We start from the raw sequence: 56,279 nt of genomic DNA on the forward strand, positions 1-56,279 counted from the left end.
CTGTCGCTGATCCAGCGTTGCCCCGGTAGATACTGCTGCGCCATGCTGCCTCCCGCTGTGAAAAAAGCGCGCTATGGTAACGGAACACTGTCGCGAGAGCGACGACAGATGCCCACTGGAGTGTAGCTCTGCTGCTAAAGTCGGCAGCGGTTCAGCCGATGAACCGGTACAGGCCCATCTCACGGGTAACCGATTGATCCCGGGGCTGCTTATGGAGAGCGCAGATGCTACCAATCATTCCGCCAGGCACCGTTCAGGTCACCGCGCAACAGGATGTGGTCAAGCCGCGCCCCGACATCGCCCCGGTTACCCCGGTAGAGCCGAGCGCCGATGAAAGCTCGGTCGAGCTCGATCGCCGACATCCGCAGGAAGCTGAGCAGATGTTGCGCGACGAACAGCGCCGCCGTCGGCGCCGTGGTTATACCGCGCAGGAGCTTGCCGAGGGCGAAACCGCCGAGGAGGATCAGGACGCCCTCGATGAGTTGCCGCGCCAAGGGCTTTGGGTGGATGTCGAGGTTTGACACGTTCTTTAGCCGGTTCCGCGATGATTGACCTGCCGCATGCCGAATTGGTCTACCTGCCGCAATGGGTCGGCGTGGATATAGCCGACCACTGGCTGCACGAGCTGATGCTGCAGACGCCCTGGTCGCAACCCCGGATAAAGCTCTACGGCCGCAGTTTCGCTGTGCCGCGATTGGTCGCCTGGTATGGTGATGCCGGGGTGGGCTACCGTTATTCGGGACTGGTTCATGAGCCGCTGTTGTGGACGCCGCTGTTGGCCGAGATCCGCGAGCGGGTGCAACGGCAGATCGGCCAACGGCTGGACGGCGTACTGCTCAATCTGTATCGCGACGGGCAGGACGCCATGGGCTGGCACAGCGATGACGAACCGGAGCTTGGCGCGGAGCCGCTGGTGGTCTCGCTCAACCTGGGCGCGACGCGGCGCTTCGACTTTCGTCGCAAGGGCACCAGCCGCATCGAGTATTCGCTCGATCTGGGACATGGTTCGCTGCTGGTCATGGGCGGCCCGACGCAGCATTATTGGCAGCACCAGATCGCCAGAACGCGCAAGGTATCCGAACCGCGCATCAACCTGACATTCCGCCAGATCATTCGCGAGCCAGCCTTATGAGCAACGAAGTAAAACTGATCGACTTCAGCGCCGAACGTGAAAAGCGCATTCATGACATCAAGGAAAAGCGCCTGGCTGAAATGCGCGATGCATTTGAACAGGCGCTGCCGTTGGCCAAGCCGAAAAAGAAAGTCAAAAACAAGCCGAAGAAGCGCTAATAGGGCTAGCCACAACGAGCTGCCAGCAGAGCTATTTACGTCCGTTCGATACGGCGCCTTCCGCATCCCCCTCCGATACGCCCCTTTTTCTTGATCCAGATCAGCTCGTACGGCGCCTGCTGTGCCCGGCGTCGCGCCTATTGATTCCCGTCAATTTTTTATTCGGGCGAGAAGGCGACTATGCAGCCATCAGACAGCGCAACACCTTGGAGGCAAGAAATCATGTTCGTCGATAATGTGGTGCTCGCAGGGGTGGTCACGGTCGGCCTGATGGTCGCCTTCCTTGGCGGTTTTGGATTTTTCATCTGGCGGGACGCGCAAAAGAAGCGGTGATCCGGCCGGTATTACAGAGCACGCAAGGCATTTGGGCGACTTAGGTCGCCCTTTTTTATTGCCTGCGGTTCAGCGACGGCTCTGGGATTGCACGAACACCGCGCTGGTGAAGGGCGGTACCTCGAACTCGTCGGACGTCACTTTGGCCTGACGCGCAATCGGATCGCTTGATTCCCGCAGCACCGGATGCAGCTGGTAACCGCTACCGCCGGGCAAGCGAACACGCTCGGGCGAGGCGTTGAGCACCACCATCAAAGACTGATAGCGCCGGTCGAGATCGTGGCCGTCGCGCGGGCCGTCGGCCAGGCTGAAGGCGATCACGCCCGGTTGCTGCTCCGGACCCGTGTTGTGGAACTGCAAGCGGCGTTGCACCTCGCGGGCGCTGTCGAGCTGAAACAGCGGGCTGTCGCTGCGGATCGTCAGCAACTCGAGAAAACGACGCTTGGCGGCGACGATGTCCGCCGCGCTCGGTCTGGCATGAGGGTCGGCGATGACCTGGCGGATCAGCGGCCAGTTGTCGCCATCCTTGTCAGCACGCGGCAGGCCTTTGTTCCAGTTGTTGTCCTGGTAACTGAAATCCACCGCGTTGAACCAGTCTCCCGAGTCGTAACTGTCACGCTGCATGGATTTGGAGCGCAGGATGTCCGAGCCGAGATGGATGAAGGGCAACCCCTGGCTGAACAGCGGCACGGACAACGCGACCAGTTGCAGGCGGACGCGGTCAGCAACCGGGAGGTTCGCCGGGAGCTTGTACTGGTTGTTGTCCCATAGCGTCTGGTTGTCATGCTTGGAGACGTAGTTGATGGTTTCCTGCGGATCGAGCGTGTATCCGGCGGGTTGTCCGTTGTAGTCGATTTCTCCGCCGCTGCGCAGGCTGCCGTCGGCGCTGATGAACTGGAAGTCGCGCAGACCGCCGGCAATGCCGACGCGGATCAGATCCGCCGCGTGCAGCAGTTGCGCCTTCTCCTGCGCGCCAGCGCTGGACAGCTCATTCGGTCGGACATAGAGGCCATTGGCGAAACCCTGATTGCGACGGATGCTCTCGCCGCCGTCGAATGGGCTGCCACCGCGCACTGCATCGCGCTGCCGATCGTTGAAAGTGCCGATGCCGGTGCCGGCCATGTTCAGCTGCGTGGCGTTGACGCCACGGGCGTTGCCTGCCACTTCACCGAAATCCCAGCCTTCGCCGTAGAAGTAGGTGTTCCGGTCGATTCGGCGGACCGCCCGATACGCATCGACCAGGTTTTTGCGCAGGTGGTGCCCCATCAGATCGAAGCGAAACCCGGCGATCTTGTAATCGCGCGCCCAGACTTCCAGTGAGTCGGTCATCAGCTTGGCCATCATGCGATGTTCGCTGGCGGTGTTCTCACAGCAGGTCGAGGTTTCCACTGCGCCGGTAGATGGATTACGGCGGTGGTAATAGCCGGGCACGATCTTGTCGAGCACCGATTTCTCGGCCAGGCCGGACGCGTTGGTGTGGTTGTAGACCACGTCCATTACAGTGGCAAGGCCTTGACCGGCTAGCGCCTGGACCATCTGGCGGAACTCGATGATGCGCTGCACGCCTTCGGCGTCGCTGGCGTAGCTGCCCTCCGGTGCCGTGAAATGGAAGGGGTCGTAGCCCCAGTTGAAGCCGTCGAGGGCGCGCAGGTCGTTGTACAGCGATTGCGCCTGCCCACTGGCCGGATCGAAGCCCTGCAACACTTGGCGAATGTTCGTCGCGCCGCAGTATTGCGCCCAGCGCTGGCGAGCACCGGAAGACAGCTCGCAGAGCTTGGCGAAGGGATCGTCCAGGTCGACGCGGCGAGCGGGGTCTTCGTCAACGGTGGCGATGTCGAACGCAGGCAACAGCTGCACATGAGTTAGCCCGGCCTTGCGTAGATCGCGCAGGTGGCGCATGCCGTAGCTGTCCGGCCGGGTGAAGGCGCCGTAAGTGCCGCGCAGATCGGCCGGCAGGCTGGCATCGCTGGCGCTGAAATCACGGATATGCGTTTCGTAGATGACGCTCGCTTCGGGACGTTCCGGATGCGGCGTACGCAATGCGTCCCAACCGGCGGGCTTGAGGTCGCTGGCATCCAGATCGACGACCTGGGCGTACTGGCTGTTGAGCGACAGGCTCAGCGCATAGGGATCGCTGACCAGCGTCGTCTCGATCTTGCCGGTGCTTGGCCGATAGGCCGTGACTTCGTACTGGTAATACTGCCGGTCCAGCGAAGGCGGGCCGTCGAAGCTCCACACGCCAAGGCGTTCATGCATGGTCTTCGGGTAGCCAGGCAGCAGGCGCTTGGCCGCGTCGAACGCATGCAGGCGGACCCGCTGCGCCGTCGGCGCCCAGAGTTTGAACGACACGCCGTTCCCATCGACTCGCGCGCCGAGGTCGCCGTTGTAGGCGAATAGCTGATCGAGAACGCCCGCCGTCTGCACCTCGGTGGCGTCGATTACCTGTTGCTGCGCGTCATAGGCGACCACCACCAGCTGACTCATGACGGCGCGACGTAACGCCTGTGCGCCGGCCACGAAGCGGAAGGCCTGCGCTTCGGCCAGATGCGGATGCTGGCGTTTGAGCCCTTCGCGAAGCGTTGCGGGTCGCAGCGCGAGTACGGTGCCGCCGCTGACCGTGCGTGTCTCCCCGTCGATGCGGATGCTGGCGTCGGTGGAATAGCGCAGTTCGAGCCGGCTGGCCGCTGGCGCGCCGTCAACCAGCGCCAGCGTGAACGGATCGAGCCAGTGGGCGCGTGCGCCCTTGATCGCGGCTTTGGGCCCGCTCAAGGGTGTGCTGGAAAGTTGCGCGGTGCCGCTAAGCGTAAAGACACGACGGCCCAGGTCGTCGAAGCGCCAGGTCAGGTCGCCGCCCCCAAGGTCCTTTTCGTCGCCCTTGTGCATGATCAGGTTCAGGCAACTGGCGTCAGCGGTCAGCGCTATACGATAGTAGGCGCCGTGCTCCGGATCGGTCCCGGCCGCTTGCAAAGGTTGATCCCAGCCGGTTTCCGTTTGGCTGCCATTGCATGCGGCGGTGTTCCACAGATGCAGGCCCCAGCCGGCGTAGTCGCCGTCGGCTCGTTGGTAATACAGCAGGGCCTCATCGGGGCCAGGGTCGAGCGGTGCGGCCGATGCTGGCTGGAAGGCCAGCGAGAAGCCGCCGAGAACGAGCGCCGCCAGGCGCCGATAAGCGATCGAGCGTATGAGCATGGTTGAGGTCCCGGTGTTGTTATTGTTGTACCGCCTGCTCGATGGTCGACGCCTAGCGGTCGCTACGCATCCTCCGTGGGGGTTGCTCGCGGGGCGTAGTCAGGGGCCGTAATAGCCTTCTGCTTGCCCCACCATGCCGAGAACGTCTGGCTGAGAAATACGGTGATATTGCACGGTCCTCGCTGCGGTGGGCTGAAGCGGAACGCCGCCCGGCCCACCCTATAACTGGTTGAGCTTGGGGTAACCGGGTGGGGAACTGATCGAGGCCGGCAGGTGGCTCGTCTTTCGGATAAAGATGGATACGGCTAATGGGGCCTAGAAAGCCCGACTGTTAAACCAACGTCGTTCACTTAGGCGTTCGCCCCGGGCTCGGCCTCCCACGAAAGCGACAAACGCCACCCGTTCTGTAGGAGGCGCGACCTCGCGGCGAAAGTGTGCTGAGCAGCAAAAAAGCAAAAGCTTCGCCCCGGGGCGAGCCTCTCACGAAAGCTCAGCGCCCTACTTTTAGGTGGTGCGCCCTCGCGGCGAATACCGGCCGCGGGCCTGTCCAAACGCACCTGTTTCGAACTCGCTCAATGGCTCAGCCGAAGCTGATCGGCGGCAGGTCCTTCAGCTCCACGGTTTCCTCCCGACGCGGCGCGAGGACTTCGGCTTCGCCATCCACGACCTGTTCATCGTTCTGGTTGAACACGCGCGTGGCTATGCGTACGCGGTTCTTCGGCAGTTTTTCGAGAATTTCCAGGCGCACGGTCAGGGTGTCGCCAAGCTTGACCGGCCTGGTGAATTTCATTGTTTGGCCGAGATAGATGGTGCCCGGGCCGGGCAGGGTGCAGGCAACCGCCGCGCTGATCAGTGCACCGCTGAACATGCCGTGGGCGATACGCTCCTTGAACGGCGTGCCGGCGGCGAATTCCGCGTCGAGGTGGACGGGGTTGCGGTCGCCCGACATGGCGGCGAAGAGCTGGATGTCACGCTCCCCGACGGATTTCTCGAAGCTTGCGGTCTGGCCGACTTCCAGAGCGGAATAGGGCGTGTTGCTGATGGTGGTCATCAAGTTTCCTCGGGCGCAGTCGGGGCTGGAGCCGTCCGACGATAGGGAAATGCGCCGCGCCGATGAGCGCTGCGCCTGCGATGCGGCTGCATTCTAGTGAGATGTCGCGGTCTTGTCCCGGCGAGAGTCACAGCATGACTCATGGGTTCCCGCGAGGCGCGGTACGTCTTCTTTCACTATTACGTATAGCTGACGTGTGCGCCTCGGAATCGTGGCTTGCCGTGACGAAAGATTCACAACAGTGATTTGCGCTACGCAACGCTGTTGCGCTGTGCGGTCGAACTGCTAACTTCGCCGCAGCCCACTCTCAGGTAACGAGGCCAATAACAATGCAACCTGATTTCTGGAACGACAAACGACCCGCCGGTGTGCCCAATGACGTCGACATGGGAGGGTTCCGCTCGGTGGTGGAGGTGTTCGAGCGCTCCTGCAAAACCCATGCGAACCGCCCCGCATTCAGCAATATGGGCGTAACGCTCACTTTCGCTGACCTCGATCGTTACTCGGCGGCCTTTGCGGGCTGGTTGCAGAATCATACGGATCTGCAGCCGGGGGATCGCATCGCGGTGCAGATGCCCAACCTCCTGCAGTATCCGATCGCCGTTTTCGGTGCCCTGCGTGCTGGGCTGATTGTGGTCAACACCAACCCGCTGTACACCGCGCGGGAGATGCGCCACCAGTTTCAGGATTCCGGCGCGCGGGCGCTGGTTTATCTCAATACCTTCGGCAAGCTGGTGCAGGAGGTGCTGCCTGATACCAGCATCGAGGTGCTTATCGAGGCGCGGATCGGCGACATGCTGCCTTCCTTGAAGGGCCTGCTGGTCAATGCCGCCGTCAAGCATGTGAAGAAAATGGTGCCGGACTACAGCCTGCCGCAGGCGGTGTCGTTCAAGCATGTGCTGCGCGACGGTGCCCGCCACAGCCTGAAGCCGGTTCCGCTCACGCTCGACGACGTCGCGGTACTGCAATACACCGGCGGCACCACCGGCGTCGCCAAGGGCGCGATGCTTACTCACGGCAATCTGGTCGCCAACATGCGGCAGGTGCATGCCAACATGCAGCAGCTCGGCGACGACGGTCATCCGATCATCAAGGAAGGGCAGGAGGTGATGATCGCGCCGCTGCCGCTGTACCACATCTATGCATTCACGGTGAATTGCATGTGCATGATGGTGACCGGCAACCACAACGTGCTGATCACCAATCCGCGGGACATCGACGGCTTCGTCAAGGAGCTGCAGAAGTGGCAGTTCACGGCCTTCCTCGGATTGAACACCTTGTTCGTCGCGCTCATGTCGCATCCGGAATTCAAGAATATCGACTTCTCCTCGCTCAAAGGCACCAACTCCGGCGGTACCGCACTGGTATCGTCCGTGGCCGAGCGCTGGAAGAGCCTGACCGGCGTCACCGTGACCGAGGGCTACGGCCTGACCGAAACGTCTCCTGTGGTTTGCGCTAACCCCCACGGAGACAAATCGCGTCTGGGCACTGTCGGCCTGCCAGTACCGGGCACGGCGCTGAAGGTCATCGACGACGAGGGCATCGAACTCCCCACCGGGGAACGCGGCGAGTTGTGCGTTCAGGGCCCGCAGGTAATGAAGGGCTATTGGCAGCGACCGGAAGCCACCGCCGAAGTGCTCGATGACCAGGGCTGGCTGAAGACCGGCGACATCGCGGTGATCGACCCCGATGGTTTCGTGCGTATCGTCGATCGCAAGAAAGATCTGATCATCGTTTCCGGTTTCAATGTCTATCCGAACGAGATCGAAGACGTGGTCATGGCGCATCCAAAGGTGGCCGCCTGTGCCGCGATCGGTGTCCCCGACGAGAAGTCAGGGGAGGCGGTGAAGCTGTTCGTGGTGCGCAGCGATACCAGCCTGACGGTCGAAGAGCTGCAGGCCTACTGCCGGGAAAACTTCACCGGTTACAAGGTGCCCCGGCATCTGGTCTTCCGCGACGCGCTGCCGATGACGCCGGTTGGCAAGATCCTGCGCCGGGAGTTGCGTGAGCAGGCCTGAGATCACGACTTCGTGCTACGCAGCGAGTGACTGATCGTTCATGATCAGTCACTTTGTGTCGTTTTATCCAGTCGCGGCCACTGTTCGGCCTGTGCCAAAGCTGCTAACCTCGGGCCGCTTTTTGACCGGAAAACCGGGTACAAAAATTAACAAAACACAACAAAACAGCTGCTATATGCAGTGAAGCTGTCGCTGAGGAGTGGGGTCATGACCGATAACTTCTGGAAGGATAAATATCCTGTCGGGGTCGAGAGCGAAATCAATCCCGATGAGTTCCAGAACATCCAGGCAGTGCTGAAACAGTCCTGTGAGCGTTTCGCGGACAAACCGGCCTTCAGCAATCTCGGCAAGACCCTGACCTACGGTGAGCTGTACGCCCTGTCCGGCGAATTTGCCGCCTACCTTCAGCACAACACCGATCTGCAGCCGGGCGACCGGATAGCGGTGCAGCTGCCCAACCTGCTGCAATATCCCGTCGTGGTATTCGGCGCCATGCGCGCCGGGCTGATCGTCGTCAACACCAACCCGCTGTATACCGCACGGGAAATGGAACATCAGTTCAACGACTCCGGCGCCAAAGCGCTGGTCTGCCTGGCCAACATGGCTCATCTGGCCGAAGAAGTGCTGCCCAAGACTGGCATCAGACACGTCGTCGTCACCGAAGTCGGTGACATGCTGCCGACGGTCAAACGCCTGCTGGTCAATGCCGTGATCAAGCACGTGAAAAAGATGGTGCCCTCCTACAACCTGCCGAAGGCGGTCAAATTCAACGACGCCATGGCCCTCGGCCGTGGTAAGGCTGTTCGCGAGTCCAATCCTGCCGGTGACGACATTGCCGTGCTGCAGTACACCGGCGGTACCACCGGCGTTGCCAAGGGTGCGATGCTGACCCACCGCAACATTGTCGCCAACATGCTGCAGTGCCGCGGTTTGATGGGCACGGAGTTGGGGGTCGGCTGTGAAACAATGGTTGCGCCGCTGCCGCTGTATCACATCTACGCGTTCACCTTTCACTGCATGACGATGATGCTGATCGGCGCGCATAACGTGCTGATCACCAATCCGCGTGACTTGCCGGCTTTCGTTAAGGATTTGGGCAAGTACCGCTTCAGCGGCTTCGTCGGGCTGAACACTCTGTTCGTGGCGCTGTGCAACAACGAAGATTTCCGCAAGCTGGACTTCTCTTCGCTGAAGGCAACCTTCTCCGGCGGTATGGCGCTGCAACAGGCAGCCGCCGAGCGCTGGCAACAGGTGACTGGCTGCTCCATCTGTGAAGGCTTCGGCATGACCGAAACCAGCCCGGTGGTATCGGTCAACCCGTTTGGCGGTATCCAGATCGGCACCATCGGCATCCCGATGCCTTCCACCCTGTGCAAGGTCATCGACGACGAAGGTAATGACCTGCCGATCGGCGCGACGGGCGAGCTGTGCGTGAAAGGGCCGCAGGTGATGAAAGGCTACTGGCAGCGCCAGGAAGCCACCGACGAAGTTCTTAGCGCCGACGGTTGGCTGAAGACTGGCGATATCGGCATCATCCAGGAAGACGGCTATCTGCGGATCGTCGATCGCAAAAAGGACATGATTCTGGTGTCTGGCTTCAACGTCTATCCCAACGAACTTGAGGACGTACTCGCGACTCTGCCGGGCGTGATGCAGTGCGCTGCGATCGGGGTTCCGGACGACAAGTCCGGTGAGGCGATCAAGCTGTTCGTGGTGGTCAAGCCAGGCGAGAGCCTGACCAAAGAGCAGGTCATGCAGCACATGCATGACAACGTAACGGGCTACAAGCGGCCCAAGGCCGTCGAGTTCCGCGACAGCCTGCCAACCACCAACGTCGGCAAGATTCTGCGTCGTGAATTGCGTGACGAGGAGTTGCGCAAGCTCGGCAAGAAGTAACGCATTCCGCCGGATATTAAGCCCCGCCGTTGCGGGGCTTTTCTTTATCCGCAGCGCTCGTTCGAACTCATCTATTCCGAGCCCGCCGGGTTCGAGATCACGCAACCCGACAAGCGGTGCTGCCGTCTGGCGCAAAGTTCGAACCGGCTCGATGTCGCTCCGGTCTAGGAGGCTATGGCCGCGTCCCGCTTTCCGGTCGTTGAACCCCAACCTGCCTCGCTATGTAACGCTGAAGCTGCAAGATCGTTTTTGTAGACACGGTCTTGCAGGCGGCTTCGCTTTGCTATTCGCTGCTCGCCGGGTTTCAACGTCGGTCGTGCCGTAAGGGGACGATGGCGCACGCCATTTCGCGGCCTGCCCATCAATCTCGTTGCAAGGATGAGTTACCCATGCAGAAAAAAAACAATGCACGTCGGGTAGTTGCTTCTCTCGCTCTAATCGCTTCCGCTTCAGCCCTGGCTGCGCCTTCCGCGGAAACAGCACATTTCGATGAGTTATGGTCGCCCGGCAAGCCTGATTCCAGGGCGTGTCGGTCCCCTCTGCTGGTTGGCACGCCGCTGGGTCTGCCGCGCTGCATGCAGGCCAGCAACATCATGAAGCACCTGGAGAACCTGCAGGACATCGCCGCGCTGAATCAGGGCAACCGGGCCTCTGGTCAGCCCGGCTACCAGGCCTCGGTGGATTACGTGCGCACGCACCTCGAGCGCGCCGGTTATGAAGTCAGGGTGCAGAGCTTCCCGTTCCTCGCTTTCTATCCGGCAGGCCCCGGCTCGTTGAATGCCGTGACGCCGCAACCGGTGCAATACACCTGGGAAGAAGACTTCACCTACGCCGACCAGACCGACCCGGGCAACGTCACCGCGCCAGTGGTTGCGGTGGACCTGTCGCTCGGCGCCGGCAATACCTCGACCAGCGGCTGCGAGGCGGCGGATTTCGCTGGCTTCCCGGCTGGCGCCATCGCATTGATGCAGCGTGGCACTTGCCCGTTCGGCGACAAGGCGACCAACGCGGCAGCGGCGGGCGCGTCCGGCGCGATTATCTTCAACCAGGGCGATACAGAAGATCGCAAGGGGCTGATGGCTGCCACGCTCGGTGAGGACTATCAAGGCGGTATCCCGGTCCTGTTTTCGACCTACGACCTCGGTGTCGCCTGGGCGGGTACCGAAGGCCTGCAGATGAGCATGAACGTTGACGTGGTGCGCGAGCAGACCGAGACCTTTAACGTGCTGGCCGAGACTCGCCGTGGCAATCCCAACAACGTCATCGTGGTTGGCGCGCATCTGGACTCCGTATTCGAGGGGGCCGGCGTCAATGATAACGGCTCGGGCAGTGCCGCCTTGCTGGAAATGGCAGTATTGATGGGCAAGGCGCATCCGTTGAACAAGGTGCGCTTCGCCTGGTGGGGCGCGGAAGAATCGGGCCTGGTCGGTTCGACCTATTACGTTAATCAGTTGCCGGACGAGGAGAAACAGCGAATCAAGGCGTACCTGAACGTGGACATGATCGGCTCGCCGAACTACGCCAACTTCATCTACGACGGTGACGGCTCGGATTTCGGCCTGCAAGGCCCGCCCGGCTCGGCGGCGATCGAGCGTCTGTTCCGCTCCTACTTCCAGCTGCGCAACGAGCCGTCCGAAGGCACCGAGATCGACTTCCGTTCCGACTATGCGCAGTTCTTCGATGACGGCATCGCCTTCGGTGGTTTGTTCACCGGCGCCGAAGACATCAAGAGCCAGGAGCAGGCGCAGCGTTACGGCGGTACGGCGGGGCAGTCGTTCGATCCGTGCTACCACACCGAATGCGACAACCTCGGCAATATCTCCACCGAGGCGCTGGAGCTGCACGGCGATGCGCTGGCCTTCGCCACCAGCTGGCTGTCGCTGTCGACCAAGATGGTCGACGACGAGATTGCTGCCGCAGCCGAGCAGAGCATAGGCACCATGCGCATTCAGCAGGTTCAGGAAAGGTCTCGCTGGGGCCTTTGGATCAAGTAAGTGCGTAACCCCGCGCCGATTCGTCGGCGCGGTTTCTCCCGTTCGGTCATCCAGCGCCCGATCCGCCTACGGCCAGCCGGCCAAATCTGCGACAATCGCCGTCCTCACGAAATCGCTTACGGCTGTCCATGACCGACGCAACGCCCGCTTTCGACACCCTGCACAAAAATCTCGACCAGGCCTTCAGCGCCGACCGCCATCGCCTGCGCCGGCAGTTGCATGAACTGAGAAAAAAGCCAGACGAGGGCAAGCTCGCGCAGTGGCTCGAACGCTTTCAGGCCTCGGCTGCCAAGGTCGAGGCGCGGCGGCAGAGCGTGCCGGCCATCCGCTACGACGATGCCTTGCCTATCGCTGCCAAGCGCGACGAGATCAAGGCTGCGCTGGAAAAGCATCAGGTGCTGGTGATCGCCGGCGAAACCGGTTCGGGCAAGACCACCCAGCTGCCGAAGATCTGCCTGGAAATCGGCCGTGGCGTGCACGGGCTGATCGGCCATACTCAGCCGCGCCGCCTTGCAGCACGCAGCGTTGCCACGCGCGTGGCCGAGGAAATCGGTACGCCGCTGGGCGAGCTGGTGGGCTATCAGGTGCGCTTCGAGGACCAGAGCACCGACAGCACCCTGATCAAGCTGATGACCGACGGCATCCTGCTGGCTGAAACTCAGCACGACCGCTTTCTGGAAAAGTACGACACCATCATCGTCGACGAGGCCCACGAGCGGTCGCTGAACATCGACTTCCTGCTGGGCTTCCTAAAGACGCTGCTGCCGCGCCGGCCGGACCTGAAGGTCATCATCACCTCGGCGACCATCGATCTGGAGCGCTTCAGCAAGCACTTCAATGACGCCCCGATCATCGAGGTTTCCGGTCGCACCTACCCGGTGGACACCTGGTACCGCCCGCTGGCGGCCGAGACGGATGAGGACGGCAACCGCGTCGAGGACGACCTGACCGTCGACCAGGGCATTCTCGCCGCGCTGGATGAAATCGAAGCCCACGAGAAGTCCATCGGCAAGCGCCCCGGCGACGTGCTGGTGTTCCTCCCCGGCGAGCGCGAGATTCGTGATGCCGCCGAGATGCTGCGTAAGGCCAACCTGCGCTTCACCGAGGTGCTGCCGCTGTATGCGCGCCTGACGCCGGGCGAGCAGCAGAAAATCTTCAAGCCCGCCGCTGGCCGCAAGATCGTGTTGGCCACCAACGTCGCCGAAACCTCGCTGACCGTGCCGGGCATCCGCTACGTGATCGATTCCGGCACCGCGCGTATCAGCCGCTACAGCTACCGCGCCAAGGTCCAGCGTCTGCCCATCGAGGCGGTATCCCAGGCCAGCGCCAACCAGCGCAAGGGCCGCTGCGGGCGGGTCGAGCCGGGTATCTGCATTCGCCTGTACAGCGAGGAGGATTTCCTCAGCCGCCCGGAATTCACCGACCCGGAGATCCTACGCACCAACCTCGCCGCGGTGATCCTGCAGATGTTGCACCTGCGTCTGGGCGACATTCAGGATTTCCCCTTTATCGAGCCGCCGGACGGCAAGGCCATCAGCGACGGCTTCAACCTGTTGCAGGAGCTCTCGGCGGTCAATCGCGAGAACCAGCTGACGCCGCTGGGCCGGCAACTGGCGCGCCTGCCCATCGACCCGCGGCTGGGCCGCATGCTGCTGGAAGCCGCCCAGCAAGGCAGCTTGGCTGAGGTGCTGATCGTCGCCAGTGCGCTCTCGGTACAGGACGTGCGCGAGCGTCCGGCCGATCGCCAGCAGCAGGCCGATCAGGCGCACGCGCAGTGGAAGGACCCGGATTCGGACTTCGCCGCGCTGATCAACCTCTGGCGCGGCTTCGAGGAGAAGCGTCAGGAACTGGGCTCCAACCCGTTGCGTACCTGGTGCCGGAAAAACTTCCTCAACTACCTGCGGCTGCGCGAGTGGCGCGATGCCCACCGCCAGCTCACCCTGATCGCCCGTGAGCTCAAGCTGGGCGCGAGCAAGGCCCCGGAAGCTGCTGTGCCATCACCCGCCAAGGGCCGAAAAGCAGCCGAGCAGATCACGCCGACTACCGATACCAAGGTCAACGTGGTCCTCCGCCAGCAGGCCGAGGCTAGCGAAGCCGCACAGAAGGCCAAGGGCTACGCCGCGGTGCACAAGGCGATCCTCTCCGGCCTGCTCAGCCAGATCGGCCACAAGACCGAGGAGGGCGATTTCCTTGGCGCGCGCCAGCGGCGCTTCTGGGTGCATCCATCCAGCGTGATTGGGCGCAAAAAGCCCAACTGGATCATGGCCGCCGAGCTGGTGGAAACCACCAAGCTGTTCGCCCGGATGGTGGCAAAGATCGAGCCCGAGTGGATCGAGCCGCTGGCCGGCCACCTGATCAAGAAGAACCACTTCGAGCCGCACTGGGAAAAGAAGCGTGGCCAGGTGGTGGCCTACGAGCAGATCACGCTCTACGGTCTGATCGTGGTTGGCAAGCGCCCGGTGCACTACGGCCCGATCGACCCGCAGGCGGCGCGCGAGCTGTTCATCCGCGAAGGCCTAGTGCGCGGAGAAATTACCAGTCGCGCCCGCGCGCTTTCCGCCAACCGTGAACTGCTCGAGCGCATGGACGAACTGGAAGCCAAGGCTCGCCGCCGCGACATTCTGGCCGACGAGGAAACCCTGTTCGGCTACTACGATGCGCGGCTGCCCGCCGATATCTACCAGACCGCCAGCTTCGACAACTGGTACAAGCGCGAAAGCCAGAAGAACCGGCAATTGCTGGTCATGCGCGAGGAAGACGTGCTGGCCCGCGAGGCCCGCGAAGTCACCGCTGCGCAGTACCCCGACACCCTGCGCATCGGCGAGCTGCAATTGTCGTTGGATTACCACTTCGAGCCCAACCACCCGCGCGACGGCGTCACCCTGCGCGTGCCGGCGCCGCTGCTACCGCAACTGCGCCGTGAGCGGCTGGACTGGCTGGTGCCGGGCCTGATCGAGGCCAAGGCCGTGGCGCTGGTGCGCAACCTGCCCAAGGCGATACGCAAGAACTTCGTGCCGGTGCCGGATTTCGTCGGCGCGGCGCTGGCGAAGATCACCTTTGGCGAGGGTTCGCTACCCGAGGCGCTGGGCCGTGAACTGCTGCGCATGACCGGCGCGCGCGTGCCGGAAGAAGCCTGGCACGACGCGGCTACCGGGCTCGACAGCCATTTGAAGATGAACATCGAAGTGGTCGATGCCCGTGGCAAATTCCTCGGTGAAGGCCGCGACTTGGCAGAGCTTACCGCTCGATTCAGTGAGGCCAGCCAGGCCGCACTGGCGCCGCCCCAGCAGAAGGCTGAGCAGAAGCCGGTCGAGGCCAAGGGCTTTGCTCAGGTGGCGGAGAAGACCCAGGCGAAGATGGCCGGGTTGTCCATGACCGTTTACCCGGCGCTGGTGGAAGAGCGTGGCGTGGTCAAGGAGGGGCGCTTCCCGACCCAGGCCGAGGCCGACTACCAACACCGCCGTGCCCTGCAGCGCCTGCTGCTGCAGCAACTGTCCGAGCCGGCCAAATACCTGCGCAACAAGCTGCCAGGTCTTACCGAGCTGGGCCTGCTCTATCGCGACATGGGCAAGGTCGATGCGTTGGTTGAGGACATTCTGCTGGCGAGCCTGGACAGCTGCGTCCTCGACGGCGAAACCCAGCTACCGCGCGAAGGCGCTGCCCTAGCCGCGCTGGCCGAGAAAAAACGCGGCGAATGGACCGGCCACGCCGAGCGCCTGGCGCGCCTGGTGCTGGATATCCTCAAGCTCTGGCACGGCCTGCAGAAGCGCTTCAAGGGCAAGATCGACCTGGCCCAGGCCGTGGCGCTCAACGATATCAAGGCGCAACTCGCTAACCTGATTTATGCAGGTTTCGTCCGCGAAACGCCCGCCGAATGGCTGAAGGAATACCCGAGGTATCTGAAGGCCATCGAGCAGCGTTTCGAGAAGATTGGCGCGCAGCTACAGCGTGATCGCGTCTGGTCTGGCGAACTTGCAGGGTACTGGGAGCAGTACCAGGCGCGGCTGAAGAAGCACCAGCAGGAAGGCAAGCGCGACCCGGAGCTGAGCCAGTATCGCTGGATGCTGGAGGAATACCGCGTTTCGCTCTGGGCGCAGCAGCTCGGGACGAAGATGCCGGCTTCGGACAAGCGGCTGAGCAAACAGTGGAGCCAGGTCGAGCCGTAGCCGTAAGCCAGCGCGGCTTCCGGCGCGGTCCCAACGTAGGGTGGGCTCCGCGCACCGCATGCAAGAGGCCCGGCGGTGCGCGGAGCGCACCCTACGAGAGGCCAGCCGGCCTCAGTGGAGCGGCTGCTCCCTGGCTATTCCCGTATCGTCGTGACCCGCGCAGTTTCGGCTTGTGGCGGAGCTCAATAAACCTATGGCTGCGGCGCCGATACTTCGAGATTTTGGGGACGTTTATGCAAAACCGGAACAGTCTGTTGGGCGTGGCTTGCTCGGTTGGGGCGTCGGTGCTCTTCGCCACGCTGTACTACTACACCTCGCTGCTTGAACCGCTGGACGGCCAGCAGATATACGGCTGGCGCATCCTGCTTACCGCGCCCTGCCTGGCGGTGCTGCTGATCGGCTTCGGGCGCTGGGGCGAGGTTCGCCAGATCCTTGCGCGCCTGCCGGCAGAACCGCGGCTGTGGCTCGCGCTGCCGCTGTCTTCGGCGCTGGTTGGGTTACAGCTCTGGCTGTTCATGTGGGCGCCAATCAACGGCCACGGGCTGGACGTTTCCCTCGGCTACTTCCTACTGCCGCTGACCCTCGTGCTGACCGGCCGGCTGGTGTTCGGCGAGGCGATCAGCCGCCTGCAGCGCCTGGCCTGCATACTGGCGGCCGTTGGCGTCGGTAACGAACTGCTGCTTGCCTCGTCTCTTTCCTGGCCGGTGCTGGCGGTCGCGCTCGGCTATCCCTGCTACTTCATCCTGCGCCGCCGGATCGGCACTGCCAACCTCGGCGGCCTGTGGCTTGATCTGGTCATCAGCCTGCCGGTCGCCGCCACCTTCGCTCTGGGCGATAGCACCACCCTGCAACAGGTCATTGAAAGCCCACGGCTCCAGCTGCTGATCTTCGGCCTCGGTGCACTCAGCGCCCTGGCACTGGCCCTGATGATCATCGCCACGCGCCTGAACCTCGCGCTGTTCGGCCTGCTCAGCTACGTCGAGCCGGTGCTGCTGGTTGTCGTGGCGCTACTGCTCGGCGAAAGCATCGCACCGGACCAATGGCTGACCTATGGCGCGATCTGGGGTGCGATTGCAGTGCTGGTAGTCGAGGGAGTGAGGGCGTTGCGGAGGGGGAGGGGATAGTTGGGGGCAGATGCGACCGAGCGGCCGGCCGCGATAAGCAAATATCTTCGTCTCAGACAAAGCCGATCCAGCGGCCAGCTATGAGGATCGAAAGCCAAAGAACAGCGGATGCGGCGGCCAGGACGCGAACTCGGACAGTTGGCTGGCCGCCGCACAGGGCCGTATCAAAGCGCTCGCCGCGATGCTGAAGTGCGATGTTGCAGATCGCCAGCACTAGCAGCGCGGCCTTGCAGAGAAAGGCTGGGTTCTCTGCGTACTCCGCTGGCTTCACTGAGAACAACCAAAGCCCCGTCATAACCGCCAACGCAGCCCCCGTTGCTGCAGCGCGTACCAAAAAGCGTCCAAGGACAGCCAGATCCCGTCTGTGCCTTGAACGCAAAAGGAGCAGATCGAGCGGCAGGATCGCGCCCAGCAGCAGCCCTATGCCAAGGATGTGAGCCGCATTTACGACCAGATAGGCGATCCAGTATTCCTGCAGGAAGACGGCACCGGGCCAGCCGGCAATTGATTGCAGAAAGCCTGTCATCGCCGTGTCGTCATTCCTCGATGCGTTCCGGATACATGTCGTATTGCTTGCCGCCGACCGTAATGCGCACGGCTTTCATGTGCGCCTTGTTCGGCTCTTTGGTGCGGTTGCCGAGTACGGTGATCTCATCCCCCACCTTGGCGGAATCGCTGGTGAAGCCGGAACGTTGCGTCTGGTTCGGATTCCCCAGGTCGACTTGCCATACACGGCCGTCTTGAGCCTCGACGCGCAAGGCGGGGTGAGGTGGCGCCATCGAAATCTTGGTAATCGTACCTGTCAACTCTGACTGCTCTTCTTCCGCCCAGCCCCACCCATGGTGAGCGAAGGCCTGTGTTGTAAACAGCACCATTGCCGTGACACAAAGCATCAAGACCATACGCTGCGCGACATCGCGCGCCGTGACAGTGGTTAATCGGGTGATGGTGCGGCTTTCGCTTGATACCAACATAACCATGCTCCTTTGCGCGAATAGATAACTGAGAGTCGGCACATTGGGCCCAGTTCCCGTTTTTACCGTAGAGGAACTGCCAGCCCTGCGTTCCTGAAGTGATGTGTAGCAGCCTTCTTCGAACGGCAGCTTCTAGCCGATAGCAGTTGTCATCACTCGCAGCAACGGATGCCTGGTGCAAGGCCGGTAAGAGGAACCGCTTACATCCGATGGTTCTCTGGTAAGAGTTCCACGAACACCCGTGCCCGCTCCGGCATTGCCACACCGCCGACGACTCCGCATGGATCGGCTTCCGGTCGCCGGGGTTCCAGGCCTCTGGCAGCGGCACTAGATCGCCACGCCGCAAGTCCCCGGCCACGGTGAACTTACTAATGCGCGCGATACTGGCACCTGCCGGGGCCAGTTATGCCAGTGCATCGCCACCGCTGCAGTCGATGTTGCCGCTAGACTTCAGGGAAAATCCGCTTCCATCACGGGTAAAAGAGCTGTATTGCACAGCTGGTGATGGCAACAGGTTACGGGCAAGTGTGCAAAAGCCATGCGGTTAACAAAACAGTGCATCGATACGTGAATTGGCCCGTTTAAAGGCTTCATCGAACTGACCGCCGCCGATAGCCGTGTATTCCAGGCTGACCATCGTCACGTCGTGGATGCCCAGCATGCCCAATGCTGCGGTCAGGTAGGGCTCCTGGAAGTTCATGTGTGCGTACGCTCCGCCTTCTTCATAACCATGGCCGCCTCGCACAAGCAGCAAATACGCTTTCTTGTCGTTCAGCAGGCCAGCATAAGGGCTTCCGGGTGTGCCGGGTACCAGGCGGGTCGTGATTCCCATGCGGATAACCTGGTCGATATAGGCCTTCAATGGACTGGGCACCGACAGGTTGTGCATGGGGCAGCCGATCACTATCTGGGTGGCTTGCTTGAGCTCGCTCACCAGTTCGTCGCTGAACGCCAGGGTGTTTTTTTGTTGTTGGTCGCGGTCCTCGGGCCGCGTGAATGCGGCCTGAACCCAGCGCTCATCGACGTGTGGAATTGGCTGGTTGCCCAGCTCCCGGTAGATGATCTCGCCGCTCGGGTACCGAAGACGCCAGAGTTGCACGAAGCGTTCAGTCATTTGCCGGCTGTACGACGCGCTGAGCTGCGGGCTGGTGTTGATGACGAGCAGTTGTTCCATGAACGACTCCTTGGTACTTCGATAGTCAGAATTACTGTTGCACCAGTTCGAGCAGCGAGCCCGGTCCGAGGATCTGGGGCAACAGCCGTGGTTCGGCTTCGCCCGCTCCGTACCACAGGTACAGTGGAACGCCTGAACGACCGTGGCGTTCGAGAAATGAGGTGATGGCAGGATCGCCATTGGTCCAGTCACCCCGCATCATTTCAACCCCGGCAGCGGCAAAAGCCTGTGCGGTCGCTTCACGGTTGATGGCGAGTTGCTCGTTCACCTTGCAGGTGATGCACCAGTCGGCGGTGAAGTAGAGAAACACCGGTACCTTATCAGCGCGCAGTTGAGCTAGTTGCTGCTCGTCGAATGCGCGTCGCTGCACATCCAAGGTGGGCGCGGTTTGCCCAGGGACCTGGCTCCAGCCCAGGCCGAGCGCCAAAATCAATGCAAGAGCAGCGGGTAACCATGCGTTGCGTCTCTGTCTTTGCTGCCGCAGGCCGGTCAGCCAGAGCCCGAGTGAAAGCAGCATGGCGCAGCCCAGGGACGCGACCAGCGCATTGACCGGGACCTGATGGCTGAGTACCCACAGGAGGGCGAGCGCGGTGAGGAACATCGGCACCGCGAGGAGGCGGCGCAGGGTACCCATCCAGGGTCCGGGTTTGGGCAAGCGTCGTTGCAGCGCGGGGATGAGCCCCAGCATCAAGAAGGGTAACGCTATCCCCAAGCCAAGCCCGGCGAATACCAGCATGGCTGCGGCAGTCGGTAATACCAGCGCTGCGCCTAGGGCCGCAGCCATGAAAGGCCCGGAGCAAGGCGTGGCGATGAAGGCAGCGAGCGCGCCGGTCCAGAATGCGCCGCCAGCGCCGCTTTGGTTGGTTAGCTTGGTACCGGCATCAAGTGCTGCCAGCTCGAACAGCCCGGCCAAATTGAAAGCGATGGCAGTGGTGAGCAACATCAGGGTCAGAATTACCGCCGCGTTCTGCAACTGGAAGGCCCAGCCCACTTGAGTGCCAGCGGCTCGCAGAACGAGCAGGACGGCGCCCAGCAAGACGCACACCAGCACCACACCGCTGGTGTAGGCCAAGGCGTCGCGACGAGCTATCGCCGGGCTGATGCCAGAGCGCGCCAGGCTCATGGCTTTGAGGCTGAGGATGGGAAAGACGCACGGCATCAGATTCAGCAATAGCCCGCCGACAATCGCCCCGGCCAGGGCAAGCAGGATGATGCTCAAGCTGTTGTCGGATGTGCTATCGAGCGCGCTTGCCGGGCCGACGCGTTTCGCATCTATATCCAGACCTAAGCTGTCGCTCAGTTTCAGCGTGGCCTGGAAAGCATCGGGTACCTGATCCCCCACGCTCGTTTCAATGATCAGTTCATCGCCGCGTCGCTCGACGCGTTGGGGAGCGGCATTGTCGATCGCCCCCTTGGTTGCGGAAAACAGATGGGGGTTTTGGATCGATACGCTGGCCGGAAGGGGCACGCGAAGGCGTAGGAGATTGCCTTCTACGTCAAAGCTGGTCGGCGCGGCCAGCGGCCGGGGCAGAGCCTGACGCCAACTGGCAAAACGGGCCGCAACATCCGGCAACTGGTGACCATCGCCTACGTGCAATGTCGTGTCCAGTGAGGCGCGCTCAGGAACGCAGGCGTCATACCGACAGGCCAGATATTGCATATCCACTCGGATCGGCAACGGGGTTCCGTCTGGCAAGTTGTCGTCGAGGGTCAGGTCTACCAGCAGCGCATAAGGGTGCTCGTAGACATGGTTCATCAAACCTTCGATCAACAGCGTCTGCGGCAACGGATAGGCTGGTTCGCCCACCGTTATACCGTCCGGCAGATGCCAGGTGAACTTAGCCGGGAGGCCGACATCGCCTGGCTGCTTCCAGTAGCCGTGCCACTCGCCCTGCGGTTCCATGTAGATCGCCAATGTCGTGGTCGATCCAGATGAAGGCGCCTCGGTTGAAGCGATCAGCGACGAGGCGATCAACACCTCGTCAGGACCAGGCATCTCGGCGGCCATGCCAGGCAGGTTGATCATGCACAGGCAGCAGCAGAGCAGGAGCCTTTTTAGCGATAGCAGCGGCATGCGGGTCCTGAGGGAGGTATCGAGTAGGTAAAGAAGAGAAGGCGTCATGGCGCCTCCTCCCGGAACCACGGGGCGAAGCGGGTCAACGCAGCGCCTTGACTGCCTCTACGAGATTGCTGTCCTGAGGTTTGAGAATATTGGCGACACGGCCTTGCGCATTCAGGAGGACCACCGTCGGAATATCCCGAATGGCGAAGGCGCGAAACAGTTCATCCTGCTCGTCGAGCGCTAACGGCAATGCGGTAGGTGTGGTGGTCTTGTAGTCCTGCAAGTCGCTGGCCGAGACCCACAAACCTGAGGAAACGCCCAGCCACTCGATATCGCTTTGGCCCATCAAGCTATCCACGTCCTTGCGTACCCGTAGGCAGGCCTGGGAGGTCTCGGGGCGGCTTTCCTCGAGGTAGGACTCGCACCAAGGCGCGAAGAACACCAGTGCGCGCGGCTTATCACCCTTGCCCAGCTTTACCTGATCACCGTCGAGGGTTTCGATGTTCAGGTCGGTCACGGTGTCGCCCACGGCAAATTGCGGTGCTTCGGGTGCTGCATCAGTCTTTGAGCGGCTGACAGCGGCTGTTTGCTCTGATACGGCGCTCTCTAATGCGGCATGTAGCGCCTGGTCATCAAGATGGCCGATGTGTGATATCCGCCCATCCCGGCCGATCACCACATGCTGGGGCGTGACCCGCAGGTTGAGATCCGCCGCCAGGCCGCCGTCATCGATCACGATCGGCATGGTCAGCTGATGCTCCTTGCGGTATGCGCGTATCGAGTCAATGTCGTCGCTGAAGCCGGTGTTTACCGCAATGACCTCCACCTTGTCGCCCATCGTCTGTTGCAACTGCTCGAAGCCCGGCATCTGCTGGCGGCAGGGCACGCACCATGTGGCCCAGAACTTCAGGTAAACGGGCTTTTCCCCGTACAGCTCAGCCAGGTCGATCTTTTGTCCATCAATGGTTTCGAGCACGGCAGCCGGCCCAGGCTGCCCGATCAGCGAAGCACCAGCGGTGCGTGCCCGTCGCTCGCCCTCATCGTCCAGGCTGTCATCGGCGTGAGCCAAATGGAGTGCGCTACCGAGCACGAGCAGCGCCGCGAATTGCTTGATGAATGAGAGGAGGGACGGTGATCGCAAAGGAAACTCCTTAGCCTGGATGTGCATTAATAGATCGTTCTAGCGCTGCATCATATTGATTGAAGGTTCAATAAAAAGGCCCATGAATAGCGAATCCGACTGTACCATCGGTGCGCCTGATGTTGATTTCCTCTTTTTCATTAATGCCAGCGAGTGAAGGCTGCATGAAAGATCTGCGTATTGAACTCAACCGCGAGGCGGGGATTTCGCTGGTTGAACAAATCGTTGGAGCCATCGGCAGATCGATTGGCGAGGGGCATCTATATGCGGGTGCCCGCTTGCCATCCTGGCGGGACCTCAGCGTTCAGCTGGGCGTTGCTCGTGGCACCGTGCGTGCGGCTTATGAACGACTGATCGACGAGCAACTGATCGTCTCCCGTGGCGCTGCGGGTACCTTTGTCGCGCAGCCGTTGCCTGCGGTCCGACCGACTGAAGCCAGCAGTCTGCGCTCGCCATTGCCGGACTTCTACCAACATCCATTCAGCAATTCGCCCATGGTGTTTCAGGTCGGCATTCCCGCGCAGGACGTTTTTCCCTACAAGGTGTGGTCACGCATCGCCGCGGGCGCAGCCCGTGAGGCTGCGATGGCACCGGTCAGCTACCCGGACCCTCGCGGGGAGCCGGGATTGCGAACCGAGATCGCCGCCTATCTTGCAGTGGCGCGAGGCATCATCTGTGCGCCAGAGCAGATCGTCATCACCTCGGGCTACTCCGGTGGTCTTGGGCTGATCCTGCATGCGCTCGGTTTGCGAGGGCAGACGGCGTGGATGGAGGATCCCGGCTATCCGATGACGCGAACGTCGCTTTCCATGGCGGGGGTTGAATCGATACCGGTCAGGGTTGACGCACATGGGCTGGATGTCGAAGAGGGAATCCGACGAGCGCCAAATGCGGCGTTGGCAGTCGTCACCGCTGGACAGCAGGCACCTCTTGGGGTGACGTTGTCGCTGTCACGGCGCCTTCGCCTGCTGGAATGGGCAGATAAAAACGGTAGTTGGATTATCGAAGATGACTACCTGAGCGAACTTCAACTTGCCGGTCGGGCGGCGCCTGCGCTTGCCTCTCAGGATCGGTCAGGCCGTGTCATTCACATCGGCACTTTCAGCAAGACCATCAATCCGGGCCTGCGTCTGGGGTTTGTCGTAGCGCCAGCATCCTTGGCCAACCGGGTCGCGGACACAGCGGCTGCGCTGGCACCCGCTGCGTCGATCGCCAGCCAATGGGCACTCGCAGAGTTCATGCGCAAGGGGCACTACCTGCGCCATCTGCGCAGAATGAAGCGCACCTACAGCGCCCGGTTGGTCGCTTTACAGCGTGCCTTGAGCGTTCCAGCCACGACCGAGGTGATGGCGGGGTTGGCTTTGCTGCTGCACTTGCCTCAAGGCGCCGACGACGTTGCCATTAGCCAACAGGCATTGGCATTCGGGCTTGCACCCTTACCGTTATCCATCTGGTATGCCGATGCCGCGCAGGCCCGAAGCGGCTTGCTGCTCGGCGTCACCAACGTTCCAGACGAAGGCATCAAGGACTGCTGCAGCCGCCTGGTTCAGCTCACTGACGCGCTTATATAGAAACGGAAAAGCCATACTGTTGCAGCGTGTTCGGCCTGTGCAAGACTATTCCAATGACTGGCCGTGCTCGCTTCATCGACGGCGAGGGGAAACGGATGACCAGTGTCGGGCGGCACCTGGAGTGGCGACAGAGCTGGGTATGTACACTCAACTTGTTTAGCGTTGTTCAATACAGACGCGCATGGGAGGCAGCTCCTGGCCGAAATCACCCCGTCATGCGGTGATGCGCCCGGAACAGCAGTTGTGGGCTGCCGGTCGGTTTCTAGGCGTTGCACTACAGCCCAGCACTGCAGCACATCAGTCTCAGACGACTGACTCTTCGCCCACCGGAACCCACTGCGCCACACGGCGTCCATGAAACATGGACAGACTCGACGAAACCACTTATCCCGAAGCCCCCTGGCATTTGACCGGCACCGCTTGTGTGTCGGCCTGGCGGGTGCCGACGCGGGAGTTACCGCCAGCGCCGAAGGGGCTGGGCTATGCCACATTGGGTGACAACGCTCTGTTGTTGACGATTTGGGCCGCCTATCTGCCAGGCGGTACGTTGGCTTACAACGAGCTGGCGGTAGCAGCGGTGATGCGGGGGCACGGCATGCTGGCGCCGGCCGGTACGGTGACGCATATCTGGGTCGACGAGGAGCGCTCGGTTGCTGGTGGCCGCCAGCTGTGGTCGATCCCCAAGCAAATGGGCGATTTCGTCATCGAGCCAGGTACCGGTGAGCGTGGCTTCGCTGGGCAGTTGAGCGCCGACGATCAGGCGGTGGCCTCGGTGCGCTTCGCGCCGAACATGAGCTTGCCAGGCCGGCCGAGCGCCAGTGGTTTCGTGATTCAGCAGAACGATTGCGGGCTGTTGCGTACCCGCTGTCGTGGCTGGGGACGGATAGTCACCGGGCGCGCCGAGTGGGATTTTTCCACTACCGGCCCGCTGGCCTTTCTGCATGGCCGCGCGCCGTTTTTCAGCCTGTATCTGCGCGATCTGCAGGCCTCGTTCGGCATCTGAACGATCAGAAATCTTCTCCGGGTTCGCCCGTTCTCAACCAGCGACCGAGGCCGCCCGGCTTGGGCGGCGGTAACGCGAGTGACCGACCTAGGCCGCGCTCGGCAAGCACCGCTTCTGCGGCCAGCGCGCCGGCTCGGGTGGCGCTCTCCATGCAATACGGCAAGCTGGTATCGACCCAATCACCTGCTACCCATAAACCCGGCTCTACCGCCGTGTTAGGCCTTGCCGTTTCGGTGCCGGGGAAGGCAGCCGGAATCGCCATGGGAATACGGTGTACCGAGGCCGACAGCAGCGCCGCGCGTTGTGCCTCAGGCGCGAACTCGGCGATCTCCCGACGAGTGGCTTCGATGATCGCCGCGTCAGACAGGTGCTCGACCCGCTGACTCCAAATGATGTTGCTGGCTATCAGCGCACCGCCGCAGGTCGCCGGGCGGATATTAGTCAGGTTGTAGAAATCGGTGTTGAGGCCCTCCGGGTTCCACGGCCGAGCCCAGAAGCGCGAGGCGGTGATCGGCCGGTCGAACCAGAGGTAGCAACTGATATAGGGGCTCGGCTGGAAGCGGCGCGCAGTCTGCGTCAGCGCATGAGTTTCGGGCAGCAGCGGGGCGATGGCGGTCGGTTGCACGGCCAGCACCACCGCCGACGCCTCGACCTCTGCGCCGTTGCGCACGCGCACCCCGGTGACTTTCCCTTGCTGGCGCAACAGCCCGTCCACCCCGCAGCCGAGCCGCACCTCGCCGCCATGGCGACGGATGAATTCGATCGCCGGCCAGGCATAGAGGTCGCTTAGCCCGACCTTTGGCATGCCGAAGGCGATGTCGTTGTGGCCGAGCGCCTGGGCCAGGAGACGCATCAGCGATGCCGCCGAGCAGCGTTCCACCGGGACTGCGAGGACGGCGACGGCCGCCGAGGCCCAGAACCAGTCGATGAAGAAGCCGCTGACACCGCAGCGTTCCAGGTGCTCGCGCCCGCTGCGATCGTCCAATTGCATCAGTTCCGGCCCGCTGCTGCGTTGGGTGCGCCAGGCCAGTCGTGTGTTGCTCAGCAGATGACGCAAGGGCACGCTCGGCAAGATGCGCGGTAGGTTGCGGATGTAGTGCAGCGGGGCCGGCAAACCGCCGACTTTGAAGTGCATCGAGCGGCCGCGATCAAACACGGTCAGCAGCTCTTCGGTCTGCCACAGCACCTGATCCGCCGTGCCCAGCCGCTGGAGCAGGGCGCACATGTTGGCGTATTTGTTGAGCAGGATATGGGGGCCGATATCGACGCTGTCGCCCATTACCGGATCGGCCCAGCTCCGAGCCCGCCCGCCGGGCACGCCGGATGCCTCCAGGACGCTGACCTTCAGGCCTGCCTCGGCCAGCCAGACCGCTGCCGACAACCCGGCGATACCGGCGCCGATGATGACGACGTCGGGCTTCATCCGGTGGTTGCGCCGCAGCGGGAGGGTTGACAGGGCATCGGCAGCACTCTTCGGGACTCGGGTCTGCTTGTGACTCCGCGCGCCGTGGAAGATGCCGAAGCGGGAGCTTTCGACGCTCGCCGGAACCGGCTGAGCCGCCTTTCGACGGCTCGTGGACCGGATGGCTCAGAGCGTCCAGTTCACGCTGAACATCAGGTTGCGTGGCTCGCCGTAAACAACGCTGGCGTTGCTGGTGATGCTCGAGTAGTAAGTCTTGTCGAACAGGTTGTTGAGGTTCAGGCGCGTATCGATGTGCTCGTTGACGCGATAACCCAGCATCAGATTGACCAGGGTGTAGGCGTCCTGATCGATGCGATAGCTCGAAACCTCGCTGTAGGTACTGTTCTGGCTGTTCAGGCTGCCGCCGATGCGCCATTTTTCGAGCGTGCCCGGCAGGTGGTAGACGGTGGTGGCTTTGAACAGGTGGCGCGGCTGTTTCGGATCGAAGAGCTCGCCTTCGTTGGTCGGGTCGGCATCCTTGCGGTACTTGGCTTCGACGTAGGTGTAACCGACGCTCGCTTGCCAGCGCTCGCTGAGCGAGCCGGCGAGCTCCAGATCGATGCCCTTGCTTTCCACTTCTCCGGCAGCCTCGTAGCAGCTGACGGCGGGGAAGCTGGGGCACGTGCTGGCCTGGTCGTCGAGGAGTCTGGCGCGATTTTCCTGAAGGATGCGGAAGACCGCCGCCGAGGCGTTGAGCCTGCCGTCGAAGTACTCGCCTTTGAGGCCGATCTCGTAGTTGATGCCGGTCATGGGTTCGATGACGCTGCCGCTAACGTCGCGGCTGTCTTGCGGCTTGAAGATGTCGGTGTAACTGGCGTAGACCGAGTAGGTCTCGTTGAGGTCGTAGACGATGCCGGCGTAGCGGGTGACGTTGCGCGTGACCTTGTAGCTGCCGGTGTCGGTGCCGTCATCGTAGTCGTACCAGTCCAGCCGCCCACCGAGGATGACTGTCAGCGGGTCGGTGATGCTTAGGCGGGTGGCGCTGTACAGGCCTTTCTGCTGCGCCTCGAACTTCAGGTTCCAGAGGTCCATGTCGTAGCTCGGCTTGGGAACCGCGCCGCTGTCCCAGTTGCCGGGGTCGATGTCCGTGCCCGTATCGCCCCAGCCGCCGTGGCCGTCGAAGATTTCGGTTCGGGTGCTGGCGCCCACCACCAATTCGTGGCGCCGGCCGAACAGCGTGAACGGGCCCGAAAGGTTACCGTCGTAGGCGTCGTAGTCGTTGACGTAGGTGTAAGCGCCCGTGCCCTGATTGAGTTCGTCCGCGTTGAACCAGAAGTACGAACCGAGCATGTTGATGCGGCCCCACATCTTGTTGCCGGCCAGGCGCAGCTTCCAATCGCTGTCGAAGCGGTGCTCGAGCTCGGCGAACAGGTGCCGGGTATTGGTATCCCAATAGGCCCAGTCATTGCCCAGGTAGGTCGAGCGAGAGAGGTGCAGGTCGCTGCCATCCGGTGCGGTTGGCAGGCCGCCCCAGTCCGAGTCCTTGTTGTCGTTCTGGTACGACGCGCCGAGCGTGAACAGCGTTCTGTCGGTGATGTCCGCTTCGACGATGCCGTAGGCAAAGGCATGTTCGCTGCCGCCGTAATCGATATAGGTGCCGTTATCTTCGTAGGCCGTGACGAAGCGCCCGCGCAGGGTCCCTGTCTCGTTGAGCGCGTTGGAGGCGTCCACCTCGGTGCGGTAGCGATCCCAGCTGCCGGCGCTGGCGCCGATGCTCACGTAGGGCTCGGAGGTTGGGCGCTTGCGGATCATGTTGATGGCCGCCGCCGGGTTGCCGGCGCCCTGCATCAGCCCGGTAGCCCCGCGAACCACTTCAACGTGGTCGAACATGGCGCTGTCGGGGGCGGTGATGACGTCCTGCGAGAATCGCGACAGGCTCATCGGTAACCCGTCGTACATGATGTTGTCGACCTGAAAGCCGCGCGCGAAATAACGCTGACGTTCCGGACCGGACTGTTGGATGGTCAGTCCGGGCGTGCTCAGCACCACGTCGTGCAGGTTGCTCAGCCCCTGGTCTTCGATCTGCTGACGAGTGATCACGCTGACCGATTGAGGCGTCTCCCGCAGCGACATGGGCAGCTTTGTCGAGGAGTTCACCACGCCGGTGGTGTAGGAGCCGGTGCCCTCGGTGGTGCCATCGACCGGCGCGTGTTCGGCGACGATATTCATCTGCCCGAGATTCAATTCGTCCTCTTCACTGGCGGCGCTGAATACCGTTGCGGTGCCGGCTCGTAGCTCGGCCTCGTATCCCGTCCCCGCCAGTAAACGCCGCAGTGCTTCGGCTGGCTCCAGCGCGCCTTGAACGGCTGAAGAGGTTCGGCCCGCGAGCGCGTCGGCGCCGAACACCACCTGCACACCGCTCTGGGCCTGGAATTGCTGCAGGGCATCGGCCAGCGGCTGTGCCGGCACGTCCAGCTCGATGGGAGCCGCATATGCCCCAGCACAGGCACCGAGCCAGGCTGAAAGCATCAGGGGTTGGATAAGTCTAGGTTTCACCGTGGTCTGTCCTTGGCATGCGTGAGTACGAGCGCGGCCGTATCGCCTGCTGCAGACGATGATGAGCGGCGCTTGAAGGCGGCATCGGTGCGGCATGGAAGCAGCGGGAACGACGCCGACAGCAAGCCTAGGCAAGGATCGAATGCTTGTAAATGAGAAATATTCGCGGATGCATGTGGATACTAAATGCGTGTTTGTCGCGTTTGTCGTGATTTCATAATCACCGAGCTTGGTAGCGCACGCGCTTCGGATCGGCGGCGGTAAGCCCGCTACAGCGCCTAGGCTTCGTCGGAGATTGTCCTGTTGTCAAAGCCCAACACCCCGTCTTTCCCCAGCCTTAACCTCAGGAAGTCCTTCGCCAAAAACAGCTCTCCCTGATAGCGCTCGGCAGCCTCCGCTCGGATATCGTCCATCGATAACCCTCGCCCTGGAACGTTCTGGTAGCGCGCGCTGAAGTGCGTCAGCACCAGGTTCGGTAGCCCGACGGCCTGCGCAAAGGCTGCAACCTGTGCCGCAGTGCTGTGGCCGAAATCGTTTTTGCCGGCGTCGGCGATGGGCTGGGTGTAAGTGGCTTCGTGAACGAGCACGTGCGCGTCCTGGCAGGCGTCACGTAGCAGCTCGGGGCGGTCATTGTCGCCAGCGATGACGACGCGGCGGGGCGGGCGGGTGGACAGCAGATAATCCTCGCTGCGCAAGGAGTGACCTTGGAATTCGACGTCATGGCCGCGCACCAGTTGCCCCCAGAGCGGGCCACGAGGGATGCCGTCGCGGTCGAGCTTTTCGGTATCAAGGCGCGGGTCGGGCCGCGCTTCGGTGAAACGGTAGCCCCAGCTCGGCACGCGATGGGAGAGGGCGATGGCTTCGACGCGCACCTGCGGGTTGCGCCAGCCTTCGAAGGTCTCGATGGCGTGAAAGCGGAGCTCATAGGGCAAGTGGCTCTGGCTCATTTCGAGCGTGGCGCGTACCCAGCCTTCAATTGCCGCGGGCGCGATGATCTCCAACGGCTCCTGCCGGCGCGCCATGCCGGCGCTGGCGAGCAGACCGGGCAGGCCAAAGCAGTGATCGCCGTGCACATGCGTGATGAAAATCGCGCGCAGCCCATGCAAGGTCAAAGGTGTGCGCAGCAGCTGGTGCTGAGTGGCCTCGCCGCAGTCGATCAGGTACCAACCTTTTCCGCTGTCTTCCACCAACGCCAGCCCGCTGACATTGCGGGCCTTGGTCGGTGTGCCGGACGAGGTACCGAGAAATAGCAGATCCACACCTGTGCTCCCTGTTCTGCAATGTTTGTGATTCGTGACGGCAGCGCCCTGATCAATGCAAGCAGATACACGGGTGATCGCCATTCTTGAGCCCGACATATTTCCTCACAGTTGCCCAGCGTTTCGTTTGGTGGGTTAAAGGTTGCTGAAAGCTTTGCTTCGTAGCCTGCCCGGCTCACCTGTTTCAGCTGGATAAGAATAAAGAGGAGATTAGGCTTGTTGACTCTGATTGGTCTGTTGACCATCGGCAGCTTGGTAGTACTGCTGCTCGTCGGGCGCATGGCGCCGATTCTGCCGTTGATCGTAGTACCGCTGGTAGGCGCATTGCTGGCCGGCTTTGGACCGGAGGCGATCTCCGGTTTTTTCACTGACGGTCTGGAGCGTGTGATATCCATCGCCGCCATGTTCGTCTTCGCCATCACCTTTTTCGGCGTGCTGCAGGATACCGGGCTGTTCCGTCCGATCATCGGCGCCATGGTGAAGATCACTCGCGGCAACGTGATCGCCGTGGCGATGGCCACCGCTGTGATCGGCATGCTGGCGCACCTCGACGGCGCCGGCGCGACTACCTTTCTGCTGACCATTCCTGCACTGCTGCCGCTGTATCGTCAGCTGCGTATGAGCCCGTACCTGATGCTCATGCTGCTGGCCCTCGGCGCCGGCATTTTCAATATGCTGCCCTGGGCTGGCCCCTTGGGCCGCGCGGCGGCGGTGACCGGCATTGAAGTGACTGAGCTGTGGCGGCCGCTTGTTGCTGTGCAGGGCGTCGGCGTGGTGTTGCTGGTGGCACTGGCCGCCTTGCTGGGCTGGCGTGAACAGCGGCGCATCGCGTCAGGCAACGTACCGGCAGATGTTGGCGTGTTGGTCGAAACCCACGCGGGTCTTCACGAACCTACCCCTGAAGAGCGCGCATTGGAGCGCCCTGGGCGTCTTTGGGTCAATGGCGGCCTGTTCCTGCTGGTGTTGATTGCGCTGTTCGCGGGAGTGTTACCGGCTGGCTACATCTTCATGATTGGCCTGTCGCTTGCGCTGTTCATCAACTACCCCGGCGGTAAGACACAGATGCAGCGTATCGCGGCGCATGCGCCGGCGGCGTTGAGCATGGGCATGATTATCCTCGCGGCGGGCTCGATGCTGGGGATGCTGACTGGCACCGGTATGCTGACGTCCATCGCGCAGGATCTGGTTCAGGTGCTGCCTGCCTCGATGGTGTCGCAGCTGCACATCGTTCTCGGTGTATTTGGTCTGCCGATGGAGCTGATGCTGAGCACCGACGCCTATTACTTCGGTCTGCTGCCGGTCACGTTGGAGGTGGTGACCAATCACGGCGTCGAGCCAGCCAGCGTCGTCTACGCGATGACCATAGGCAACATCATCGGTACGTTCATCAGCCCGTTCTCGCCAGCACTCTGGTTGGCCCTCGGGTTGGCCGGGCTGGATCTGGGCCGGCATATCCGCTACTCCCTATGGTGGATGTGGGGCTTTTCCTTGTTGCTGTTCATCGCCGCTTGGATGCTTGGCCTGTTCTGATGATCCGAGACGTAGCAATCCGCTTATATCGTTTAGCTACTAAAAAAGAACAAACTTATATTAAGGATTGCTAGTTCTCACCGTTATGCTGCTTCCCTTTGACACGGCCCAGGCGGGCCTCAACGGGAAGCGAACGATGGAATTAGGTGTTATCGGCTTTGTAGTGGCCGGCCTGCTGGTGGGGTTCATCGTTGGCATGACAGGCGTTGGCGGTGGCTCGCTGATGACGCCTATTCTCCTGTGGTTTGGCGTCAACCCGGCTGCCGCCGTGGGTACCGACCTGCTTTACGCGGCGATCACCAAGGCAGGTGGCGTCTGGGTTCATCAGAAGAATCGCAACATTGACTGGAGCATCACCGGCTGGCTGGCCCTTGGCAGCGTGCCGGCAGCAGGCCTAACGCTCTGGGTGCTGAGCGGGCTGCACTCCGATCCGGAAGTGCTCAACGCGATTATCAAACAGTCGTTGGGCGTCGTTCTGGTGCTCACCGCGCTGGCGGTGCTGTTCAAAATGCGACTGCTCGCATTCGCCGCTCGTCTGTCCGGGCCGACGCCTCGGCTTTCGCCGCGCGGGCTGAATGTGCTGACCGTTGTGGTCGGCGGCGTGCTCGGTGCGATTGTGACGCTGACCTCCATCGGTGCCGGCGCGCTGGGTACCGTGGCGCTGTTCTTTCTCTACCCGCTATTGAGCACGCGCCGTCTGGTCGGAACGGAGATCGCCCATGCCGTGCCACTTACGCTGGTGGCAGGGCTGGGCCACGCCGGCATGGGGAATATGGACTGGACCATCCTGGCCTATCTGCTGGTGGGTTCGCTGCCGGGCATCTACCTGGGCAGCAACCTGGCCGGCAAGGTCCCGGATACCGTCCTGCGTCCCTGCATGGCGGTTATGCTGGCAGCCATCGGCTATAAGCTGATCTGACCCATCGTCGGTCGGGCGGCCTGTTACCCGGCCTGTTCGCAGTTGATCATCCAGGAGACGCCGAAGCGGTCCGTCAGCATGCCGAAACGCTCAGCCCAGAAGGTTTTCTCCAGCGGCATCACGACCTGTCCGCCTTCGGCCAGCCCGTTGAACAGGCGTTCGCACTCGGCAACGCTTTTTGGATGCAGGGATATCGAGCAACCCTTGATCCCGTCGTATGGGCCGCCACCACAGGCTGCGTCGCCAGGCATGGTGTCGGAGGCCATGAGCTGGTAATCGCCCAGGTTCAAACAGACGTGCATGATTCGCTCGCGGTGCTCGGCAGGGAAGTGCTCGGCTTCGGGCGCCTGAGCGAAGGTCATCATTTCCAGCGTGCCGCCCAGTACTTGTTGATAAAGCGTAAAGGCGTCGCGTGCCTGGCCGTCGAAGGTGAGATAAGGGGTTATCTTCATGGTCATTCTCCTGTTCCGATCAGTGGGAAATCCGGGCGCGCAGTCGTTCTTCCTGCTCGCGCAATTCGGGCGTGAATTCAGCGCCGAAATCCTCGGCTTCGAACACCTGACGGATCTCGATTTCCGATTCGCCAATGGCTGATGCCGGGCAACGTTTCACCCAATCGATGGCCTCCTGCAGCGACGCGGTCTGGAACATCCAATACCCGGCAATGAGCTCCCGCGTTTCAGCGAACGGGCCATCCACCACCGACGTTTGCCCCTCGCTGAAGCACACCCGCGCGCCCCGGCTGCTCGGGTGCAAGCCTTCGCCGCCCAACAGTACACCGGCGTTGGCCAATTCCTCGTTGTACTGGCCCATGGCCTCAAGCACTTCCTCACTGGGCATCACTCCCGCTTCGGTATCGCGGTTGGCCTTGATCATCACCATGAATCGCATCGTCTGACTCCTTCATTTGATGGGTCGAATCAGCCTAGACGGATCTGCACAAATTTCCGCTGGCTCTGATCATTGGTCGAGTGAGAGAGGCAAAATTCGACATGGCATTTGCAGAAAAAACGAAATCACGGAAAGGCAAGCGCCGATGCGTGCGATCAGGCGTCGACCAGAGACGCCAAAATTATTTTCGAAAGGCCTGCATCCGATTCGATTTCTCGCGGGTAGTACAGGTAGCGGTCTCTGTTGCCGCCCACCTGATCACTACCGGAGATTCAAAATGGACGCGAAAAAGATCCTTTGCCTGACCGGACTTTCCCTGGCGCTCGGCTGCTCGGCCGGTGCCTTCGCCAATATGGACGTACCCGACGCCGTCAAAGTCCCGGATGGCCACACCGTCAGCATGGAAACCCGCGGCGTCGGCAAGATCACCTACGAATGCCAAGCCAAAGCGGATATGCCCGAAAAAATGGAGTGGGTATTCATCGGCCCCCAGGCCGCGCTCAATGATCGCAGCGGCAAGCAGGTCGGCAGCTATTACGGCCCGCCCGCTACCTGGGAGGCTGCGGATGGTTCCTCGATAACCGGCACCCAGGTTGCGGTGGCTCCGGCTGGCGATGGCAACATCCCGTATCAGTTGGTCAAGGCCAACCCTGCCAAAGGCAACGGCGCGATGAAGGGCGTCAGCTACATTCAACGTGTGGCGACCAAGGGCGGCGTAGCGCCGGCGGCAACCTGCGATGCAAGCAACAAGGGCGAGCGCCAGATCGTGGATTATCAGGCCGACTACCTGTTCTGGACCAGTAAGTGAGCCCAGCACAGCGGGCGAAAAGACGCTCGATATGAGCGTTAAACGCCTCTATGCTTCACAGATGCCCCGGCCTGCGCGCCGGGGCAACTACAATCAGCCAGTGGCGGATCAATTGTCAGCAGCGCCTCCATCCCCGTTCGACTACGAAGCAGCCTTGCGCGCCTGCGCTCGCGGCGAGCGCTCGGCATTACAGAACCTTTATGAACAGGAAAGCCCGCGCCTGCTCGGCGTGGTTCAGCGCATCGTGCGAGACGCCGCGCTGGCGGAGGACATCGTGCATGACGCCTTCATCCGCATCTGGAACAAAGCGGCGACGTATGACCAGGCGCGCGGCTCGGCCCGTGGCTGGATCTTCAGCGTGACCCGCCACCTCGCACTCAACGCCGTGCGCAACAATGCCCGGCAGATGCAGATGGATCCAGACGAGGAGGGCGAAACCAGTCACGCAGCCATTGATGGTTGGCAGGAACAGACCGACGCCTTCGATTGGCGAGTCAATCCCGGCCGGATCGAAGCCTGTCTAGAGCAACTGGAACCGGTACGCCGCAACTGTGTATTTCACGCCTATGTCGACGGCTATTCCCATCAGGAAATCGCCCAGCGCCTGGGTGCTCCGCTGGGCACGGTAAAAGCCTGGATCCGCCGCAGCCTGACTGCTTTGCGTGAGTGCATCGGATGAATACCGAACTCAACGACAGCGGTGAAAGCCTGCATGAATTGGCCGGCGAATACGTTCTCGGTACCTTGTCCGCGCCGCAGCGAGAGGAAATCGAACGGCGTTTACCGGTCGATCCCGAGCTGCAAGCCGCCGTGGATTATTGGGAAGCACGCCTGCTGCACCTGACCGATCTGGTTGAGCCACAAACGCCTTCGCCGCGCCTGTGGGCTCGCATACAACGAAGCCTGGACGAATCCGCTCGACAGACCGTACCGGTGTCGCGGACTCGTCAATCGAAATGGTGGGACAGCCTGTCGCTTTGGCGAGGGTTCGCCGCCGCTGGGATGGCCGCGACACTGGTGTTGGGCTCGTTGCTGCTTACGCGCACCATCTCGGATTCATCGCCGACCTGGCTGGTGGTACTCGCCACGCCACAGAACCTTGCCCCCGGTTGGGTGATGCAGGCCAGCAACCAATCGCGGGAAATCGAACTGATCCCCCTCGGCGTTACCGAGTTGCCGCCCGACAAGGCGCTGCAGCTCTGGACCAAGGCTGAAGGCTGGCAGGCACCGGTTTCGCTCGGATTGGTCAAGCCCGGCGAGCCAGTGAAGATTCGCCTCGACGAGCTTCCGCCGCTACAGCCCAATCAGCTGTTCGAACTCACGCTCGAACAACCGACTGGCTCGCCAACCGGCAAGCCGACCGGGCCGATCCAGTTCATCGGCCGCGCGGCGAAGGTGATCTAAGCTTCCACGTCTCGGCGCAAAAATCTCTGGCTTGCTTGCAGCAATCCATCCAGAACCACTCGCAGCAACATCCAACATGTACCCAACCCTCTCCCTCCGGGAGAGGGTTGGGGCGCCCGGCATAGGGGTGAGGGCTGCTGTAATAAGCACAGAGCGCTCGAAAGAAAGTCCGTTTCACCCCCGTGGCGGAATGTTCAGCCCCTTGGCTACCGCAGGCCGCGCGACAAAAGCATCCAGCACGCGCTGCACATTGCTGAAGCGCTCGAATTCCACCAGCTCGCGCGCCTCGTAGAAACCCACCAGGTTGCGCACCCAGGGAAAGGTGGCGATGTCGGCGATGCTGTAGCGACCGCCCATGAGCCACTCGCGGCCTTCCAGACGCTTATCGAGCACGCCCAGCAGCCGCTGGGATTCTGCGACGTAACGATCACGTGGACGCTTGTCCTCGTACTCCTTGCCAGCGAATTTGTGGAAGAAGCCGAGCTGGCCGAACATCGGCCCAACGCCGCCCATCTGGAACATCAGCCATTGGATCGTCTCGTAGCGGGCCGCCGTGTCCTCGGGCATGAGCTGGCCGGTCTTATCCGCCAGATACAGCAGAATCGCCCCGGATTCGAACAGTGCCAGCGGTTTGCCGTCCGGTCCGTTCGGGTCGAGGATCGCGGGGATCTTGTTGTTCGGGTTCAGCGAAAGATATTCCTGCGACAACTGATCGTTGGTCTCGAAGCTGACCAGGTGCGCCTCGTAGGGCAGGCCGGTCTCCTCCAGCATGATCGACGCCTTTACTCCGTTGGGCGTGGGCAGTGAGTAGAGCTGCAGGCGTTCCGGGTAGCTGGCAGGCCATTTCTGGGTGATGGGAAAGGCAGATAGATCGGACATGCAGCATGCTCTCCGTACGATGGGGAATTGAGGATAGCTCACCCGTTGGCGCAGTTGGGTCGACTGGGGAACGAGGGCGCGGTTCTCAGTTGGTCGGGCCAGCCATTGCGCGGGCGCCTCGATGGCTTCGGCGTCGCCGACAAGCTGCACTATGCTCAACGCAGCGTAGGCGTTGCCGCCTGTCGCGTTCTGGAACCATCACACGAGGCGTTCGACCATGGTGCTGATCCTCATTCTGTTGCTGCTGATTGCCTTCATCGTGTATTCCACGGTGAGCTGGAAGCTGCATCCTTTCCTGGCCCTGCTGGCAGCCGCAATTCTTGCGGGCTTCGCCTATCAGGTGCCGACTGCGGAAATCCTCAAAACGGTCGCCACCGGCTTCGGTGGCATCCTCGGCTACATCGGCATCGTCATCGCCCTGGGCACCATCATCGGCGTGATCCTCGAACGCTCCGGCGCGGCGATCACCATGGCCGAAAGCGTGATTCGCCTGCTGGGCGAACGCTTCCCGACCCTGACGCTGTCTATCATCGGCTATCTGGTGTCGATCCCGGTGTTCTGCGATTCCGGCTACGTCATCCTCAACTCGCTGAAAAATGCACTGGCGGCGCGAATGAAGGTCTCGGTGGTGGCGATGAGCGTGGCGCTGGCCACCGGCCTGTACGCCACTCACACCTTCGTGCCGCCAACGCCGGGCCCGATTGCCGCCGCAGGCAACCTGGGGTTGGAAGATTCGCTGGGGCTGGTGATTGCCGTCGGCCTTCTGGTGTCGGCAATCGCTGCGCTGGCCGGGATGCTCTGGGCCAACCGCTTTCTCAAGCAGGACGATCGCGAGCTGCTGGACGAAGCGCCGAGCGAGCTGCTCGCCGAAGACGTGGACTTCGACAGCCTGCGCGCCCGCTACGGCGTGTTGCCCAGCACCTGGCAGGCCTTTGCGCCGATCTTCATTCCCATTGCGCTGATCTGTATCGGCTCGATCGTCGCGCTGCCGGGCAGGCCGCTGGGCGAAGGCGTCGTGTTCTCCGTGCTGAGTTTCCTCGGCCAGCCGGTGGCCGCACTACTGATCGGCCTGGGCTTCGCCTGCACGTTGCTCAAGGGCGAGAACAAGCGCCAGCAGTTCCATGATCAGGTTGCGGCTGGCATCGTCTCCGCGGCGCCGATTCTGCTGATCACCGGCGCTGGGGGTGCCTTTGGCGCAATGCTGAAGATCACGCCGCTAGGCGATTACCTGGGCCAGAGCTTGTCGGCGCTGGGTATCGGTTTGTTCATGCCCTTCATCGTCTCCGCCGCACTGAAGACTGCGCAGGGTTCCACCACCGTTGCGCTGGTCACCACCTCGGCAATGGTCGCGCCGCTGCTGGGCAGCCTCGGTCTGGATAGCGAAATGGGCCGGGTGCTCACGGTAATGGCCATTGGCGCGGGCGGTATGACCGTGTCCCATGCCAACGACAGCTTCTTCTGGGTCGTCTCGCAGTTCAGTCGGATGAAGGTATCCACCGCCTACCGCGCGCAGACCATGGCGACGTTGGTTCAAGGCGTGGTGGGTATGACGGTGGTCTGGCTGTTGGGGCTGGTGCTGCTCTAAGGCTTCGCGTTGACGAGCCAGACCGGATGCAAGTGGCTCCGGTCTGGCTCGAGCTTCCGACTAGCGGGACTCGTTCTCGCCGGACAGTGTTTTGATCATCGCCACCGTCAAATACAGGCGCGGCGCGATGCTGGCAAGTTCCAGGTATTCCTCGTCCGAATGCAGGCCAGCACCAACCACACCCATAGTTTCCAGCACGGCTGGCTTGTCGCTGTCAGGCACGTAGGCATAGCCGGCATCGGTGCCGAAGCGCATGGCGATGGGCTCAATGGTCTTGCCTATTTCGCCGTAGAGCTTCTGCGCCGTCTCGGCTAATTGATCCGAGCCGGCGTTCTTCGCCAGCGGCGGACGACCCTTGTCGATGCGCAATTCCACCGTGGTGTCGTCGATCAGCTTGTCTTTGATGATGCGCTGGGCATCGGCCAGGACGCGGTCGTACTCGCTCAGGTCCGAATAGCGCATGTCGGCTTCGGCGGCGGCGCTGTCGGGGATGATGTTGCGCTTCTCGCCGCCTTTGATCATGGTCCAGTTCACCGTGGTGCCTTTGTCCGGATCGCCCAGATCCTTGAGCTGAACCAACTGATGCGCCAGCTCCATTACCGCATTGCGGCCTTCCTCGGGGGCGGAGCCGGCATGGGAGGATTTGCCCTTCACCTCCAGCATCACGGCGTTGATGCCGTTGGTGGCGATGGTCACAGCATCCTTGTCCGGCGGCTCGTAGGAAAAGACGTAATCATGCTTGCGGGCGAGCTCGGCGATGATCTTCTTCGAGCCCGACGAGCCCATTTCCTCATCTGGATTGAACAGCACGGTGATGGTGCCGTAGTCATCGAAGTTCTGCTCCTTCAGCAGCTTCAACGAGTGCAGGATCATCGCGACACCGCCTTTGGCGTCCGCGACGCCTGGCCCGTATGCGCGCTGTTCATCCATGCGGAAAGGGCGTTCGGCGGCGGTGCCTTCGGCAAATACCGTGTCGTAATGGACCATCAACAGGAAGTTCTTCGTGCCCGAGCCTTCCAGCGTACCGACGATGTTGTCGCCAGCTGAGGGCGTTGCGGGCGTGGCCGTAACCTCGGCACCCAGCGCTTCGAGCCGTTCGACCAGCATTTGGCTGACCGTGGCGAGCCCTTGTTGCTGGCCGGTCCCGGTATCGACCGCCACAAGCGCTTTCAGAGTTTCCAGATAGGCCGGCTGCTCCGTTTCGGCCTGCTTGAGCAGCTCGCTGGGCTGAAAATCGGCCGCGAGGGCAGGAAGGGTGAACAAGCCGAGCGCGAGAGCGGCGGCGATGGACGAGCATCGTGCGGACATGGAGGGCCTCGTTCATTTTTGTGGTTATCGAGGATGAGAGGCCCAGCAAGCGCGCATGTTCCGCCAATCAGGCGAGTCGGCTTGGTCAGGTTTCGGTGTTGGCGCCGTACAGCCGCTTGCTCCAGTCCTCCACGGTGCGCTCTTGCAGACGGCGCTCCACTAGCTTGCGCCAGGACGGTACCAGTGGCAGCTCGCTCAGTTCATGCAGGGCCGTCTGGTCCAGCGTGCGCTGATAAAGCACTTCCAGCACCCGGGTCAGCGACCAGCGCGGGAAAGGGCGGTGTTCGAGTATGAGCAGCTGCCCGGCTTCGAGCGCGCCGGGTTCGAGCACCTTGTAGTACCAGCCGGTCATGCCGCTCTGTTGCATACGCAGCGCCATGTCCGGGATGCCGAAGCGATCATTTAGCTTCCAGCAGGGCTGGCGCGTCTGCACCACTTCCAGCCGTGCGTCGCCGCAGCGCAGGACATCTCCGAGGCACAGATCCGCCTCGCTGAGCCCCCGGGTGCTGACGTTCTCGCCGAAGGCGCCTGGTTGCTCCAGCAGCTGCAGGGCACCGAGCTGCTCGCGCCAGAGGGCGTAGTGTTCGTATGCATAGTGGTGCACGGCTTTGTTCACGCCGCCATGCACCTTTAGGTCGCCCTGCTCATCGCCTTCCAGTCCTTCGAAACCCACCGGGACCGGGCCGGCGACCGCGTGCTTGGCGATGGCGCTGCGGGTGCCGGGGCGGGTGTAGGGGACGGCCTTGCCGACCAGTAATTGCTCGATCCTTGCCAGCTGCATTGGCGCTCCGGACGTTCATCGTGAAAGGCGCGATTGTGCCTCAAACGTCGGCCCGGAACGCTCCTATCAGGCCTTCCAGATGTAAGGCGGTTCCGGCTCTTCAGCAGGACGAACCACACGTTCGCAGACCAGCCCGGTTTCGGCCGTCATCTGCCGGGCGGCTTCGGGATCGTCGGCGAAGGGCAGCAGGGCCGTCTGCTCCGCGTCGTGGCTGGATAGATTCGTCAGGCTCAGCGCCGCGCCCAGCAGCGCTATCACGGTGAAGAAGATCAGCATCGCCATGGTTTACCCCGCCGTGACCAGATTGGGAATTGGCGCCTGAACGGCATTGTCGCCAGCGCGCACAGTGCGCCAGGTGTTATAGGCCATCAGCAGCATGCCGAAGGCGAACAGCCCGCCGCCGATCATGCGTACCACGTAGCCGGGATGGCTGGCTTCCAAGGCTTCGACGAAGGAGTAGGTGAGGGTGCCGTCTTCGTTGATCGCACGCCACATCAGGCCTTGGGTGATGCCGTTGACCCACATCGAGGCGATGTAAAGCACGGTGCCGATGGTGCTTAGCCAGAAGTGCGCGTTGATCAGGCCGACGCTGTGCATCTGCTCGCGTCCCCAGAGCTTCGGAATCATGTGGTAGAGCGTGCCGATGCTGATCATCGCCACCCAGCCGAGCGCGCCGGCATGCACATGGCCGATGGTCCAGTCGGTGTAGTGGGACAGCGCGTTGACGGTCTTGATGGCCATCATCGGACCTTCGAAGGTCGACATGCCGTAGAACGCCAGCGATACCACCAAAAAGCGCAGGATCGGGTCGGTGCGCAACTTATGCCAGGCGCCCGAGAGGGTCATCATGCCGTTGATCATGCCGCCCCAGCTTGGCGCGAGCAGGATGATCGACATCACCATGCCCAGGCTTTGCGCCCAGTCCGGCAGTGCGGTGTAGTGCAGGTGGTGCGGGCCGGCCCAAATGTACAGGCTGATGATCGCCCAGAAATGCACGATGGACAGCCGGTAGGAATAGATCGGCCGCTCCGCCTGTTTCGGCACGAAGTAATACATCATCCCGAGGAAACCCACCGAGAGAATGAAGCCCACCACGCTGTGCCCATACCACCACTGCACCATGGCATCGGTGGCGCCCGAATATATCGGATAAGACTTGAGCAGTGTCACCGGCACCAGCATGTGATTGACGATGTGTACCATCGCCGTGACGATGATGAACGCACCGTAGAACCAGTTGCCGACGTAGATATGGCTGACCGTGCGCTTGGCGATGGTGCCGAAGAACAGCCATGTGTAGGCGATCCACACGAAGGTGACCAGCAAGGCGATGGGCCATTCCATCTCAGCGTATTCCTTGGAGGTGGTGTAGCCCAGCGGGTAGCTGATCAGCATCGCCACGATCGCCGTCTGCCAGCCCCAGAACACGAAGCTCGCCACGCCGTCGGAAATCACGCGCACCCGGCTGGTGCGCTGCACGACGTACAGGGACGTGGCAAACAGCGCGTTGCCACCGAACGCGAAGATCACCAGATTGGTGTGCAACGGTCGGATGCGGCCAAAGCTGGTCCAGGGAAGGTCGAAATTCAGTTGCGGCCACACTAGTTGGGCCGCGATGAACACACCCATGCCCATGCCGAGGATGCCCCAAATCAGGGTCATCAAGGTGAACTGGCGGACGATGCGGTAGTTGTAGGTTTCGCCAGACGAGCCGGCAGGAATCACTCGGGACATGAAATTTCCAGATGCACGCAAGGAGGTTTGCAAGGTTTCGTTCAGCCTTTACGCCTCGTGGGCTTCCTCTGCGGGGGCCTCGTTGCGAGTCGTACCTGGCGCCATGCGAGCGCTGAAGGTGAACGCCAGGCAGTGTGATCTTCCTGTTTGGTCTAGGCAAAGGAATAATAATGAACGTTAAATGCATTTATTTTTATTTATCATGTGGCCGGCCTCGGATGCTTTAAGGGCAATCCAGCGGCGGCGAAGCAAAAAGACTGCACCGTCGCGGCAGGATTTTTCATTGTTGGTCGCTGTTGACATGCCGCTAGCATGGTTCCGGCCAGCTGCAGGCTGATCACCGAACAAGGAAAAGAAAGAGATGACTGTGGAATCGTTAGGAATCGAGCGGGAGCGCCTGATCGAGGCGCTCGATGAGCTGTTGAGCGCTGAGCGGGCCGGGGCACAGGTTGCCCATGCCAGCCTCGCGGAAGCCAAGGGAGACCTGCAGCGTAGTGTGCTGGCGCAGGTGCATCGTGGCGAAGCCGATAGTTGCCGGCGATTGCGAGATTGCTTGCTGATGCTGGATGCCGGGCCGGGGCACGAGCGCGGCGCCTTCTACGAAAAATGCATGGCGATCGCCGATCTGGGCGAGCGCCTGGCGCTGGTCGACCGAGGCCAGAAATGGGTGATTCGAAAACTCGAGGCGCTGCTTCAGGACGTCACTCATCCGCAGATTCGTCAGGAGCTGGAGGCCGTGCTCCGCACCCATGAAATCAACAGCGATGACTATGCCGCCAAGGCGGAGGAATTGCGTTAGGCGTCTCGCAGATTTTGTCGAGGCGCAATGGCGGTGCTGCTCCGGCGGCGCACTACTCATTTCAAAGCTCGCGGTGCGCGGAGCGCACCCTACAGACTTGGCGGGTGCAGATGCTTTTGTAGGATGCGCTTTGCGCACCAAGGTGATCCGAGTTCTGGCTGTTCTGGGCACGAGGTAGACGTGGCTTTGCTATCGGACATCGGCCACGATTCGGTTTACTACTTCTGACCGGTATGGTCTGCCTTCCCATTCGTCCTGGAGAAAATCGGTGTCCCTGATCACGCCCTACGACCCGCAGAACATCTTTGCTCAGATCATTCGGGGCGATGCGCCTTGCTACAAGCTCTACGAGGATGACGACGTGCTCGCCTTTCTCGATCTGTTTCCGCAATCCTTTGGCCATACGTTGGTGATTCCAAAGCGCTCCGCTGCCTGCAACATCCTCGATGTGGATACCGAGGCGTTGTGCAAAGTGATGGCGGTTGTGCAGAAGCTCACCCGTGTGATCGTCGATGAATTGCAGCCCGATGGCGTGCAGATCGCGCAGTTCAATGGCGCGCCGGCGGGGCAGACGGTGTTTCATATTCACGTGCATATCGTTCCGCGATACACGGGCGAGGGCTTGGGCATCCATGCAGCGGGCAAGGCCGAACCGGAGGCGCTGGAGAGATTGCAAGCGCGGCTGGTGCAGCGGTTGGCGCAGCGAGCGTAGGGTGGGCTGGGCGACTCTTCGCTTAACACCACTACGACCGAGGCGCTTCTGTGGTGGGCTAAAGCCCACCCTACGGCCCATCGAGAGATAGCAGCCATCAGGGTCTCAATGCGTGACCAATGTCGGGTGGGCTTCAGCCCACCACAGGTAGCTTCGCTGGTGGGCTAAAGCGGAGCACCGCCCGACCCATCCTTCAACCTACCTAGCCGGCCACCAGCTGCGTCAGCGCATGCAGCACCAGCCCGACCAAGCCGCCGACCAGCGTGCCGTTGATGCGGATGTATTGCAGGTCCTTGCCAACGCTCTGCTCCATCTGCTCGACCAATTCGCGGCTTTCCCAGTTCTCCACGCGCTGGGCAATGTAATGGCCGATCTTGCCGCGATAGCGCTCGAGCATTGCCGGTGCGGCCGTCATTAACTGCTCATTGATCCAGCTACGCATGGTGGCATCCGCTGCCAGGGAGTCACCGAGGCCTTGGGTCAGCTTGACGATACGCGTGCCGATGCGTGAGTCCGCGCTCTCCAGATCGGCTTCCAGCCAATCGGTCAGCTCTCGCCAGAGCGTCCGGATGTAATCGGTGGTGGCTGGGTGTTCCAGCAATTGAGCGACGACGCGCTCGACTTCCAGGCGATAGCTCGGATCGTGCTTGAGGCGCTCGATGTATTCCCCGACATGCTCGTCGAAACGCTCGCGCAGCGGGTGTTCTGGATCGCCCGCGACCTCAGCGATCACGGCCGAAACCCCGTCGACGAACTTATTCGCCGACCAGCCCCCGACGGCCTTGCCTAACCCCAGATAACGCAGGGTTCGCACCTCGGCGGTGATGGCCTCGGCCACCAGCGCACGGGTGTCGTCGTCCTGCAGCAGCGCATCGAGCTTGATCAGCGCCTCGTCGAGCATCGCCTGGTGCTTGCCCTGGCGGGTGAGCATCTCCAGCACTTGCCCGCAAACTGGCGCCAAATCGACCTTGCGCACACGGTTGATTAGTTTGGTCTGTACGAACGTCTGCACGCGCTCGTCATGCAGGGATTCGACACCGAAACGTGCCATGCCGGTGAGCTGCCGGCCGACCGCAGCGGCGTTGTCTGGATGGCGCAGCCAATTGGCCAGGCGCCCGCCAAGATCCAGCGCTTCCAGCTTGGCCAGTACCAGTGGTGTGGACAGGAAATGGGTGGTGATGAAGGTCGACAGGTTCTGCCCGATGCGCGCCTTGCTGCGCGGGATGATCGCTGTGTGCGGAATGGGCAGGCCGAGCGGATGGCGGAACAGGGCGGTGACGGCGAACCAGTCGGCAATGGCGCCGACCATCGCGGCTTCGGCGAACGAGGCGAGATAGCCCCAGGCCGGATGACGTGGTTCCATGGCGGTGGCGATGATGTAGAGCAGGGCGGCGAGCAGCAGGAGCAGGCCCGCGACCAGCTTCATGCGCGCGACCGGTGATTGCCAGCGGCTGTGCAGAGGGCTCATGCGATTCCTCTTGGTGGCGGCGGATGATGAAACGAGGCGGTGTCGGCCGAAGGACCGACGGGTCTGCCCATACAGCACAGACCCGTTTGGGCGGGAGCGGGTTCGATGAGCCCGCTTGCTGCGCGTGGTGAAAGGAGCGGCTTATTCCTCGTCATCTTCCTCGCGGAGCAGCACGTAGGTGCCGTCAGCCAGGCGCTCGCAGATATAGAACATGGAAATCGTACCGTCCTGCTCGGTCACCGCGGCGTAATCGTCCGCCTCGACGGTGAAGTAGCCCTTGGAGTCAGAACCGGCTTCGCTGGCGAATACGGCGGTGAAGAACGCGTCTTCAGGCATGCCGTCGAAATAGTCGGCGCGTTCCTTGGCATCCCACTCGGCCGGCGGTTCGAAGTTGCCGGTGATGATGACACGGGCGTCGCCCATGTCCTGCTCTTCGCCGTCCGGGTCCGATTCGTGGGCGCGGTAGATGGTGCAGCTCAGGGCATTCGCGTCGGCCAGAATGCTGTCGCGCGTGTAGTGATGGTTGGCAGGCATGGAGCGGCTCCGGTGCAGGTGGGATTGCGGGGAGTGTGGTGGAGTCCTTGGGCGGCTGCAATCGCAAGTTGAGCGGGGCGGCGGATTCTTTTTGTCACGGCGTGATGAGCGACCGCCGGCAAGCGCACGGATGAACGCCCTCCGGCTGGGATGGCTCCAATCGATAGAACCCATCGGGCCATACAACGAGGTCGCCATGAACCAGAACCATCAGGGTCACTCCGAGCACGAGATGCCCACCGAGGAATCACCAGACATCACCATGACTGACAGCGGCGAGAAGGAGCCGGGCGAAGATCCGGATTTCGACGACAGCGAAATCGACGGCGGCGAAGACCGCGGCTGACCCGATCCTCCGAGCGTAGCTGAATCTGCGCTCGCTACCAGGAGCGTTCCATGGACAAATATCACGTGAACCCGACCCCGATGGGCTGGGAATTGACCGATCCGCAATCCCAGGAAACGTTGCTACGTACCCTGACCAAGGATGAAATGCTGAGCGAACTGGACCAGTTCATGGCAGGCAAGACCGCTTCGGTCGAGGTTTACAGGCGAGACGGAGGGATCGAGGAAGAGCGGCCTTATCCCGGTAGCAGCCATCCGATATCGACCCGCTAGCAGACCGTTAAAGAACTACCCAACGGCCTGCTAGATAGCGATCGCAGTATCTTTGCGCACGGTGAGCGAGCAAACCTGTCATACCATCACCGCTTCGCTTATCTGGAGAGTCCCGTATGCGCTTGCTCCTTGTCCTCGTTCCTCTTCTGGCTCTGGCCGGCTGTTCGTCCTGGCAGGCCGACCCGGAGGACATCAAACCGGTGCCGCAAGAACGCTTGCGCGGCTATCAGACGCCCATCGCCAATGGCGGTGAGCTGGTGGTGACGCGTGATTTCGGCTTGCGTGGGGGCGGCTGCTACGTGGCGCTGATGGTAGATCGCAAGATCGCTGCACGCATCCATGTCGGCGAGCAGGCGCGTTTTCAGGTGCCGGCGGGGATGCGCATCGTCAGCATCGAGTCCGACCCCGAGGACGATACCCTGTGCGGCAAAGGCAAGCTGCTGCGCGAAAAAGCAGCACGGGTCGAGTCGGGCGAGACGCTGCACTTTCGCATCAGCGCCGACAATCGTATTGGCTTCGACATCCAGCAGGTCGAGGTCAAATAGCAACTCCTCGCCAAAGCGGTAAACGTCCAGGTTGCCGCGTTTCACATGGTGAAATAATCGCTCTGTAGCCTCGACGAACCCTTACGCGGCTTTGCGCTCCATTTAGCAGAACCGTTGTGCTTGAGCCTTTGCAGTCCAGCTTTGCTGTCGCTACGGCTCCCAGCGACTATCCCAATGACCTCGCGGCCACGCTGCCGCTACAAGGAGTGATGCGTGAAGAAAGTCCTACCCTCGTTGATGTGTGCCGCCGGCCTCGCGCTGGTCCCCTCGCTGCATGCCGAACAACGACCGGCCTATGGACCGCAGCTGGAAGGCTTCAGCTATCCGCATCCCATCGAGCGCTACGAGTTCTCATCGCAGGAGAAGGCGCTGTCCATGGCCTATATGGATGTCGAGCCCGAGGGAAAGGCCAATGGCCGAGCCGTTGTGCTGCTACACGGCAAGAATTTCTGCGCCGCGACCTGGCAAGAAACCATCGCGGTGCTTTCGCAAAATGGTTACCGGGTGATTGCGCCAGACCAGATCGGCTTTTGCAGCTCCAGCAAACCGCAGGGCTATCAGTTCAGCTTCGCTCAGCTGGCGCATAACACCCAGGCGCTGCTGCAATCACTGGACGTGGATCGGGCCACCGTCATCGGGCACTCCATGGGCGGCATGCTGGCGGCTCGGTTTGCGCTGAACTATCCGAACATGGTCGAGCAGTTGGTGCTGGTCAATCCGATCGGTCTGGAAGACTGGCAGGCCGAGGGCGTGCCTTACGCGCCGATCGATCAGCTGTACCAGGGCGAGCTGAAAACTGACTTCGACAAAATCAAGGCCTATCAAAAGAAGTTCTACTACAACGGCAACTGGAAGCCCGAGTACGACCGTTGGGTGAACATGCTAGCGGGCATGTATGCCGGGGAGGGCAAGGAGATCGTTGCCTGGAACCAGGCGCAGACGTCAGAAATGCTCTTCACCCAGCCGGTCATCCATGAGTTCGAAAAGCTCAGCATGCCGACGCTGTTGCTCATTGGCGGCAAGGACCGCACCGCACCCGGCGCCAACCGCGCGCCCGAGGAAGTGGCGCAACGCCTTGGCAACTACCCGGAACTGGGCCGACGGGCGGCCGCACTGATTCCCAAGGCTACGCTGGTCCCATTCCCCGAGCTTGGCCATTCACCGCAGGTCGAGGCACCGCAGGTGTTTCACAAGGCGTTGCTGAATGGGCTCCGGGCGCGCTGATTGATTGTTGCGCTGGCAGCGCGTCGTGCTGCCAGCGCTGGCAAACGTTGCGGCCATCGCGACTGTGCCTGGGTCAACGGCATTACTGAGTAACCGCTACGCTGTCGTCCCGCGCTCGGCGCTCAGTAGGGAAAGCTGATGGTGACCTGGGCGCCGTTCTGGTTGCGCCGGGTGACGGTCGCCTTGAAACTCCGCGCCAGCGCCCCGATCAGCTCCATGCCCTTGGCTCCGCCGCGTGGGGCGTCGTCGGCGAGGGCTTCTTCGCTGAAACCACGGCCTTGATCGGCGACGCAGATTTCAGCCTTTCCCGGCCCGGTCTGCCTGATGGTGAGAAACACGCGATCCACTCCGCCGTGTTTGATGGCATTGATCATCAGCTCGTTGACGATCAAACCGAGGTTGGAAGCAGTCTGGAACGGGACCTTGACGGTCTGTGCCTCGGTCACCAGTGTGGCGCTTTCGCCGCTCTCGATGCTCAGTACGTTGCGTGCCAGATTGGGCAGGTATTCGGCGAGGTCCACCGTACCGCTGCTATATTTGTGCAGCTCGTTCTGCACCGCGCCGACACCGTGAATGCGGCTGATCGCACCTTGCAACAGGGTCTTTGCTTCATCCCCGTGGGCGCGGTTCTTGGATAACTGCAGGAAGGAAATGATCAACTGCAGGTTGTTTTTGACCCGATGGTTGAGCTCCGCCAGCAATACCCGCTGATGCTCTTCGAGGTCGCGCTGCTCGGTGATGTCGATGCAGCTGCCGAAATAACCGGCGAATTCGCCATTGCGAAAGAAGGGCGCGCCGTTGTCCAGAAACCAGCGGTAAACGCCATCGCTACGGCGCAGCCGGTAGGGCATGGTGAGGGATTCACGGGCATCGAAGGCATTCGTATAGGTTGCCACGCAGCGGTCGAAATCGTCCGGGTGGACGTCTTCTGCCCAGCCATAGCCGAACAGTTCTTCTTGGGTCTTGCCGGTAAAATCCTGCCAAGGTTTGTTGAACCAGTCGCAGAGTTTGTCAGTGCGTGAACGCCAGATCATGACCGGGGCATTGTCTGCAAGTTCGCGAAACTCGCGCTCGCCCATGCCATCGATCTGCCCGCTCCCAATGCTGTCCGTCTGGTTCATGTTCCGGGTCCTTAACAATCGTTGGCTTGGCCAGGGGAAAAGATTTCCAGTGACGCCGGCACGCGTATCGGCAACACCGGCCGGCCATTGAGCAACGCCTGCGCGATGCTTACGCTAAGCGCCAGGTCGCCTGGCTCGTACGGCTTACGCAACAAGCCTAGCGCGGCATCGGCGTTACTGCGCGCCGCCTCGAGCTGACCACTGACGAACACCGAGGCAATACCGTGCCGCTTTAGCAGGCTACGGGCGAGCGATATGCCTTCATCATGTCCGGCAAGGTTGATATCGACGAGTGCAATGTCGGCGCTCTGGGTTTCGGCAAGAGTCAGGGCTTGCTCGTCGTCGTAGGCGGGACCGACGATCTGGTGACCCTCGTCCTCCAACGCTGAGGCGGCTATCAGCGCGAGAATGGGATCGTCTTCAACCAACAGGATACGCATGGCTTCCTTTTTCGATATCGAAGGAGAGTGGCACCGTCCTGTGGCCTCATGGTGCTGGCAGACGGCAGGGCGCGAAGTGTAGCAACGACAGCGCGCCGGACGTGACCGCTGGCTGCTGCGATGATGGCCACTTAGAGGGTGGATGATGGCACCAGTTCCGTGAAAGGTTTGCTAGCTGGTGATGTTTGCCGTGTGCGTGGATTTGGAAGTTCGTCGGCGTCCCCGACAGCCTTCTATAGCCGCGTTCTTTGCCAGAGGCCCCGGCCATGCTTTGCTTGCTGTGGTGGGCTGAAGCGGAGCGCCGCCCGGCCCACCCAACTGGCATCGTCACAAAGAGTAGAGTGGGCAGCGCCTTGCTTAGCCCACCAAAATCTCTATCTCGCCATCTCGTAGCGGCCGGTGCGGTGAGAGGCGGCTGTCGTCCCTACACGTTATGCAGCTGTGCTGGCCAAAATCCGTCCGAGCGGGCAAGGTTGCGTGAGGCCCACGGAGCGACGATCAGCTATGCCTAAGCACATTCTTCTGCCGTGCCGCGATGGTTATCAGCTCGCTGCGCAACTCTGGCTACCGCCGGGCGAGGCACGCGGCTCGGTGATCGTCAGTAGCGCGACCGGCGTGCTGGCGCGCTACTACGCCCGGTACGCCAGCTTCCTGCGCGAGCAGGGCTACACGGTGCTGACCTATGACTACCGCGGCATCGGTGGTTCTCGGCCGGCCAACTTGCGCGGCGCCGGCATCCGCTGGCGCGACTGGGGCGATTACGATTTCGATGCGGCCGTGCGCTGGATGCGCCAGCGCGACCCGGACGGTCTGCTGGTGGCGGTGGGGCACAGCATTGGCGGCTTCATGCCGGGTTTTGCCTGGGCCGCAACCGAGGTCGATCGCTTTCTCAGCGTCGGTGCGCAATATGCCTACTGGCGTGATTATGCTCCCGCGCAGCGCTGGCAGATGTTCGCCAGATGGCATCTGTTCATGCCGGCTGTAACCGCGCTGTGCGGCTATTTTCCAGGACGGCGGCTGGGATGGCTGGAAGACCTACCCGCGGGTGTCGCTCAGGAATGGGCGTTTCGCCGGGCGCGGCTGGAGGCCAGCTATCCACCGAACGAGCGCGCCGAGGTGCTGCAACGCTTCGCGGCGATCCGTGCACCGATTCTAGCGGTCAGCATGAGTGACGATGAATATGGAACCCCGCCGGCCATTCGCCGAGGCCTTGATTACTACCGCAACAGCCACCGGCAGCACGTTCAGCTCAGCCCGGCGGCGTTGGGTATGCAGAAGGTCGGGCACTTCGACCTGTTCCGTGAGCGCCACCGCGACGGCTTCTGGCAATCGACGCTGGAATGGATCGGCACGGGCCACAATCCCTGGCCGCTGTACGAAGCCCTTGCGCCTGAAGCACCCGCGGCCGTCGAGCTCGCTGCCGATCCCGGTTGATGCGTTATTCCGACTGCTCTCGTGCGGCCTCTTCACGCGCCATGCGTTTTCGCACGCCACCTTCGATAGATGTGCCGGATTCCATCGGTTGATAAAGCGAACCCTTGGTCGGCGGCGCCGGCGGTGCTTTTTCGATTTGCCAGCGATGCGCGATGTTTGCCGAAATCCGCTCGGTGAGCGAGGGAAGCAGCGAATGCGAAATCACCGCGCCGCGAGCCTTCCAGCCCACCGGTAGCCGTTTGCGCGGATTGATCGACACCCAAGCGATGGCCTCGACAACTTGCTCCGGGCCGTCCATTGCGGCCATGCGTGGGGTGCCGCCGGTGTAGTTGGCCGCATGTTCCCAGAACGGCGTATCCACCGCCCAAGGCATGACGGTGGCGACGTTGATGGTCTCGCTACCGCTCAGGCGAATTTCCTCGGCGATGGCCGCGCCCAGGTTCATCACGCCGCCTTTGGTCGCGGCGTATGAAGCGTGATAGGCCAGCGGCACCTCACTTTCGACCGAGCCGACGTTAACCAGCGTGCCGAAGCCCTGCGTTCTGAACTGTCGTATGGCCGCGTGGCTGCCGTAGATCACACCCTTGAGATTGACGTCGACGATCCGCGCATGGTCCTCGACGGGAATCTCCTCGAAGCGACCCAGCGCGCCGACTGCGGCGTTGTTGATCCACACGTCGATCCTGCCGAAGCGTTCGATGGCGGCCTGAGCCAGACGCTGTACGTCGTCCGGGTTGCTCACGTCGGTCGTGACCACCAATGCCGATCCGCCTGATGCACGTGCTTGCGTGGCCACTTCTTCGAGTACGTCGGTTCGGCGGGCCGCCAGCACCACGTTGGCCTGCAGCGCCGCGAGCCTGAGCGCTACGCCGCGACCGAAGCCGCTGGAGGCGCCCGTGATGACATAGGTCTTGCCGGCAACGTTTGGCTGGTCGCTTGGCTTGAGGCTTGGGGAAACGGCGCAGCCGCCAAGTTGCAGCACGGCAAGCAGCGATAACAGCAACGCCAACCCAGGCGATGGGGACAGTCGCGACACCTTCATGTTTCCTCCTGGCGAGGTTCGATATCGGTCGGATCGGCTAATGCTGCGCGAACGAGCACAACCCGCGCAGGGCAGATAGAAAGTCGACCATGCCAGCGCCGTTTGGTGCACGGCGCCGGCAGATTCGGCCCGATTCCGTCAACGATGCTGCGGCGCTTAGCCTGCCGCGCCTTGCGCTCCCATCGCCGTGTCGCCCAGCTGGCTGCGGCTGTCATCGAGCAACTCGTCCAGCGCCCTGCGATAGGCCTGCCGACCAAGACGCATGCTGTTGTTGTGGGTACCGCCCTCGATTAGCAGCAGGCGTTTGGGCTGCTGGGCGGCGTCATAGAGTGCTTCGCTGAAGCGTGCCGGCACGTATTGATCGGCCGTGCCGTGCACCACCAGCAGAGGCATGCCGACCTGGTCAATCTTGTCGATGGAATCGAACTTCTGCGAGAGAAGCCAACGGATTGGCCAGGACGTGTCGGCCACCTCGGTGGCGATGTCGGCCAGATTGGTGAAGGTGGACTCGATAATCAACGCGCGCGCGGCCGGAGCCTCGTCGTGGCGTTCGGCCTCGCGGCCAAGCTCGGCGGCGAGGTCCACGGCTACCGCTCCGCCCAATGAATGGCCGTAGATCAGGCGCTTGTCAGCGTCGGGCTGAAGCGTTTTCAAGTGATCCCAGGCGATGCGCGCATCCTGGTAAACACTCGCTTCGGACGGCAGCTCGCCGAGGCTTTGGCCGAAGCCGCGGTAATCGATGGCCAGTATCGAAAAACCCAGCGAACGAAGCTGCTCGAGGCGAAACAGATGGCCGGTGAGATTCCAGCGCGAGCCATGCAGATAGAGCACCGCGGGCGCGTCGGCGTGCTCGGCCGGCCACCACCAGGCGTGGATGTTCTGGCTGTCGCCGAAAGCAGGCGTGGTCAGCTCCAGCTCCTCGACGCCATTCGGCAAGCCGCGATACCAACTGGCGGTGCCGGGCTCGATGCGAAACACCAGCTCGCGCTCCTTCTGTTCGAGCATGGAGCAACCGACTGGCAGCAGGGCCAGCAGTACTGCCATGAGCAACGAGGCGAACGTTCGGGTTCGGGTGCGGAACAACGGGAATTTCGACATAACGGCTCAGGTTCCTCCTGCTGAGCCGGCATTGAGCGTGCGGTCTGCCGGCTGCGCAAGCGGCGGGCGACAAGAAGTCTTTACCGCAGATTACGGCGCCGTTCGGGTTGATCGCCGTGCCAGTGATTTGGCCGCTCAGTCACAGGCCGCTGCCACGCCAGCACCATGTGCGGGTTCGTTCCGTGCCGTCCAGGCCCACCAGAACACCAGCAAACCGGCCGCTCCGGTCGCCGCGCCGATGTAGCCAGTCGAGGTCCAGCCGAGACCAGCGCTGATGGCCAACCCGCCAAGCCAGGGACCGAGCGCGTTGGCGATGTTGAAAGCGGCATGGTTGGAGGCCGCAGCGAGCGTCTGCGCATCGGCGGCGACGTCCATCAGATGCGTCTGCAGAGCTGGCGACAGAGAAACCATGGTGCCCACCGCGAAGGCCGCCGGCAGGATGGTCCACAGCGAGTGCGTGGCGAAGGGGAAGACCAGCAGCACCGCGATACTCCAGAGCAGCAACAAGGGAATCGCCTTGAAGCGCAACCGATCGAACAGCCAGCCGCCAAACAGGTTGCCGATGATTCCACCCAGGCCAAAGGCGGCCAGGCCCACGGGAATCCAGTTTTCGCTGACGCCGGTGACCTCCAGCAGCGTCGGTGCCAGGTAGGCGAATACGCAGAACATCCCGGCAAACCCGACGGAGCTGATCGCCAGCGCCAGCCAGACCTGCTTGCGGTTGAAATCACGCAGCTCGCGCATCGGGTTGTTGCGTGGCTCGCTGCGGTCGAGCGGAAGGAAAATCGCCACAAGCAGCACCGTCAGCAGCGCGATCAGTCCCACCAACCCGAATGCCCAACGCCAGCTGAGCCATTGCCCGAGCCAGGTGGCGATGGGGTTGCCGATCAGCATGGCGATGGTCAGGCCCGCCAGTACGCGGCTGACTGCCTTGGCGCGCTGATCTGGCGCCACCATCGATGCGGCAACCAGCATGGCCACGCCGAAGTAGGCACCGTGAGGCAGGCCGGCGATGAAGCGGAACAGCAACAGGGAGTGATAGTCCGGCGCCACGGCACTGGCGAAGTTACCCAGCGCGAAAAAGCCCATCAGCAACAGCAGCAGATGCCGACGAAACAGCCGCGAGCCGAGAATCGCCAGCAGCGGCGCGCCGACCACCACGCCCAGCGCATAGGTGCTGATCACGTGGCCGACCTGCGGCTCGCTGATGCCGAGGCCCAGTGCGACGTTGGGCATCAGCCCCATGATGGCGAACTCGCCGGTACCGATGGCGAACCCGCCCATGGCCAGCGCCAGTTCGATCAGCAGGATGGCGCGCGGCGAAAAGCGCTGCGTCGACGGATTGGCGTGCGCCGTCATGGTTGGCCTCGGACGTTTTGGGGAAGCGCGGGATTATCCCGATAAGGCGGCCGGAAGGGCAGTGCTACCGGCGTTCGATTCAGAACACAGAGATCGAGCGGCGGCGTGATGGTTCAACGGCGCGCCACGGTTCGTCGTTCCGGCGACCCGCGGGGAGCATGAATACCCGTGTCGTCAGCTGTTGAGTTTGCTCAGCAGCGCGTGGGTATCGACGGCACCCATCAGCGCCGCGGCCGCGAGTGGCGTGGCGCCGTTGTTGTCGGGGGCGTGAGGGTTGGCGCCCTGGGCAATCAGGTACTCGACGATCTCGGTGCGGTTGAACATGGCGGCCATCATCAAGGCGGTCTTGCCATCGGGCGATGCGCCCTCGACGTCTGCGCCATGTTCGAGCAACAGCTTGATCATCGCCAGATCGCCCTTGAAGGCCGCGCCTGCCAAGGGTGTCTGGCCCTTGTCGTTGCGCAATTGAGGATCGGCTCCGTTCTCCAACAGTACGCGTGCCGCATCGCGATGCCCGTGATAGGCGGCGAGCATCAACAGGCTGTCGCCGTTGTGGTTGCGAATGTTCGATGGCAGGCCCCGGCCGAGCAGGTCGGCGAGGCGCGCGGCGTCTCCTTGACGGGTGCTGTCGAACACTTGCTCGGCGAAGGCGAGGGCGGCGTCGTCCAGTTGGGGCTTGGGTTTGTCGGCTTGGCTCATGCTGGCTCCTCGAATGGTGTGCGGCCGCCGGCCTGGATCGGCCAGCGGTCGCCATTGTGCCAAGCGCCACGCCGGTTGGCGTGCTTGCATCGGCTATCCGGCGCATAGACCGGTTTTATCGATGGGTGTTCAAAGGGTGCGCAGGAACGCCACCAGATCGGCCTTCTCGTCTTGGTTCAGACCGCGTTGCAGCACCAGATTGAAGAACTCCACCGTATCGTCCAGCGTCAGCAGGCGCCCATCGTGCAGGTACGGCGGCGAATCCTTGATGCCGCGCAGCGGGAAGGTCTTGATCGGTCCGTCGCCCACCGCCATCACCCCGTTGTATTCCTGCGGTTCGTAAAAGCGCTCGGTCTGCAGGTTATGCATCAGATGGTCGGTGTAGTAGGGCGGCACATGACAGCCAGCGCAGGCGCCCTTGCCGTGGAATATCTGCTCGCCACGCAGTTCCTGCTCGCTGGCCTTGGCCGGATCGAGACGGCCTTCGACGTTGAGTTTAGGTGCCGGCGGGAAGTCGAGCAGGGCCTGGAACTCACCCATGAAATGCACCTGGCTGCCGCGCTCGAGCACGTTCACGCCTTTCTTCGCAGCCATGACGATATCGCCGTCGAAGTAGGCCGCGCGCTGCTCGAACTCGGTGAAATCCTCCACGGTCTTCAGCGCCCGCTGCGAGCCGAAGATTTGCTGGACGTTCACGCCGCGCAGGGTCGGGGTGTCGATGCGGTGGCGGAATTCCTGTGGCCGAACATCGCCCGCCAGGTGGGTGGAGGCGTTGGTGTGACCGTTGGCGTGGCAATCGAAGCAGGCGACGCCCGTGTGCGGGTGCTCGCTGCGACGGTCGTCGGTGGCGTTGAATTGTTGTTGCGGAAAGGTCGTGACCAGCAGCCGCAGGCCTTCCAGCTGCTTGGGATTGAGAACTCCGTTGAACATCTCGAAGTAGTTGCGGATGTTCACCAGCTTGCCCTGGGACACATCTCCCAGATCCGGCCGAGTAGTGAGGTAGATCGGTGCCGGGAACTCCGGCAGGAAATGATCCGGCAGATCGAAATCCAGATCGAAGCGGGTGAGGTCTCGGCCTTCGATTTCATTGACCTCATCGATATGGAACTGCGGGAAAACCATGCCGCCTTCGGGATGGTTGGGA

At 62.1% G+C, this 56,279-nt stretch carries 51 protein-coding genes (2 of these 51 running past the window's edge); 24 read left to right on the forward strand and 27 right to left on the reverse strand.

Annotated features, from left to right (window positions below; translation table 11 throughout):
- Positions 1-44, reverse strand: partial view of an RNA polymerase-associated protein RapA gene (rapA, locus tag NA645_RS12470; RefSeq protein WP_256049090.1) — the beginning only. The gene continues 2,806 nt to the left of window position 1, outside the view; 44 of the gene's 2,850 nt are visible here — the first part of the coding sequence; it begins with the start codon at positions 42-44; its stop codon lies off the left edge, out of view.
- Between the two features lie 180 nt (positions 45-224).
- Here rapA and NA645_RS12475 point away from each other — a divergent pair, with 180 nt between their 5' ends.
- The 4 genes from NA645_RS12475 (at position 225) to ccoM (ending at position 1,623) form a co-directional block, all read left to right on the forward strand.
- On the forward strand, positions 225-521 hold the full coding sequence (locus NA645_RS12475; protein WP_131651112.1) for an aspartate-semialdehyde dehydrogenase: 297 nt from the start codon (positions 225-227) through the stop codon (positions 519-521).
- Positions 522-544: 23 nt separating this feature from the next.
- Positions 545-1,132, forward strand: coding sequence for an alpha-ketoglutarate-dependent dioxygenase AlkB family protein (locus NA645_RS12480; RefSeq protein ID WP_256049091.1), 588 nt, complete (start codon positions 545-547; stop codon positions 1,130-1,132).
- Complete coding sequence (locus NA645_RS12485) at positions 1,129-1,290, forward strand: hypothetical protein (protein WP_256049092.1); 162 nt, start codon at positions 1,129-1,131, stop codon at positions 1,288-1,290. Before NA645_RS12480 ends, NA645_RS12485 begins: the two co-directional genes overlap by 4 nt.
- A 222-nt stretch (positions 1,291-1,512) precedes the next feature.
- Complete coding sequence (gene ccoM, locus NA645_RS20155) at positions 1,513-1,623, forward strand: cytochrome c oxidase subunit CcoM (protein ID WP_305955872.1); 111 nt, start codon at positions 1,513-1,515, stop codon at positions 1,621-1,623.
- Between the two features lie 69 nt (positions 1,624-1,692).
- On the opposite strand, the gene pulA is transcribed toward ccoM, so the two are convergent.
- Positions 1,693-4,812, reverse strand: coding sequence for a pullulanase-type alpha-1,6-glucosidase (gene pulA / locus NA645_RS12490; protein ID WP_256049093.1), 3,120 nt, complete (start codon positions 4,810-4,812; stop codon positions 1,693-1,695).
- Between the two features lie 580 nt (positions 4,813-5,392).
- Positions 5,393-5,863: a MaoC family dehydratase gene (locus NA645_RS12495; protein WP_256049094.1), complete on the reverse strand. Its 471-nt coding sequence runs from the start codon at positions 5,861-5,863 to the stop codon at positions 5,393-5,395.
- Positions 5,864-6,192: 329 nt separating this feature from the next.
- Between NA645_RS12495 and fadD2 the strand changes: the two genes are divergently transcribed.
- From fadD2 to rarD, 5 genes are all read left to right on the forward strand, one after another.
- Positions 6,193-7,881 carry a long-chain-fatty-acid--CoA ligase FadD2 gene (gene fadD2 / locus NA645_RS12500; RefSeq protein WP_256049095.1) on the forward strand — a complete coding sequence of 563 codons (1,689 nt, stop codon included), beginning with the start codon at positions 6,193-6,195 and terminating at the stop codon, positions 7,879-7,881.
- A 207-nt stretch (positions 7,882-8,088) separates the two neighbouring features.
- Positions 8,089-9,777 (forward strand): long-chain-fatty-acid--CoA ligase FadD1, encoded by a 1,689-nt coding sequence (fadD1, locus tag NA645_RS12505; protein ID WP_256049096.1) that lies wholly within the window; start codon positions 8,089-8,091, stop codon positions 9,775-9,777.
- 389 nt (positions 9,778-10,166) lie between these two features.
- On the forward strand, positions 10,167-11,771 hold the full coding sequence (locus NA645_RS12510) for a M28 family metallopeptidase (RefSeq protein ID WP_256049097.1): 1,605 nt from the start codon (positions 10,167-10,169) through the stop codon (positions 11,769-11,771).
- 128 nt (positions 11,772-11,899) lie between these two features.
- Positions 11,900-15,937, forward strand: a complete 4,038-nt coding sequence (hrpA, locus tag NA645_RS12515; RefSeq protein WP_256049098.1) for an ATP-dependent RNA helicase HrpA — start codon at positions 11,900-11,902, stop codon at positions 15,935-15,937.
- A gap of 233 nt (positions 15,938-16,170) precedes the next feature.
- Entirely contained in the window at positions 16,171-17,061 is an 891-nt protein-coding gene (rarD, locus tag NA645_RS12520) for an EamA family transporter RarD (protein ID WP_256049099.1), read from the forward strand.
- Between the two features lie 52 nt (positions 17,062-17,113).
- Here the strand turns inward: rarD and NA645_RS12525 are convergent, their stop codons facing one another.
- From NA645_RS12525 to NA645_RS12550, 5 genes are all read right to left on the reverse strand, one after another.
- Positions 17,114-17,587 (reverse strand): DUF2214 domain-containing protein, encoded by a 474-nt coding sequence (locus NA645_RS12525; RefSeq protein ID WP_256049100.1) that lies wholly within the window; start codon positions 17,585-17,587, stop codon positions 17,114-17,116.
- A 10-nt stretch (positions 17,588-17,597) separates the two neighbouring features.
- Positions 17,598-18,035 carry a DUF6152 family protein gene (locus NA645_RS12530; protein ID WP_256049101.1) on the reverse strand — a complete coding sequence of 146 codons (438 nt, stop codon included), beginning with the start codon at positions 18,033-18,035 and terminating at the stop codon, positions 17,598-17,600.
- Between the two features lie 544 nt (positions 18,036-18,579).
- The gene (locus NA645_RS12540) at positions 18,580-19,209 is read right to left on the reverse strand and encodes an FMN-dependent NADH-azoreductase (protein WP_256049102.1); all 630 of its coding nucleotides are present in this window, start codon (positions 19,207-19,209) and stop codon (positions 18,580-18,582) included.
- 31 nt (positions 19,210-19,240) lie between these two features.
- Positions 19,241-21,331 (reverse strand): protein-disulfide reductase DsbD family protein, encoded by a 2,091-nt coding sequence (locus NA645_RS12545; RefSeq protein ID WP_256049103.1) that lies wholly within the window; start codon positions 21,329-21,331, stop codon positions 19,241-19,243.
- A 34-nt stretch (positions 21,332-21,365) separates the two neighbouring features.
- On the reverse strand, positions 21,366-22,412 hold the full coding sequence (locus NA645_RS12550) for a TlpA family protein disulfide reductase (protein WP_256049104.1): 1,047 nt from the start codon (positions 22,410-22,412) through the stop codon (positions 21,366-21,368).
- A 164-nt stretch (positions 22,413-22,576) separates the two neighbouring features.
- Here NA645_RS12550 and NA645_RS12555 point away from each other — a divergent pair, with 164 nt between their 5' ends.
- Positions 22,577-23,983, forward strand: coding sequence for a PLP-dependent aminotransferase family protein (locus tag NA645_RS12555; RefSeq protein ID WP_256049105.1), 1,407 nt, complete (start codon positions 22,577-22,579; stop codon positions 23,981-23,983).
- Between the two features lie 361 nt (positions 23,984-24,344).
- The gene (locus NA645_RS12560) at positions 24,345-24,986 is read left to right on the forward strand and encodes an acetoacetate decarboxylase family protein (protein WP_256049106.1); all 642 of its coding nucleotides are present in this window, start codon (positions 24,345-24,347) and stop codon (positions 24,984-24,986) included.
- 4 nt (positions 24,987-24,990) lie between these two features.
- Here the strand turns inward: NA645_RS12560 and NA645_RS12565 are convergent, their stop codons facing one another.
- The 3 genes from NA645_RS12565 to NA645_RS12575 form a co-directional block, all read right to left on the reverse strand.
- Positions 24,991-26,409, reverse strand: coding sequence for a hydroxysqualene dehydroxylase (locus NA645_RS12565; RefSeq protein WP_256049107.1), 1,419 nt, complete (start codon positions 26,407-26,409; stop codon positions 24,991-24,993).
- 165 nt (positions 26,410-26,574) lie between these two features.
- Positions 26,575-28,917 carry a TonB-dependent siderophore receptor gene (locus NA645_RS12570; RefSeq protein WP_256049159.1) on the reverse strand — a complete coding sequence of 781 codons (2,343 nt, stop codon included), beginning with the start codon at positions 28,915-28,917 and terminating at the stop codon, positions 26,575-26,577.
- A gap of 305 nt (positions 28,918-29,222) precedes the next feature.
- Positions 29,223-30,203: a ribonuclease Z gene (locus tag NA645_RS12575; protein WP_256049108.1), complete on the reverse strand. Its 981-nt coding sequence runs from the start codon at positions 30,201-30,203 to the stop codon at positions 29,223-29,225.
- 216 nt (positions 30,204-30,419) lie between these two features.
- On the opposite strand from NA645_RS12575, the gene NA645_RS12580 reads away from it, so the two are divergent.
- Together NA645_RS12580 and NA645_RS12585 are read left to right on the forward strand one after the other, a co-directional pair.
- Positions 30,420-31,733, forward strand: a complete 1,314-nt coding sequence (locus NA645_RS12580) for a CitMHS family transporter (RefSeq protein ID WP_256049109.1) — start codon at positions 30,420-30,422, stop codon at positions 31,731-31,733.
- 136 nt (positions 31,734-31,869) lie between these two features.
- On the forward strand, positions 31,870-32,652 hold the full coding sequence (locus NA645_RS12585; RefSeq protein ID WP_131651131.1) for a sulfite exporter TauE/SafE family protein: 783 nt from the start codon (positions 31,870-31,872) through the stop codon (positions 32,650-32,652).
- 23 nt (positions 32,653-32,675) lie between these two features.
- Here the strand turns inward: NA645_RS12585 and NA645_RS12590 are convergent, their stop codons facing one another.
- Positions 32,676-33,104, reverse strand: a complete 429-nt coding sequence (locus tag NA645_RS12590) for a VOC family protein (protein WP_256049110.1) — start codon at positions 33,102-33,104, stop codon at positions 32,676-32,678.
- A 19-nt stretch (positions 33,105-33,123) separates the two neighbouring features.
- Positions 33,124-33,543: a YciI family protein gene (locus NA645_RS12595; protein ID WP_256049111.1), complete on the reverse strand. Its 420-nt coding sequence runs from the start codon at positions 33,541-33,543 to the stop codon at positions 33,124-33,126.
- 277 nt (positions 33,544-33,820) lie between these two features.
- Here NA645_RS12595 and NA645_RS12600 point away from each other — a divergent pair, with 277 nt between their 5' ends.
- The 3 genes from NA645_RS12600 to NA645_RS12610 all read left to right on the forward strand — a co-directional run bounded on the left by NA645_RS12600 (position 33,821) and on the right by NA645_RS12610 (position 35,755).
- Complete coding sequence (locus tag NA645_RS12600; protein ID WP_256049112.1) at positions 33,821-34,351, forward strand: DUF3455 domain-containing protein; 531 nt, start codon at positions 33,821-33,823, stop codon at positions 34,349-34,351.
- A 61-nt stretch (positions 34,352-34,412) separates the two neighbouring features.
- Entirely contained in the window at positions 34,413-35,030 is a 618-nt protein-coding gene (locus tag NA645_RS12605) for a sigma-70 family RNA polymerase sigma factor (RefSeq protein WP_256049160.1), read from the forward strand.
- The gene (locus tag NA645_RS12610; RefSeq protein WP_256049113.1) at positions 35,027-35,755 is read left to right on the forward strand and encodes an anti-sigma factor; all 729 of its coding nucleotides are present in this window, start codon (positions 35,027-35,029) and stop codon (positions 35,753-35,755) included. Before NA645_RS12605 ends, NA645_RS12610 begins: the two co-directional genes overlap by 4 nt.
- A 174-nt stretch (positions 35,756-35,929) precedes the next feature.
- On the opposite strand, the gene NA645_RS12615 is transcribed toward NA645_RS12610, so the two are convergent.
- On the reverse strand, positions 35,930-36,634 hold the full coding sequence (locus NA645_RS12615) for a glutathione S-transferase N-terminal domain-containing protein (RefSeq protein ID WP_256049114.1): 705 nt from the start codon (positions 36,632-36,634) through the stop codon (positions 35,930-35,932).
- A 217-nt stretch (positions 36,635-36,851) separates the two neighbouring features.
- Here NA645_RS12615 and NA645_RS12620 point away from each other — a divergent pair, with 217 nt between their 5' ends.
- On the forward strand, positions 36,852-38,219 hold the full coding sequence (locus tag NA645_RS12620; protein WP_256049115.1) for a GntP family permease: 1,368 nt from the start codon (positions 36,852-36,854) through the stop codon (positions 38,217-38,219).
- A 60-nt stretch (positions 38,220-38,279) separates the two neighbouring features.
- On the opposite strand, the gene NA645_RS12625 is transcribed toward NA645_RS12620, so the two are convergent.
- The 4 genes from NA645_RS12625 to ccoN all read right to left on the reverse strand — a co-directional run bounded on the left by NA645_RS12625 (position 38,280) and on the right by ccoN (position 42,042).
- The gene (locus NA645_RS12625) at positions 38,280-39,527 is read right to left on the reverse strand and encodes a M20/M25/M40 family metallo-hydrolase (RefSeq protein WP_256049116.1); all 1,248 of its coding nucleotides are present in this window, start codon (positions 39,525-39,527) and stop codon (positions 38,280-38,282) included.
- Between the two features lie 85 nt (positions 39,528-39,612).
- A complete protein-coding gene (locus tag NA645_RS12630) occupies positions 39,613-40,308 on the reverse strand; it encodes an MOSC domain-containing protein (RefSeq protein WP_256049117.1) in 696 nt (231 codons plus the stop codon).
- Between the two features lie 66 nt (positions 40,309-40,374).
- A complete protein-coding gene (locus NA645_RS12635) occupies positions 40,375-40,590 on the reverse strand; it encodes a hypothetical protein (protein WP_256049118.1) in 216 nt (71 codons plus the stop codon).
- A gap of 3 nt (positions 40,591-40,593) precedes the next feature.
- On the reverse strand, positions 40,594-42,042 hold the full coding sequence (gene ccoN / locus NA645_RS12640; RefSeq protein WP_256049119.1) for a cytochrome-c oxidase, cbb3-type subunit I: 1,449 nt from the start codon (positions 42,040-42,042) through the stop codon (positions 40,594-40,596).
- Positions 42,043-42,403: 361 nt separating this feature from the next.
- Here ccoN and NA645_RS12645 point away from each other — a divergent pair, with 361 nt between their 5' ends.
- Both NA645_RS12645 and NA645_RS12650 read left to right on the forward strand, forming a co-directional pair.
- Positions 42,404-42,841, forward strand: coding sequence for a DUF6306 domain-containing protein (locus NA645_RS12645; protein ID WP_256049121.1), 438 nt, complete (start codon positions 42,404-42,406; stop codon positions 42,839-42,841).
- Between the two features lie 268 nt (positions 42,842-43,109).
- Positions 43,110-43,553, forward strand: coding sequence for an HIT family protein (locus NA645_RS12650; RefSeq protein WP_256049123.1), 444 nt, complete (start codon positions 43,110-43,112; stop codon positions 43,551-43,553).
- Positions 43,554-43,755: 202 nt separating this feature from the next.
- Here NA645_RS12650 and NA645_RS12655 read toward each other — a convergent pair whose 3' ends face one another.
- Both NA645_RS12655 and NA645_RS12660 read right to left on the reverse strand, forming a co-directional pair.
- A complete protein-coding gene (locus NA645_RS12655; RefSeq protein ID WP_256049124.1) occupies positions 43,756-45,021 on the reverse strand; it encodes a DUF445 domain-containing protein in 1,266 nt (421 codons plus the stop codon).
- A 141-nt stretch (positions 45,022-45,162) separates the two neighbouring features.
- Complete coding sequence (locus NA645_RS12660) at positions 45,163-45,555, reverse strand: hypothetical protein (protein WP_256049125.1); 393 nt, start codon at positions 45,553-45,555, stop codon at positions 45,163-45,165.
- A 196-nt stretch (positions 45,556-45,751) separates the two neighbouring features.
- Here NA645_RS12660 and NA645_RS12665 point away from each other — a divergent pair, with 196 nt between their 5' ends.
- The 4 genes from NA645_RS12665 to NA645_RS12680 all read left to right on the forward strand — a co-directional run bounded on the left by NA645_RS12665 (position 45,752) and on the right by NA645_RS12680 (position 47,942).
- Positions 45,752-45,901, forward strand: a complete 150-nt coding sequence (locus NA645_RS12665; RefSeq protein ID WP_256049126.1) for a hypothetical protein — start codon at positions 45,752-45,754, stop codon at positions 45,899-45,901.
- Positions 45,902-45,951: 50 nt separating this feature from the next.
- Positions 45,952-46,173 (forward strand): hypothetical protein, encoded by a 222-nt coding sequence (locus tag NA645_RS12670; protein ID WP_256049127.1) that lies wholly within the window; start codon positions 45,952-45,954, stop codon positions 46,171-46,173.
- 116 nt (positions 46,174-46,289) lie between these two features.
- Positions 46,290-46,718 carry a 3-isopropylmalate dehydratase gene (locus tag NA645_RS12675; protein ID WP_256049129.1) on the forward strand — a complete coding sequence of 143 codons (429 nt, stop codon included), beginning with the start codon at positions 46,290-46,292 and terminating at the stop codon, positions 46,716-46,718.
- 237 nt (positions 46,719-46,955) lie between these two features.
- Positions 46,956-47,942 carry an alpha/beta fold hydrolase gene (locus NA645_RS12680; protein ID WP_272892056.1) on the forward strand — a complete coding sequence of 329 codons (987 nt, stop codon included), beginning with the start codon at positions 46,956-46,958 and terminating at the stop codon, positions 47,940-47,942.
- Positions 47,943-48,064: 122 nt separating this feature from the next.
- Here NA645_RS12680 and NA645_RS12685 read toward each other — a convergent pair whose 3' ends face one another.
- A complete protein-coding gene (locus tag NA645_RS12685; protein ID WP_256049131.1) occupies positions 48,065-49,063 on the reverse strand; it encodes a sensor histidine kinase in 999 nt (332 codons plus the stop codon).
- A gap of 11 nt (positions 49,064-49,074) precedes the next feature.
- Positions 49,075-49,503, reverse strand: coding sequence for a response regulator (locus NA645_RS12690; RefSeq protein ID WP_256049132.1), 429 nt, complete (start codon positions 49,501-49,503; stop codon positions 49,075-49,077).
- A gap of 504 nt (positions 49,504-50,007) precedes the next feature.
- Between NA645_RS12690 and NA645_RS12695 the strand changes: the two genes are divergently transcribed.
- Positions 50,008-50,937: an alpha/beta fold hydrolase gene (locus NA645_RS12695; protein WP_256049133.1), complete on the forward strand. Its 930-nt coding sequence runs from the start codon at positions 50,008-50,010 to the stop codon at positions 50,935-50,937.
- Positions 50,938-50,941: 4 nt separating this feature from the next.
- Here the strand turns inward: NA645_RS12695 and NA645_RS12700 are convergent, their stop codons facing one another.
- The 5 genes from NA645_RS12700 to NA645_RS12720 all read right to left on the reverse strand — a co-directional run.
- Positions 50,942-51,979 carry an SDR family NAD(P)-dependent oxidoreductase gene (locus NA645_RS12700; RefSeq protein WP_256049135.1) on the reverse strand — a complete coding sequence of 346 codons (1,038 nt, stop codon included), beginning with the start codon at positions 51,977-51,979 and terminating at the stop codon, positions 50,942-50,944.
- A gap of 156 nt (positions 51,980-52,135) precedes the next feature.
- Positions 52,136-53,077 (reverse strand): alpha/beta hydrolase, encoded by a 942-nt coding sequence (locus NA645_RS12705; protein ID WP_256049136.1) that lies wholly within the window; start codon positions 53,075-53,077, stop codon positions 52,136-52,138.
- A 135-nt stretch (positions 53,078-53,212) separates the two neighbouring features.
- Positions 53,213-54,436: an MFS transporter gene (locus tag NA645_RS12710; RefSeq protein WP_256049138.1), complete on the reverse strand. Its 1,224-nt coding sequence runs from the start codon at positions 54,434-54,436 to the stop codon at positions 53,213-53,215.
- A gap of 174 nt (positions 54,437-54,610) precedes the next feature.
- Entirely contained in the window at positions 54,611-55,135 is a 525-nt protein-coding gene (locus NA645_RS12715; RefSeq protein WP_256049139.1) for an ankyrin repeat domain-containing protein, read from the reverse strand.
- A gap of 129 nt (positions 55,136-55,264) precedes the next feature.
- Positions 55,265-56,279: the 3' portion of a cytochrome B6 gene (locus tag NA645_RS12720; protein WP_256049140.1), read on the reverse strand. The gene runs 380 nt beyond the window's last position; the window shows 1,015 of its 1,395 coding nt (coding positions 381-1,395); the start codon falls outside the window, past its right edge; the stop codon is at positions 55,265-55,267.

The organism is Stutzerimonas stutzeri, assembly GCF_024448955.1.
Classification (GTDB): Bacteria; Pseudomonadota; Gammaproteobacteria; order Pseudomonadales; family Pseudomonadaceae; genus Stutzerimonas; species Stutzerimonas stutzeri_AQ.

Excerpts from the sequence above, each read along its gene's own strand:
- NA645_RS12560 (WP_256049106.1), top strand. The coding sequence starts at position 24,345 with ATGGACAGACTCGACGAAACCACTTATCCCGAAGCCCCCTGGCATTTG.
- ccoN (WP_256049119.1), bottom strand. The coding sequence starts at position 42,042 with ATGTCCCGAGTGATTCCTGCCGGCTCGTCTGGCGAAACCTACAACTAC.
- NA645_RS12665 (WP_256049126.1), top strand. The coding sequence starts at position 45,752 with ATGAACCAGAACCATCAGGGTCACTCCGAGCACGAGATGCCCACCGAG.
- NA645_RS12475 (WP_131651112.1), top strand. The coding sequence starts at position 225 with ATGCTACCAATCATTCCGCCAGGCACCGTTCAGGTCACCGCGCAACAG.
- NA645_RS12555 (WP_256049105.1), top strand. The coding sequence starts at position 22,577 with ATGAAAGATCTGCGTATTGAACTCAACCGCGAGGCGGGGATTTCGCTG.
- NA645_RS12690 (WP_256049132.1), bottom strand. The coding sequence starts at position 49,503 with ATGCGTATCCTGTTGGTTGAAGACGATCCCATTCTCGCGCTGATAGCC.
- NA645_RS12655 (WP_256049124.1), bottom strand. The coding sequence starts at position 45,021 with ATGAGCCCTCTGCACAGCCGCTGGCAATCACCGGTCGCGCGCATGAAG.
- NA645_RS12565 (WP_256049107.1), bottom strand. The coding sequence starts at position 26,409 with ATGAAGCCCGACGTCGTCATCATCGGCGCCGGTATCGCCGGGTTGTCG.
- NA645_RS12695 (WP_256049133.1), top strand. The coding sequence starts at position 50,008 with ATGCCTAAGCACATTCTTCTGCCGTGCCGCGATGGTTATCAGCTCGCT.
- NA645_RS12675 (WP_256049129.1), top strand. The coding sequence starts at position 46,290 with ATGCGCTTGCTCCTTGTCCTCGTTCCTCTTCTGGCTCTGGCCGGCTGT.
- NA645_RS12625 (WP_256049116.1), bottom strand. The coding sequence starts at position 39,527 with ATGTCCGCACGATGCTCGTCCATCGCCGCCGCTCTCGCGCTCGGCTTG.
- NA645_RS12545 (WP_256049103.1), bottom strand. The coding sequence starts at position 21,331 with ATGACGCCTTCTCTTCTTTACCTACTCGATACCTCCCTCAGGACCCGC.
- NA645_RS12705 (WP_256049136.1), bottom strand. The coding sequence starts at position 53,077 with ATGTCGAAATTCCCGTTGTTCCGCACCCGAACCCGAACGTTCGCCTCG.
- NA645_RS12610 (WP_256049113.1), top strand. The coding sequence starts at position 35,027 with ATGAATACCGAACTCAACGACAGCGGTGAAAGCCTGCATGAATTGGCC.
- ccoM (WP_305955872.1), top strand. The coding sequence starts at position 1,513 with ATGTTCGTCGATAATGTGGTGCTCGCAGGGGTGGTCACGGTCGGCCTG.
- NA645_RS12570 (WP_256049159.1), bottom strand. The coding sequence starts at position 28,917 with ATGCTTTCAGCCTGGCTCGGTGCCTGTGCTGGGGCATATGCGGCTCCC.
- NA645_RS12700 (WP_256049135.1), bottom strand. The coding sequence starts at position 51,979 with ATGAAGGTGTCGCGACTGTCCCCATCGCCTGGGTTGGCGTTGCTGTTA.
- NA645_RS12530 (WP_256049101.1), bottom strand. The coding sequence starts at position 18,035 with ATGTTGGTATCAAGCGAAAGCCGCACCATCACCCGATTAACCACTGTC.
- NA645_RS12605 (WP_256049160.1), top strand. The coding sequence starts at position 34,413 with ATGCCCCGGCCTGCGCGCCGGGGCAACTACAATCAGCCAGTGGCGGAT.
- rarD (WP_256049099.1), top strand. The coding sequence starts at position 16,171 with ATGCAAAACCGGAACAGTCTGTTGGGCGTGGCTTGCTCGGTTGGGGCG.
- NA645_RS12585 (WP_131651131.1), top strand. The coding sequence starts at position 31,870 with ATGGAATTAGGTGTTATCGGCTTTGTAGTGGCCGGCCTGCTGGTGGGG.
- NA645_RS12635 (WP_256049118.1), bottom strand. The coding sequence starts at position 40,590 with ATGGCGATGCTGATCTTCTTCACCGTGATAGCGCTGCTGGGCGCGGCG.
- NA645_RS12600 (WP_256049112.1), top strand. The coding sequence starts at position 33,821 with ATGGACGCGAAAAAGATCCTTTGCCTGACCGGACTTTCCCTGGCGCTC.
- NA645_RS12540 (WP_256049102.1), bottom strand. The coding sequence starts at position 19,209 with ATGGAACAACTGCTCGTCATCAACACCAGCCCGCAGCTCAGCGCGTCG.
- NA645_RS12715 (WP_256049139.1), bottom strand. The coding sequence starts at position 55,135 with ATGAGCCAAGCCGACAAACCCAAGCCCCAACTGGACGACGCCGCCCTC.
- NA645_RS12680 (WP_272892056.1), top strand. The coding sequence starts at position 46,956 with ATGTGTGCCGCCGGCCTCGCGCTGGTCCCCTCGCTGCATGCCGAACAA.
- NA645_RS12590 (WP_256049110.1), bottom strand. The coding sequence starts at position 33,104 with ATGAAGATAACCCCTTATCTCACCTTCGACGGCCAGGCACGCGACGCC.
- NA645_RS12630 (WP_256049117.1), bottom strand. The coding sequence starts at position 40,308 with ATGCAGCTGGCAAGGATCGAGCAATTACTGGTCGGCAAGGCCGTCCCC.
- NA645_RS12710 (WP_256049138.1), bottom strand. The coding sequence starts at position 54,436 with ATGACGGCGCACGCCAATCCGTCGACGCAGCGCTTTTCGCCGCGCGCC.
- NA645_RS12495 (WP_256049094.1), bottom strand. The coding sequence starts at position 5,863 with ATGACCACCATCAGCAACACGCCCTATTCCGCTCTGGAAGTCGGCCAG.
- NA645_RS12670 (WP_256049127.1), top strand. The coding sequence starts at position 45,952 with ATGGACAAATATCACGTGAACCCGACCCCGATGGGCTGGGAATTGACC.
- fadD1 (WP_256049096.1), top strand. The coding sequence starts at position 8,089 with ATGACCGATAACTTCTGGAAGGATAAATATCCTGTCGGGGTCGAGAGC.
- pulA (WP_256049093.1), bottom strand. The coding sequence starts at position 4,812 with ATGCTCATACGCTCGATCGCTTATCGGCGCCTGGCGGCGCTCGTTCTC.
- NA645_RS12595 (WP_256049111.1), bottom strand. The coding sequence starts at position 33,543 with ATGCGATTCATGGTGATGATCAAGGCCAACCGCGATACCGAAGCGGGA.
- NA645_RS12620 (WP_256049115.1), top strand. The coding sequence starts at position 36,852 with ATGGTGCTGATCCTCATTCTGTTGCTGCTGATTGCCTTCATCGTGTAT.
- NA645_RS12485 (WP_256049092.1), top strand. The coding sequence starts at position 1,129 with ATGAGCAACGAAGTAAAACTGATCGACTTCAGCGCCGAACGTGAAAAG.
- NA645_RS12685 (WP_256049131.1), bottom strand. The coding sequence starts at position 49,063 with ATGAACCAGACGGACAGCATTGGGAGCGGGCAGATCGATGGCATGGGC.
- NA645_RS12660 (WP_256049125.1), bottom strand. The coding sequence starts at position 45,555 with ATGCCTGCCAACCATCACTACACGCGCGACAGCATTCTGGCCGACGCG.
- NA645_RS12510 (WP_256049097.1), top strand. The coding sequence starts at position 10,167 with ATGCAGAAAAAAAACAATGCACGTCGGGTAGTTGCTTCTCTCGCTCTA.
- NA645_RS12525 (WP_256049100.1), bottom strand. The coding sequence starts at position 17,587 with ATGACAGGCTTTCTGCAATCAATTGCCGGCTGGCCCGGTGCCGTCTTC.
- fadD2 (WP_256049095.1), top strand. The coding sequence starts at position 6,193 with ATGCAACCTGATTTCTGGAACGACAAACGACCCGCCGGTGTGCCCAAT.
- NA645_RS12645 (WP_256049121.1), top strand. The coding sequence starts at position 42,404 with ATGACTGTGGAATCGTTAGGAATCGAGCGGGAGCGCCTGATCGAGGCG.
- NA645_RS12615 (WP_256049114.1), bottom strand. The coding sequence starts at position 36,634 with ATGTCCGATCTATCTGCCTTTCCCATCACCCAGAAATGGCCTGCCAGC.
- hrpA (WP_256049098.1), top strand. The coding sequence starts at position 11,900 with ATGACCGACGCAACGCCCGCTTTCGACACCCTGCACAAAAATCTCGAC.
- NA645_RS12480 (WP_256049091.1), top strand. The coding sequence starts at position 545 with ATGATTGACCTGCCGCATGCCGAATTGGTCTACCTGCCGCAATGGGTC.